The sequence below is a fragment of the Pedobacter humicola genome, from assembly GCF_056490705.1.
This window is the reverse complement of the sequence record NZ_JBWJIG010000012.1, coordinates 173,015-220,874: the sequence shown is the minus strand read 5'-3', so window position 1 is coordinate 220,874 and position 47,860 is coordinate 173,015. Positions and strand designations below refer to the sequence as shown.

At 39.1% G+C, this 47,860-nt stretch carries 41 protein-coding genes and 4 tRNA genes (1 of these 45 only partly in view); 26 read left to right on the top strand and 19 right to left on the bottom strand.

Going from position 1 to position 47,860, the window contains the following annotated elements:
• Positions 1–172: 172 nt before the first annotated feature.
• The 3 genes from AC04Q1_RS18925 to AC04Q1_RS18915 are packed head-to-tail and all read right to left on the bottom strand — an operon-like array spanning position 173 to position 1,726.
• Complete coding sequence (locus tag AC04Q1_RS18925) at positions 173–340, bottom strand: type II toxin-antitoxin system antitoxin (RefSeq protein ID WP_478366127.1); 168 nt, start codon at positions 338–340, stop codon at positions 173–175.
• Between the two features lie 2 nt (positions 341–342).
• Positions 343–864 (bottom strand): hypothetical protein, encoded by a 522-nt coding sequence (locus AC04Q1_RS18920; RefSeq protein WP_478366126.1) that lies wholly within the window; start codon positions 862–864, stop codon positions 343–345.
• A gap of 4 nt (positions 865–868) precedes the next feature.
• On the bottom strand, positions 869–1,726 hold the full coding sequence (locus AC04Q1_RS18915; protein WP_478366125.1) for an SPFH domain-containing protein: 858 nt from the start codon (positions 1,724–1,726) through the stop codon (positions 869–871).
• Positions 1,727–1,916: 190 nt separating this feature from the next.
• Here AC04Q1_RS18915 and AC04Q1_RS18910 point away from each other — a divergent pair, with 190 nt between their 5' ends.
• The 5 genes from AC04Q1_RS18910 (at position 1,917) to AC04Q1_RS18890 (ending at position 4,509) form a co-directional block, all read left to right on the top strand.
• Positions 1,917–3,923, top strand: coding sequence for an HD family phosphohydrolase (locus AC04Q1_RS18910; RefSeq protein WP_478366131.1), 2,007 nt, complete (start codon positions 1,917–1,919; stop codon positions 3,921–3,923).
• 80 nt (positions 3,924–4,003) lie between these two features.
• Positions 4,004–4,090, top strand: a tRNA-Ser gene (locus tag AC04Q1_RS18905).
• 96 nt (positions 4,091–4,186) lie between these two features.
• Positions 4,187–4,260, top strand: a tRNA-Pro gene (locus AC04Q1_RS18900).
• Between the two features lie 50 nt (positions 4,261–4,310).
• A tRNA-Pro gene (locus AC04Q1_RS18895) sits at positions 4,311–4,384 on the top strand.
• A gap of 51 nt (positions 4,385–4,435) precedes the next feature.
• Positions 4,436–4,509, top strand: a tRNA-Pro gene (locus AC04Q1_RS18890).
• A gap of 198 nt (positions 4,510–4,707) precedes the next feature.
• On the opposite strand, the gene AC04Q1_RS18885 is transcribed toward AC04Q1_RS18890, so the two are convergent.
• The 5 genes from AC04Q1_RS18885 to AC04Q1_RS18865 all read right to left on the bottom strand — a co-directional run bounded on the left by AC04Q1_RS18885 (position 4,708) and on the right by AC04Q1_RS18865 (position 8,923).
• Complete coding sequence (locus AC04Q1_RS18885; protein ID WP_478366124.1) at positions 4,708–4,857, bottom strand: hypothetical protein; 150 nt, start codon at positions 4,855–4,857, stop codon at positions 4,708–4,710.
• A 634-nt stretch (positions 4,858–5,491) separates the two neighbouring features.
• Positions 5,492–6,244: a sensor histidine kinase gene (locus AC04Q1_RS18880; RefSeq protein ID WP_478366123.1), complete on the bottom strand. Its 753-nt coding sequence runs from the start codon at positions 6,242–6,244 to the stop codon at positions 5,492–5,494.
• A gap of 10 nt (positions 6,245–6,254) precedes the next feature.
• Positions 6,255–6,581 carry a hypothetical protein gene (locus AC04Q1_RS18875; RefSeq protein WP_478366122.1) on the bottom strand — a complete coding sequence of 109 codons (327 nt, stop codon included), beginning with the start codon at positions 6,579–6,581 and terminating at the stop codon, positions 6,255–6,257.
• A gap of 423 nt (positions 6,582–7,004) precedes the next feature.
• Positions 7,005–7,934 (bottom strand): hypothetical protein, encoded by a 930-nt coding sequence (locus tag AC04Q1_RS18870; protein WP_478366121.1) that lies wholly within the window; start codon positions 7,932–7,934, stop codon positions 7,005–7,007.
• A complete protein-coding gene (locus AC04Q1_RS18865; RefSeq protein WP_478366120.1) occupies positions 7,931–8,923 on the bottom strand; it encodes a hypothetical protein in 993 nt (330 codons plus the stop codon). The genes AC04Q1_RS18870 and AC04Q1_RS18865 overlap by 4 nt, the downstream gene beginning before the upstream one ends.
• A 620-nt stretch (positions 8,924–9,543) precedes the next feature.
• Between AC04Q1_RS18865 and AC04Q1_RS18860 the strand changes: the two genes are divergently transcribed.
• The 6 genes from AC04Q1_RS18860 to AC04Q1_RS18835 all read left to right on the top strand — a co-directional run bounded on the left by AC04Q1_RS18860 (position 9,544) and on the right by AC04Q1_RS18835 (position 18,294).
• Positions 9,544–10,626, top strand: a complete 1,083-nt coding sequence (locus AC04Q1_RS18860) for an efflux RND transporter periplasmic adaptor subunit (protein ID WP_478366119.1) — start codon at positions 9,544–9,546, stop codon at positions 10,624–10,626.
• Positions 10,627–10,649: 23 nt separating this feature from the next.
• Positions 10,650–13,820: an efflux RND transporter permease subunit gene (locus AC04Q1_RS18855; protein WP_478366118.1), complete on the top strand. Its 3,171-nt coding sequence runs from the start codon at positions 10,650–10,652 to the stop codon at positions 13,818–13,820.
• Positions 13,813–15,246, top strand: coding sequence for a TolC family protein (locus AC04Q1_RS18850; protein ID WP_478366117.1), 1,434 nt, complete (start codon positions 13,813–13,815; stop codon positions 15,244–15,246). The genes AC04Q1_RS18855 and AC04Q1_RS18850 overlap by 8 nt, the downstream gene beginning before the upstream one ends.
• A gap of 293 nt (positions 15,247–15,539) precedes the next feature.
• Entirely contained in the window at positions 15,540–16,370 is an 831-nt protein-coding gene (locus AC04Q1_RS18845) for an aldo/keto reductase (RefSeq protein ID WP_478366116.1), read from the top strand.
• A 250-nt stretch (positions 16,371–16,620) separates the two neighbouring features.
• On the top strand, positions 16,621–17,082 hold the full coding sequence (locus tag AC04Q1_RS18840; protein WP_478366115.1) for a VOC family protein: 462 nt from the start codon (positions 16,621–16,623) through the stop codon (positions 17,080–17,082).
• A 66-nt stretch (positions 17,083–17,148) separates the two neighbouring features.
• Complete coding sequence (locus tag AC04Q1_RS18835) at positions 17,149–18,294, top strand: serine hydrolase domain-containing protein (RefSeq protein WP_478366114.1); 1,146 nt, start codon at positions 17,149–17,151, stop codon at positions 18,292–18,294.
• A 6-nt stretch (positions 18,295–18,300) separates the two neighbouring features.
• On the opposite strand, the gene AC04Q1_RS18830 is transcribed toward AC04Q1_RS18835, so the two are convergent.
• Positions 18,301–18,504, bottom strand: coding sequence for a hypothetical protein (locus AC04Q1_RS18830; protein WP_478366113.1), 204 nt, complete (start codon positions 18,502–18,504; stop codon positions 18,301–18,303).
• A gap of 7 nt (positions 18,505–18,511) precedes the next feature.
• Positions 18,512–18,733 (bottom strand): hypothetical protein, encoded by a 222-nt coding sequence (locus AC04Q1_RS18825; RefSeq protein ID WP_478366112.1) that lies wholly within the window; start codon positions 18,731–18,733, stop codon positions 18,512–18,514.
• A 641-nt stretch (positions 18,734–19,374) separates the two neighbouring features.
• Between AC04Q1_RS18825 and AC04Q1_RS18820 the strand changes: the two genes are divergently transcribed.
• From AC04Q1_RS18820 to AC04Q1_RS18785, 8 genes are all read left to right on the top strand, one after another.
• Complete coding sequence (locus AC04Q1_RS18820) at positions 19,375–19,548, top strand: DUF3606 domain-containing protein (RefSeq protein WP_478366111.1); 174 nt, start codon at positions 19,375–19,377, stop codon at positions 19,546–19,548.
• A 10-nt stretch (positions 19,549–19,558) separates the two neighbouring features.
• A complete protein-coding gene (gene ligD / locus AC04Q1_RS18815) occupies positions 19,559–22,255 on the top strand; it encodes a DNA ligase D (protein WP_478366110.1) in 2,697 nt (898 codons plus the stop codon).
• A 48-nt stretch (positions 22,256–22,303) separates the two neighbouring features.
• The gene (locus tag AC04Q1_RS18810) at positions 22,304–22,600 is read left to right on the top strand and encodes a Dabb family protein (RefSeq protein ID WP_478366109.1); all 297 of its coding nucleotides are present in this window, start codon (positions 22,304–22,306) and stop codon (positions 22,598–22,600) included.
• 93 nt (positions 22,601–22,693) lie between these two features.
• Complete coding sequence (locus tag AC04Q1_RS18805; RefSeq protein WP_478366108.1) at positions 22,694–23,056, top strand: hypothetical protein; 363 nt, start codon at positions 22,694–22,696, stop codon at positions 23,054–23,056.
• A 103-nt stretch (positions 23,057–23,159) separates the two neighbouring features.
• Entirely contained in the window at positions 23,160–23,357 is a 198-nt protein-coding gene (locus tag AC04Q1_RS18800) for a hypothetical protein (RefSeq protein WP_478366107.1), read from the top strand.
• Positions 23,358–23,394: 37 nt separating this feature from the next.
• A complete protein-coding gene (locus tag AC04Q1_RS18795; protein WP_478366106.1) occupies positions 23,395–23,889 on the top strand; it encodes an RICIN domain-containing protein in 495 nt (164 codons plus the stop codon).
• A gap of 148 nt (positions 23,890–24,037) precedes the next feature.
• A complete protein-coding gene (locus AC04Q1_RS18790; RefSeq protein WP_478366105.1) occupies positions 24,038–25,207 on the top strand; it encodes a DUF3095 domain-containing protein in 1,170 nt (389 codons plus the stop codon).
• A gap of 97 nt (positions 25,208–25,304) precedes the next feature.
• The gene (locus AC04Q1_RS18785) at positions 25,305–26,612 is read left to right on the top strand and encodes an NAD-dependent succinate-semialdehyde dehydrogenase (RefSeq protein ID WP_478366104.1); all 1,308 of its coding nucleotides are present in this window, start codon (positions 25,305–25,307) and stop codon (positions 26,610–26,612) included.
• A 133-nt stretch (positions 26,613–26,745) separates the two neighbouring features.
• On the opposite strand, the gene AC04Q1_RS18780 is transcribed toward AC04Q1_RS18785, so the two are convergent.
• From AC04Q1_RS18780 to AC04Q1_RS18770, 3 genes are all read right to left on the bottom strand, one after another.
• Positions 26,746–27,687: a cation diffusion facilitator family transporter gene (locus tag AC04Q1_RS18780; RefSeq protein WP_478366103.1), complete on the bottom strand. Its 942-nt coding sequence runs from the start codon at positions 27,685–27,687 to the stop codon at positions 26,746–26,748.
• Positions 27,688–27,859: 172 nt separating this feature from the next.
• A complete protein-coding gene (gene mgrA / locus AC04Q1_RS18775) occupies positions 27,860–28,849 on the bottom strand; it encodes an L-glyceraldehyde 3-phosphate reductase (RefSeq protein WP_478366102.1) in 990 nt (329 codons plus the stop codon).
• Positions 28,850–28,914: 65 nt separating this feature from the next.
• A complete protein-coding gene (locus AC04Q1_RS18770; protein WP_478366101.1) occupies positions 28,915–30,948 on the bottom strand; it encodes a beta-L-arabinofuranosidase domain-containing protein in 2,034 nt (677 codons plus the stop codon).
• Positions 30,949–31,242: 294 nt separating this feature from the next.
• Between AC04Q1_RS18770 and AC04Q1_RS18765 the strand changes: the two genes are divergently transcribed.
• Positions 31,243–32,415 (top strand): aldose epimerase family protein, encoded by a 1,173-nt coding sequence (locus tag AC04Q1_RS18765; protein WP_478366100.1) that lies wholly within the window; start codon positions 31,243–31,245, stop codon positions 32,413–32,415.
• Positions 32,416–32,491: 76 nt separating this feature from the next.
• Here the strand turns inward: AC04Q1_RS18765 and AC04Q1_RS18760 are convergent, their stop codons facing one another.
• Positions 32,492–33,157, bottom strand: a complete 666-nt coding sequence (locus tag AC04Q1_RS18760) for an HAD family hydrolase (RefSeq protein ID WP_478366099.1) — start codon at positions 33,155–33,157, stop codon at positions 32,492–32,494.
• A 222-nt stretch (positions 33,158–33,379) separates the two neighbouring features.
• Here AC04Q1_RS18760 and AC04Q1_RS18755 point away from each other — a divergent pair, with 222 nt between their 5' ends.
• Positions 33,380–33,988: a Crp/Fnr family transcriptional regulator gene (locus tag AC04Q1_RS18755; RefSeq protein WP_478366098.1), complete on the top strand. Its 609-nt coding sequence runs from the start codon at positions 33,380–33,382 to the stop codon at positions 33,986–33,988.
• A 3-nt stretch (positions 33,989–33,991) separates the two neighbouring features.
• Here the strand turns inward: AC04Q1_RS18755 and AC04Q1_RS18750 are convergent, their stop codons facing one another.
• Positions 33,992–34,630 (bottom strand): phosphatase PAP2 family protein, encoded by a 639-nt coding sequence (locus AC04Q1_RS18750; protein ID WP_478366097.1) that lies wholly within the window; start codon positions 34,628–34,630, stop codon positions 33,992–33,994.
• Positions 34,631–34,760: 130 nt separating this feature from the next.
• Between AC04Q1_RS18750 and AC04Q1_RS18745 the strand changes: the two genes are divergently transcribed.
• The 3 genes from AC04Q1_RS18745 to AC04Q1_RS18735 all read left to right on the top strand — a co-directional run bounded on the left by AC04Q1_RS18745 (position 34,761) and on the right by AC04Q1_RS18735 (position 37,187).
• Positions 34,761–35,804 carry a tetratricopeptide repeat protein gene (locus AC04Q1_RS18745; protein ID WP_478366096.1) on the top strand — a complete coding sequence of 348 codons (1,044 nt, stop codon included), beginning with the start codon at positions 34,761–34,763 and terminating at the stop codon, positions 35,802–35,804.
• Between the two features lie 15 nt (positions 35,805–35,819).
• Complete coding sequence (locus AC04Q1_RS18740) at positions 35,820–36,350, top strand: metalloprotease family protein (protein ID WP_478366095.1); 531 nt, start codon at positions 35,820–35,822, stop codon at positions 36,348–36,350.
• A 309-nt stretch (positions 36,351–36,659) separates the two neighbouring features.
• Positions 36,660–37,187 (top strand): very short patch repair endonuclease, encoded by a 528-nt coding sequence (locus tag AC04Q1_RS18735; protein WP_478366130.1) that lies wholly within the window; start codon positions 36,660–36,662, stop codon positions 37,185–37,187.
• A 5-nt stretch (positions 37,188–37,192) separates the two neighbouring features.
• Here the strand turns inward: AC04Q1_RS18735 and AC04Q1_RS18730 are convergent, their stop codons facing one another.
• Positions 37,193–37,543 (bottom strand): hypothetical protein, encoded by a 351-nt coding sequence (locus AC04Q1_RS18730; protein ID WP_478366094.1) that lies wholly within the window; start codon positions 37,541–37,543, stop codon positions 37,193–37,195.
• Between the two features lie 172 nt (positions 37,544–37,715).
• Between AC04Q1_RS18730 and AC04Q1_RS18725 the strand changes: the two genes are divergently transcribed.
• Together AC04Q1_RS18725 and AC04Q1_RS18720 are read left to right on the top strand one after the other, a co-directional pair.
• Positions 37,716–38,933 carry a sterol desaturase family protein gene (locus AC04Q1_RS18725; protein WP_478366093.1) on the top strand — a complete coding sequence of 406 codons (1,218 nt, stop codon included), beginning with the start codon at positions 37,716–37,718 and terminating at the stop codon, positions 38,931–38,933.
• Complete coding sequence (locus AC04Q1_RS18720; protein ID WP_478366092.1) at positions 38,923–39,615, top strand: lysoplasmalogenase; 693 nt, start codon at positions 38,923–38,925, stop codon at positions 39,613–39,615. Before AC04Q1_RS18725 ends, AC04Q1_RS18720 begins: the two co-directional genes overlap by 11 nt.
• A gap of 235 nt (positions 39,616–39,850) precedes the next feature.
• Here AC04Q1_RS18720 and pbpC read toward each other — a convergent pair whose 3' ends face one another.
• The 3 genes from pbpC to AC04Q1_RS18705 form a co-directional block, all read right to left on the bottom strand.
• Entirely contained in the window at positions 39,851–42,223 is a 2,373-nt protein-coding gene (gene pbpC, locus AC04Q1_RS18715; protein WP_478366091.1) for a penicillin-binding protein 1C, read from the bottom strand.
• A gap of 303 nt (positions 42,224–42,526) precedes the next feature.
• Positions 42,527–42,979 carry a transposase gene (locus AC04Q1_RS18710; protein ID WP_478366090.1) on the bottom strand — a complete coding sequence of 151 codons (453 nt, stop codon included), beginning with the start codon at positions 42,977–42,979 and terminating at the stop codon, positions 42,527–42,529.
• A 114-nt stretch (positions 42,980–43,093) separates the two neighbouring features.
• A protein-coding gene (locus AC04Q1_RS18705; RefSeq protein ID WP_478366089.1) for an alpha-2-macroglobulin family protein crosses the window boundary here: on the bottom strand, positions 43,094–47,860 show its 3' portion. The gene runs 825 nt beyond the window's last position; only the last 4,767 of its 5,592 coding nucleotides appear in the window; its start codon lies beyond the right edge, outside the window; the stop codon is at positions 43,094–43,096.

Sequence of the window (47,860 nt, the reverse complement as noted above, 5' to 3'; positions counted from 1 at the left end):
ATTAACAAAGTCATCGGTACCTGGGGTACAATTAGACCTCACAGGTTTAACTCGTTGTTTATCTGTTTTAAAGGTCTCGTTGAGGGCTAAAGCCATTTAAAAACCTGTGGGGTTTATTACAGACTTCCGAAGTTGGCTAGTGCTTTAGATATTTGAAACTTCGGAAATCTTGTTACTCTTCCTTTGCTTTACCCTTTTTTCTCGATTTTATCGCCTGGGTAAGTAGAAACTCGATCTGTCCGTTCGTGCTTCTAAACTCATCGGCAGCCCAGGTTTCTATTTCCTTTAATAAAGCAGGACTAATTCTTAATACAAAAGCTTTTTTATCTTTCTCCGCCATTCTTATTGTATTGCTTGTATATTATACCTTGTTTTTAAATTAATAAGGAACATTTCGAGGTCTTCTATTTTATTTGAAGTGAAGAGGAGTTTCTTGCCGTTTTTAAACTCCAGCTGCAAGCCTCTGTTTTTATCGTTTAAAATGTAAGCCTTATCTCTAAATTTAAACCACAACCGGGTTTTTACGCCATAGCCCCCATATTCGGAAAATGCATCGAATTTTCTGATGTAGGCTTTTTCAATACTTATCCAACGGAAACGGTTGAACTTAAAATGAAAAGGCAAATACCGGAAGGAAATACCTTCAGCGTTTATTTTTAAGGTGAGTTTGTTCTGCTGTACTAAAAAAATGATTAAAAACGGAGACAGGAGCGCTAAAACCGGAGCGAAGTATACCTTTTTAAGTTCAGTAAAACTTAAGCCGCCGTTCTGAAAAATGAGTATAGCTGCTGTTGGAAATATAGTAGCCGCTATAACCAGGTAGAGCCACCAGATCTTCAATCCGTGTTTTTCTTCAAATTCCATTTTATTAATTATATAAAGTGCCCGTATTTACTACCGGTTGTACATGGCGATCACCGCACAAAACCACCAATAAATTGCTTACCATAGCTGCCTTACGTTCTTCATCCAATTCAACAATTCCCTTTTGTGATAATTTTTCCAATGCCATTTCCACCATACCTACTGCACCTTCCACAATTAATTTACGGGCGGCAATAACTGCGGTGGCTTGCTGGCGCTGTAACATGGCACTGGCAATTTCAGGTGCATAGGCTAAGTGAGAAATCCTGGCCTCTAAAACTTCAATGCCTGCTCTCGATAAACGTTCATTCAGTTCGTTTTCTAACAGTTCGCTTACTTTGTCGGCGCCATCTTTTAAGGTAATGCTGGTTTCTTCGCCCTCGGCATGGTCGTAAGGAAAAATATTCGCCAGATGCCTAACAGCAGCTTCACTTTGGATATTTACATATTGCATGTAGTTTTCTACGGAGAAAACGGCTTTGGCGGTTTCGTTCACTTTCCATACCACTACGGCCGCAATCTCAATCGGATTCCCTAATTTATCATTCACTTTTAATTGTTGTCCGTTCAGGTTGTTTGCCTTTAGCGATAAACGCCTTTTGGCGGTTAAAGGATTTACCCAGAAAAAACCATCGGCTTTTACCGTGCCAATATATTTCCCGAAAAGGGTGAGTACCATTGATTGGTTGGGGTTGATAATCAGAAAACCCGGAAATATTAAAAATATATCCACGGCCAGTAAAATTCCTCCCCAGAGAAAAATTTCTGAAACAAAACAGAAAATCGCTGCACCTAACAGTGCTATTGATAATGCGAATGTTAAATACCCAGATGGTGGGCTGATGATTTTTTCTTGATACATAATTGATATTAATTTGATATCATAAAGTAAAATATAAAACCTGGTAATTGCAAACAAAATCTCTAAAATGTATATTAGATAAAAATGTTATTTTTGACAGTACAATAATTACATCGTTTTGGCCAAAATCAAGAGAAATTCACATAAAATCCTTTACCGGAAGTATTCATCAAACCTGAAATATGTAATGATGATATTTACCGTTTTCATCATCACCCTGTTCCTGCCCAAACAACCGAGATTTAGGTATGAGTTTGAAAAAAATGCGGTCTGGAAAAACAAGGATTTGATTTCGCCTTTTAGTTTCGCCATTTTGAAAACCAATCCTCAGGTGAGCGCCGATAAAAAGAATGCTTTAAAGGATATTTTACCCGTTTATCAGTTTGATCGCGCAATTACAGCAAACGCCTTGGATGAATTTTCAAATGAGTTTGATGTTAAATGGAAATCGAAGCAACTCGACGAAAAAGAAAAGGAAGTTTATAAAGCTGCTGCTTACCGCTTACTTCAGAATATTTATCAGAAAGGCATTATCGGGTTAAATGTAAAACATCAGGCAGGAGGGAAAAACTATGATTTCTCCCTGATGGAAAACAATATCGCACAAGAAAAGAATACACAGGATGTTTTTACCGCCGAAACAGCGCTTAATTTTTTTAAAGAGAACCTTAAGGCGCCAAACCAGGTAATGAGTGATCTGGTTGCCAACCTGGCCATTGACCACATTACCCCAAATATTGTTTTCGACGAACGACTCACCCAAACCATACAGGATAATACCATTAATAATATTTCTACCACCAAGGGAATGGTGCAAAAAGGAGAACTTATTGTAGCCAAAAATGATGTGATTGACGAAGAAATTTACCAAAAACTAGAATCTTATAAAGCTACTTACGATGCGCAGACCAAAACAATCGGTAGCAGGGCGCTGGTTTATTTAGGTCAGGTGATATTGGTTGGATTTATATTGACGATTTTAATGTCGTTCCTTTTTCTTTTCAGGAAGGATATTTTTGCTGATAACCGCCAGCTATCTTTAATCCTGATTGTAACCACAGGAATGTTGCTTGCGCTCACCTGGGCCATTAAAATGGAGATTCCCAGTTTATATTACATTCCGTTTTGCGTGGTGCCTATTATTATCAGAATTCTGTTTGATACACGTTTGGCACTTTACCTGCACATGCTGGTGATTTTAATTGCAGGTTTCTTTGTGGCCAATAGTTTCGAATTTGTGTTTTATCAGGTAACGGCGGGAATGGTTGCCATATTTAGCATCAAAAACTTTGTTAAACGCGAAAGATTTTTGGTTTCTGCATTGTTTATCCTCATGGCCTATTTTGTTTCGTTTGTGGGCATCGCCTTATTGCGTGAAGGATCTTTCAGGGAAATAGAGTGGATCAATTTTATTCCTTTTGTTTTTAGCGTACTGTTATCGCTGTTGGCTTATCCATTAATTTATCTTTTCGAGCGTATTTTCGGTATCACCTCAGATGTAGCGCTGATTGAATTAACCAATACCAATAATAAACTCTTAAGGGAGCTCGCCTTTAAAGCACCAGGAACGTTTCAGCATTCTTTACAGGTAGCAAACCTTGCAGAAGCGGCGATATTTAAAATAGGGGGAAACTCAGTATTGGTGAGGGCGGGTGCGCTGTACCATGATATTGGTAAGGTAGATAATCCGCAGTATTTTATCGAAAACCAAAATACCGCAGTGAGCCCGCATGATAAATTGCCATATGAGCAAAGTGCGCAGATAATTATTCAGCATGTACACAAAGGAATTGAGATTTTAAGAAAGAACCAGATTCCTGAGGCAATTATTGATTTTATCAGAACACACCATGGAAATACACGGGTCGATTATTTTTATCAGTCGTTTCTGAAAAATACACCGGAAAAATTTGTTGATGAAAACATTTTCCGCTACCCCGGACCGATACCTTTTAGCAAAGAAACTGGTGTGTTAATGCTCGCCGATTCGGTGGAAGCTGCCTCAAGAAGTCTGAAAAATCCCGACGCTCAGAACATAAATGACATCGTTGAACGGATAATTAACTATAAATTGGAGCAAAATCAGTTAGATGATTGCGATTTAACGTTAAAAGATATTGAGACTATTAAATTGATATTCAAGACAATGCTGATGAGCATCTATCATGTGCGAATAGATTATCAACAAATTTTGTAATTTTTTTTTGTTGGATAACTTGTTTTACTATATTTGCAGACCTCAAAACAAGGTCGGTAGGACAAAATTTTGAAGGAAAAGGAGAGGTGCCTGAGTGGCCGAAAGGAACAGTTTGCTAAACTGTCGTACTGGTAACGGTACCGCGGGTTCGAATCCCGCCCTCTCCGCAGAAATAAAAATAAATGCAAATAAAAGCGAAATTATCAATTTAAAACCGTCACTTTGCAGTCCCTTCGAAAGAGGGAAAAAGAAGATACCAAGTTCGGGATGTAGCGTAGCCCGGTATCGCGCCTGCTTTGGGAGCAGGAGGTCGTAGGTTCGAATCCTGCCATCCCGACAAAAAGTTTATCCACTTTTAAAACAGGATAAAAAAGAAGATACCAAGTTCGGGATGTAGCGTAGCCCGGTATCGCGCCTGCTTTGGGAGCAGGAGGTCGTAGGTTCGAATCCTGCCATCCCGACAAAAAGTTTATCTACTTTTAAAACAGGATAAAAAAAGAAGATACCAAGTTCGGGATGTAGCGTAGCCCGGTATCGCGCCTGCTTTGGGAGCAGGAGGTCGTAGGTTCGAATCCTGCCATCCCGACGAAACAAGGATTCAAAATCCGTCAAAAACCCTCTAAATCAATTGATTAGAGGGTTTTTTTATTGAATTCAGAATAATGATCATCAACCACTTTCAACCCAAATCTCTATCTAAATTTGGATTAAAGAAAGCAGCAGATTTTATAATGTAGTGGTCAAAATTTAATGACCTCAGCCTTTGAAAGTTTAAGCGTTCCGGTCAATAATTGATGTGCCTGGCTAAATTCTTTTGCTGAACCTGTTCGTAGACTTTCAATTTACCGGGATAATCCAGAAGTGGCAGGCCAATCAGTTTTCCTGGATTTAAGCTCCTGTCCCGGTATGCGATCACAGCGTTACAGGTTTCCATCCTAGTCTTTTTAAACACTTTGCTGAGTTGCTTTGCATCTATAAGAATATCTCTTGCAGCAATATCAATAAAAAGTAAGAACTCAAAATCCATTGTAAAGAGGCAGGATATTGCAAGGTGCATGAGATAAAGGCCAATAGTTTAAGCAGATAAAGATAGGGCATCTGAATGCATTTTTTTTTCTGATTACATCATTGCTCACCATCTCATTATACCGTTAATTTGTGCATAAATAAAATCTTTCTCGTTTCCAGTAAGTTACCCCAACAGCGTTTGTAAATGGTGTTTAATATGGTAATTTTGTGGAATGAAGGTTAGGGTAGTTGCTATTTTGGATACACAATTTAAACATGAGCCAGCGCTGGCCAAGATCATGAACAACAGGTTGCAGACGGCGGCGAAAGAACTACAGGAATTCCATTTTGCCAGTCTTCATGAAAGAAGATCTACAGCACACTGCCTGACAATCCACTTAAGTTACAGTCAGAAATATAAGATTCGGTACTCTTTCATTGGCGAGGTACCTGCAGATATTGAATATCTGGTGGCAGAAAGATGTGGTCGGCTTGGGTATATACTTTCCAGGAGTGTGCTAAGCGAGCAGGTTGGGAGGTCTTGGTAAGAAGCAACAGTATCATGGAATAGTGGGTGCTTTTTCATATCTATCTAGTATGATACGGATTGAAACTTCATAATATTTATCTCTGACTCCGCAGATAATCCCGGCATGCTTTCCATAGGTGTGCCTTAGCCGCTGCCGGATGTTCTCAAGGCCTGTGTGAAAACCTGTGTCGTTCAGGCCGGTGTTGATCAGGTTAGATGTTTCAATTGTGAAAACTCCTTGTTTTAATTTCAGGATGATTTTTCCAGGATCCTCAGGTTGACTAAGATTTCCGTGTTTGATCATGTTTTCGGTCAGACTAAGCAAAACAAGAGGGATGGTGCGGATTTGTTCTATTTCCCCGCTGTAGTTGAACTCGATAAAAAGATCGGGTTGCCTGATCCTGCTCAGCTGCAAAAGGTTCTCTACTTGTTGGATTTCTTCTTCCAATGGCATTAGTTCCGGGCCATGTTCGCATTCCAATGCATAACGCATCAGTTTCGAAAGGTGCCTTACCGCTTCTGCGGCCCTGGCTTCGGTTTTATGTGTACTGTTATAAATGTAGGTTAACGTATTGAATAAGAAATGCGGATTTATCTGTGCTTTGAGATAGGAGTTTTTGGCGTCAGCCAGCTCGATGGCGATCTCTTTTTGTTTTAACTGTTTTTTAATAGCATCTTTTTCCAGTGCGGCTGTTCGTTGCTTTTGTTGGATATAGCGCTCAATGAAATAGTAAGCTGTTGCAAAGAGTATAAAATATATTCCCCTCCATAATGTTGAGTACACAAATTTCAAATCAATAGCCTGAAGATCCGAAACGAAAGGCCATTTGGATCTGGAAAGAACTTGGTCTGCCAGATAGGCAACCCCCATGTACATGCATATTTCTATTGTGATCAACAGGGCCATTTTTAGGTACACTGTATGTAAGTGCCTTAACGATTTTTTTAAGCACCAGTTCGGCATGGATGTAAAAAAGACTGATATTGATCACATAGTGTACGAAATAGTTGAACATTGAACCCTTTATCCTGAGGATCAAGACAACAAAAAGGTATTCATAGAGGATGAAAATAAACCAGGCGAAGATGTGCCATCGGTAATTTTTTAGCCAGTTTTTCATTTTATTTTTTAAGTTAAAATTTTGTTTCACATCAGTTAATATTGGCCTTGCATAAGCAATAATTTTGGCGCAGCAGCAGCGGCTGCCAATCTGATCAATTGCCTTAAAACAAATGGCTTTAACAACATTAAACAAAATGATTACAGTAAGGATGAAATTTGGGATCCAAGAGATGGCATGCAGGCACCCAATGAACTAATCGTTAAAGATCTGGTTAACCATGGTAATCTAAATAAATATAAAACTGAAATAAAATCGCTCAAGCCGCTTTCATTGAATGAGTTGATAGCGGTAGCCCAAAAATTCCCTAAAATGACCATAGCTAAACTAAATTGATTTTATGAACCTAGTGCCTACAATAGCCATTTCAGCACCAAAGCATAAAGCCTTTAACTTGTTAAAGGCTTTGTGCTAAACTGTTGTTTATTCGGTTTTTTGTTGCATTATAGACAGGATGGGCGCAGACTTTAGCCGCAAATTCTGGAAATATATTTTTTTAACGGCCTGTTGTTTGGGTAAAAGAATACTCTCATTAAAAGTAAAGGCAATTTTACTGACTATTCTTCTTCCTTTTTCAAGGTCAGTAGTAAAAAATATAGTCTTATTTTCAAGGTAGTTGTTATTAGTCGAATCTAATTTGGTGGCCTTTTCATCGCTACACAGACCAATCCGGTAATTTTCCTTTTTATAAAAACGGATGGCAGGTTGGAGAATTTCATTAGGATTTAGATGCTTTTGCCAACCATTTTTCTGTTCAATGAGCCTGTCAATCTCCAGATATTTTCCTCCACTGGACAGATGGTATGCCCATTTGAAGTTAACGTTCTGATCGTTGCTTCGTACCTCCTTGCGTTTTAGGGTTTGGAAAAGGAGTTCTCCCTTACCCAGGCTGCCAAAGAAAAAAGTATTAAAGTAGTTGATGTTGACAAAATTCTTAATATCAAATAAGTTGTTCTGGTAGGTCAACATATCCCATTTTACCCTTGGCGGAATGGTTGTGATGTAAATTACCCTATTCTGCTTTTCAGAAATTAATAAGTATTGAATCTCTTGCCGCTCTTTTTTATAGGTAACAGATTGATCTTCACAGTCGCATTTAACCACACTGGCAGGGTTGTTTGGACTGTTTTTGTAGTAAAAGCCTTTCTCTGGCTTTTCTCTGCAGATTTCCCGCATGTATAGCGTATAGGTTTCGTCGACAACAATACTGTCGAGCTTATTGGCAGCTTTATCTGCTGCGAAATCTTTCTCCTTATAATATACAAGACTTTTATTTCTGATCTTAGTGCTCACTTCGTGAATGTTGCAGGCTGCTAAACTCAATGCAAGAATTGTGATGGCTAGTTTTTTCATTTGGTTCCGAATTTTGTTCTTGATTGAAAGTAAGATCCGCCTAAAGAATAGTGTCTGCTGTAAGGGACCTGGTGGTAAGCATCGTTTCCACTATAGTGGATCATATTCTGGAAATCCCATCTGTTATAAGGATTGTTGATTCTAAAAAAAGCCGAAACACCTCTTGAAACATCTCCTGCCGAAAAGCTCCAGAAACTCTTATTGTAATACCCTTCTTCTATGGGTTTATAGTTCACGAACATCAGATTCATATTGCCGGCCAGATCAAAAGCCTCTTCCTGAAATCCGGAAAATTTATGATAACTGATGGAGAATTGATTGAGATCGTTTTTGGCATTAAGATTAACTGCTGCAAATCCACCTCCGGTAAAGTACCGGTCCTCTCCATCTCCAATACCTATGTCTTGAAATCCACCACCGTCATTGTAATAGTTAAACTGAAATGCGCCTATATGCGCATTAATAAAACCTATACGTTGTGTCGTTTTCTTGCCAGGATCCAGGGCAAATATCACATTTGTACCAACCGACATCGAATAGCGATAGGGATTTTCAAGAGCCGGTTGAACAAATTCAGTAAAATAATAAAGTGGTTTATTTCTCCAGCTGAGTTCTTCATTTGTCATTTTTTGAATTACGTAATTGATCCCTGTGGTCGCTGTAGCTGCAATCATGATATCGGAAGTGAGATTTTTCTTTGCACCCGGAGATCCAGATCTTGTGCCCAATCCACGATAATAAATCTGCCACTCAATATTCACCGAAGGATAAAGTGCATTTTCAAAAAGCCCTTGGCCAACACCGGCATTAAGGCCAAGGCGTAACTGGGGTATGCCTTTTAAAAATTCGATGGAGGCCTTCGCCGAAATGCCCAACTGGGTGGAGGAAGCGGGATTTGGAGGGGCAAGGCTGCTCTGGGCAAGTGCAATGTTGCAACTAATGGTACAGCACACTGAAAACAAGAGCAATTGTTTTAGATGGATGTTCATGGTATTTGTCTGGTTTGATTTTGGTCAGCTTTTAGCTGCCTATGATGAAGTAAATTTATTACCTGCCGTCTGTTAAATCAATACCTAGTATCGGGTATATCGTAGAAGTATTCATGTTATGGCCCTTAATATACTGTCCATTTTAGCATTACAACTTTTACCCTGAGGGTTTCTTTTGGCAATAGCGCATTACAGTAAATCCAGTTAACCTTTTGTTAAATTATAGTCAACAAATGCGTTTAGTAAGGATCATGAAAATTTATTAATTGGTGTTAAAATGAAATTTTTAGGCTTAAACAAACTGTTTTCTGTCCCAAAACTTACTGATCATTCGGTATTTGGGTAAAAAGCAATCTCTAATAACCGATTTATGGGTGCAAATCATTAATTCTGGACGTAAAACACAATTTTCAGAATTCAAATCTGAAGATCAACTTCATTTAAACTTCATAAATATGCATTTATTTCGCTTTCGAATTAAATCATTGTGTAACCCTAATTTCTTGAGGTCAAAAGTAAGTTCCGCGCTGCGGTTACGTACTCTTTCATCATAAATCGGTTGCCCAACGGAAACTAATTAGCAAAAAAATAAATCAGATTAAACCATTCAACAAAAAAAGATGAAAAGAGTTGTCATATGCTTAGGCTTGTGTACTTTGCTTTACGTAACGGGTTGTACCTCGAAAAAAGAAGAAAAAGAAGAAGTAGCTACTTATGCGGTAACCACACCGCTAAGAATGGATACTTCATTTACCAAAGAATATGTTTCGCAGATTAAATCTGTCCGGAATATAGAAGTGAGGGCCATGGAAAAGGGTTACTTGCAAAATATTTATGTAGATGAAGGCCAGCATGTAAAAGCAGGTCAGATTTTATTTAAAATTATGCCTAAAGCGGCGCAATCAGAACTGTTAAAAGCGCAGGCAGAAACAAAATCGGCAGAAATTGAACTGGAAAACACCAGAATGTTGTCTGATAAAAATATTGTTTCCAAAAATGAACTGGCCATGGCCAAGGCCAAACTACAATCGGCAAATGCCGAAACCTCATTGGCAAAATTTCACTTATCCAATACCGAAATCAGGGCACCCTTTGATGGTACCATCGACCGTATTCCCTTAAAATTGGGAAGTTTGGTTGATGAGGGCGCTTTGTTAACCAGTCTATCCGATAACAGTCAGGTTTTCGCTTATTTCAACGTATCCGAGCCAGAATACTTAAACTATCAAAGTGCTGCAAAAGCTAAAGGTCAGCAGGAAGTGAGCCTGTTATTGGCCAATAACGAGTTGCTGAAATGGAAGGGTAAAGTCGAAGTGATCGAAAGTGAGTTTGATAACGAGACTGGAAATATCGCTTTCAGGGCCAGGTTTAACAATTCAGACAACCTGCTGAAAAACGGTGAAACCGGTAAAATCCAGATGGTTGTTCCTTTAAAAAATGCTTTGGTCATCCCGCAGAAAGCCACTTACGATATTCAGGATAAAACCTATGTTTTTGTGGTGGATAAAAATAACAAAGTACATTCGAGGGTGATCACGATTGCGGGTGAGGTGCCGGATTTGTATATCATTGGCGATGGCATCACTACAGGTGATAAAATATTGCTCGAAGGTGTACAGAAGGTGAAAGACGATGATAAAATTGCCTACAAATTCCAGCAGCCTCAGGACGTGATGAAACAATTGAGATTGAAAACAGAATAATCTAAACCCTCCATACTTATTTTATGTTTAGTAAATTCATACAAAGGCCCGTCCTTTCTATAGTAATATCGCTTATCATTGTGTTTCTTGGTGTGTTGGCCATCAGCTACCTGCCGGTTACACAATTCCCTTCTATATCTCCGCCTAAAGTAAATATTACGGCAGAGTACCCGGGGGCAAATAACGAGTTGTTGATTAAATCGGTGGTTATTCCGCTCGAGCGTGCACTTAATGGTGTACCGGGCATGAAATATATCGCTTCTGATGCAGGTAATGATGGTGAAGCTTCGATCCAGGTGGTATTTAACCTGGGTACCGATCCCAATCAGGCATCGCTTAACGTGCAAAACCGCGTTGCGGCGGTTACCAATAAACTTCCTCCTTTAGTGGTTCGTGAAGGGGTGAAAATTACCCGCGAGGAGTCGAACATGTTGATGTATATCAACCTGTATAGTAAAGACCCTAAAATGAACCAGAACTTCCTGTACAATTACGCGGATATCAACTTGCTTTCTGAGCTGAAAAGGGTTGATGGTGTAGGTTTTGCGGATATTCTGGGCGACAGGGATTATGCAATGCGGATCTGGCTAAAACCCGACCGTATGCAGGCCTATAAAATTTCAGTTGATGAGGTGATGAAGGCACTTGATGAGCAAAGTTTAGAAGCCTCACCAGGTAAAACAGGGGAGAGTTCTGGTAAACGTTCGCAGGCTTTCGAATATGTGTTAAAATATTCCGGTCGTTTTAGTACCAAAGAAGGATACGAAAATGTGGTATTGAGGGCAAGTGCCAACGGCGAATTGCTTCGTTTAAAAGATGTTGCGGATGTCGATTTTAGTGCTTCTGCCTATAATTTATATTCTACCTTAAACGGTAAGGCTTCTGCGGCAATTGTTTTAAAACAATCATATGGCAGTAACGCCAGTCAGGTAATTAAAGATGTGAAGGCTAAAATGGCCGAGATCAAAGATAGCTCTTTCCCTAAAGGCCTGGATTATGAAGTAAGTTACGACGTTTCTAAATTCCTGGATGCCTCAATTGAGAAAGTAATCCATACCCTGGTAGAAGCCTTTATTTTAGTAGGTTTAGTGGTATTCCTGTTCCTTGGCGACTGGCGTTCTACGCTTATTCCGGCCATTGCCGTTCCTGTATCTTTAATCGGAACTTTTGTGTTTATGCAGTTCTTTGGCATCACGCTTAACTTAATTACCCTGTTTGCATTGGTGCTGGCTATTGGTGTGGTGGTAGATGATGCGATTGTAGTAATTGAAGCAGTGCACGCCAAGATGGAGCATAACCGGAAACTCTCGGTATTAAGAGCTACGCAAGAGGCCATGAAAGAAATTGGCGGGGCCATTATCGCCATTACCTTTTTAATGGCATCGGTGTTTATCCCGGTGGCTTTTATGTCGGGGCCAGTAGGTATTTTCTATCGCCAGTTCTCCATTACCATGGCTACGGCAATTATCCTTTCGGGTATTGTGGCTTTAACACTTACGCCAGCCTTATGTGCCATCATGTTGAAAAACAATCATGGATCGAAGAAAAAGAAAACGATCATTGATAAGCTGTTAGATGGTTTTAACAATGGTTTTGCAAAACTTTCCGGCAAGTATGAGTTTGTATTAACCAAAATGGTGAGCCGTAAGATCTTAACCTTTGGTATACTGATTGCATTTTGTTTGGGTGTTTGGGCTTTGAGTGGAAGTGTTCCATCCGGGTTTATCCCGAACGAAGATCAGGGGATGGTATATGCCATTATCCAAACGCCTCCGGGATCTACTTTAGAGCGTACCGATCAGATTGCAGAGAAACTGCAAAAGATGTGTGAAGATATTGATGGTGTAAAATCGGTTTCATCTTTGGCCGGATATGAGATTCTTACCGAAGGAACAGGATCGAACTCAGGTACCTGCTTAATCAACCTGAAAGACTGGAGCGACCGTAAACATTCGGCAGTGGAGATTATTGAAGAATTGGAGGAGAAATCGAAATCGATCCCTGGTGCAACCATCGAATTTTTCCAGCCGCCAGCAGTTCCGGGTTATGGTGCGGCGGGAGGTTTCGAACTACGTTTACTGGATAAGGCAGGTAGCGGCGATTACAAAAAGATGGAAACCGTAGCCAACGATTTTGTAAAAGAACTGAACAAGCGCAAAGAGCTATCTTCTGTGTTTACTTTTTACAGTGCGAGTTTCCCGCAGTACATGTTAGATGTCGACAATGATATTGCGCAACAAAAAGGCGTAAGTATCGATAATGCGATGAACACCCTGTCTACTTTTGTGGGTAGTAACTACGAAACCAGCTTTATTAAATACGATCACCAGTATAAAGTAATTGTTCAGGCATTGCCACAATACCGGGCTTTGCCAGAAGATATTTTAAAGCTGTCGGTTAAAAATGACCGCGATGAAATGGTGCCATTCTCTGCGTTTATTAAAATGCGGAAGGTGTATGGTTTATCGGAGATTACCAGACATAATATGTACAACGCGTCTGAAATCAGCGGACAGAGTGCTCCGGGTTACAGTTCGGGTGAGGCCATTAATGCCATTACCGAAGTGGCCAAGAAAACGCTTCCAAGGGGATTCGGTATCGATTGGGCAGGTATTTCGAAGGATGAGGTATCGAGAGGAAACGAAGCGATTTATATCTTCCTGATATGTTTAGGATTCGTATATCTGGTATTGGCAGCGCAATATGAAAGTTTCATTTTGCCACTTTCGGTAATCCTTTCCTTACCTGCGGGTATTTTTGGTGCCTTCCTGTTCCTGAAATTATTAGGGCTGGAAAACAACATTTATGCACAGGTAGCGATGGTAATGCTGATCGGTTTACTTGGGAAGAACGCCGTGTTGATTGTGGAGTTTGCCGCACAAAGGCATGCTCAGGGTGCCACGGTATTAAAAGCGGCGATGGAAGGTGCAAGTGTGCGTTTCCGTCCGATTTTAATGACCTCTTTTGCCTTTATTGCAGGTTTGATTCCTTTGATGATCGCTTCGGGGCCTGGAAAAATTGGTAACCGTACCATCGGATCTGCAGCTGCAGGCGGTATGCTTTTCGGTACTATTTTCGGGGTAGTGGTTATTCCCGGGCTGTATTACATCTTCGGATCGATAGCTGCAAAACATAAGCTGATCAAAATTGAAGAAGAACATCCATTAACTGAAGAAATTGAAGATAATGTTTAAGAAAAATATTTATAAAGGCCTTGGTTTAGTGCTGATATGTGCCGCATATACCGCATGTAAATTACCAGAAGTGGCCCAACGCACCGAAAATAAAGCGGTACCTGTTACCTTTAACGGTTCGCAGGATACTGTAAGCACAGCGCGTATACAATGGCGTCAGTTTTTTACCGATCCAAATCTGGTAAACCTGATTGATACCGCCTTGAAAAATAACCAGGAGCTGAATATTACGCTTCAGGATATCGAGATTGCGAAAAACGAGATCAAAGCAAGAAAAGGAGAACTTTTACCAAGTGTAACTTATGGCGTGGGTGCCGGATTGGATAAGGTTGGGCGTTATACCAGTTCGGGTGCCGGCGATGCTTCTACTGAAATTACCCCTGGCAAAGAAGTGCCTGAAATATTGCCCGATTACAGGTTTGGTTTACAGGCCAATTGGGAAGCCGATATCTGGCACAAATTGCGTAACGCGAAGAAAGGCGCCATTAGTCATTATTTAGCAACCGTTGAAGGCAAAAATTTCGTGGTAACTAATTTAATTGCTGAAGTAGCCAATTCATATTACGAATTGTTAGCTGCCGATAATCAATTGGAGACCGTTAAAAAGAATATTGAGCTGCAGAAAAATGCCTTGGAACTGATGAAAATCCAAAAACAAGCGAGTAGGGTTAATGAACTAGCTGTGCGTAAATTTGAGGCTGAAGTATTAAGTTCAAAAAGTTTGGAGTTCGATATTCAACAGAATATTACCGAAACGGAGAACAAAATTAATTTCCTTTTGGGCCGTTTTCCGCAACCGGTTATCAGGGATAAATCTAGCTTTACCGATTTGGTACCGCCTACAGTACAAACTGGCTTACCCGCTCAGTTATTGGCCAACCGTCCGGATATTAAGCAGGCAGAGCTCGAATTGGCCGCTGCTAAGCTGGATGTAAAAGTAGCTAAAGCGCAGTTTTATCCTTCATTGGGTATTTCAGCAGCAATTGGTTATCAGGCTTTTAATCCTTCATATTTGTTGAGAACACCTGAATCGTTGATCTACTCGTTGGCAGGAGATTTGGCCGGACCGCTCATTAACAGAAATGCCATCAAAGCCGAGTATTCAACCGCAAATGCAAAACAGTTACAGGCAGTATACGATTACGAAAAGACCATTCTGAATGGGTATATCGAGGTAGCGAACCAAATGTCGAAAATTGGTAACCTGCAAAAAAGTTACGACCTGAAATCGAAGCAGGTAGTAGCGCTTACCCAATCGATCGATATTTCGAACGATTTATTTAAATCGGCAAGGGCAGATTATTTTGAGGTATTGATGACCCAACGCGATGCCCTGCAATCTAAGTTGGAGCTTATCGAAACCAAAAAACAACAGTTAAATGCTGTAGTTGATATTTATCACGCGCTTGGTGGTGGATGGAACTAGATAAATCATAACCATGCAAGTCATTTTATCCTTATAATTCTAAGGCTGTTCCAATTGGGGCAGCCTTTTTCTTTTTTCATTCCGGGCGTTGCGAAAAATCTTTTTTGCAGCTAAAGCGCGTTGAATAATCAATCGTTTACAATGATAAAATTGCTTAGCTAATTATACACAAGTGCAAACCAGAGCAACTTTTTGTATTATTCATTTTTTTATCATAAAATTTATTTCGCAAACAATGGCATTCGCTTAGGGTTAATTTAGTGTACAGATTGATCATTATATCTAGAATAAAAATGGGAAACAAAACTTTTAAATTTGGCAACCTGGAAATTAACCGTTTAGGTTATGGCGCCATGCAATTAACAGGTAATGGTGTTTTTGGCGAAGTGGAAAACCGCGAAAACGCAATAACCGTTTTGAGGGAAGCCGTTGCAAATGGCGTTAATTTTATTGATACAGCCGAAGCTTATGGACCAAAATTTAATGAATCGCTTATTGCCGATGCATTATCACCTTTTCAAAAAGATCTTTTTATCGCCACTAAAGGTGGTTTTGACCGGCCAGGTCCGAACAACTGGGTGCCTAATGGTAATCCTGAGAAAATCAGGAAGGATATTGAAGGAAGCTTACAGCGTTTAAAAGTAGACTCGATTGATTTATGGCAATTGCACCGTATCGATCCTAAAGTGAATGTATCCGAAACCCTTGCTCCGGTTATTGAAGCGGTGAAAGAAGGAAAAATAAAACATGTTGGCCTATCCGAAGTAAGCATCGAGCAGATTAAACAGGTTCAGGATATTCTGCCGATTGTTTCCGTTCAAAATTTATATAACCTGGCCAACAGGCAGTGGGAGAGTGTACTGGATTTTACCGCCGAACAAGGATTGGCTTTTATTCCCTGGTTTCCTCTGGCTTCAGGTCCTGATAAACTGGAAGATAAGATTAAAGCAATTGCACAAAAACATCAGGCCACAACAGCACAGATTGCATTGGCCTGGTTGTTAAAAAGATCATCAAACATTCTTTTAATTCCCGGTACAAAATCAGTGGATCATTTAAAGGAGAATTTAAAAGCGAGTGAGATCGAATTAACTGATGCAGAATTTGAAAGTTTAGCACAGTAGTTTGTTCTTAAGTTACACTTCCCGTCAGGATGCCCACAGATATGACACAAATGTTTTATTCGTGGGCATTTTCCTTTTATGCTGACGCCCGTTTGTAACAATAAAATCGTTAGGCTATGGATACACTCGTTTGGAAACCGGCCCAAGCCGGTTATTTTTTATCTCTTTTATCCCGCCATAAACCGATAAATTTTGTGTTTAAAACCATTCATTTTTGTCATTTATTGAAAATATTGTCTGATATTTAAACATGAAAAAAGTCTTCCTATTCACCGCTATTTTATTTTCTATCATTTTTCAAAAAGCCATGGCGCAAAGTAAAACCGAAAATGTACCTGCTGTTTTAAACCATATTGCCGTTTATGTGGCTGATCTAAAGACCGCAACAGCTTTTTATGAAAGTGTTTTTAACCTTAAAATCATTCCAGAGCCTTTTAAGGACAACCGCCATACCTGGTTTACTTTAGGCCCGGCCGGACAGTTACATTTAATCCAGGGCGCTAAGGGCAATGAAGTTTTCGATAAAAACGGACATTTATGTTTTAGTGTTCCTTCAGTTGATGAATTCGTGAAGAAACTAAATGAAAAGAACATCAGTTTTGAAGATTGGGCTGGAAAAGAAAAAGGAATTACCCTAAGGGTTGATGGTGTAAAACAGATTTATTTCAAAGATCCTGACGGACATTGGCTGGAGGTAAACGACGCCAGGTAAATTTTTTACTACGTCCGAATATTGCTTTACATCATACCTTATATTTAGGTCTTATTTACTCAACCTATGAAACTTAAATCCCTGAAGTATTTTCTTACCGTCTCTTTAATTATTGGTTCTATTGCACTATCAAAAGCCCAGAACGAAAAAGCTGAAGCAGATTTTAAAACCGTAATGGAGAAGTACAATGCTGTAGGTGCTTCGGTTGCTGTGGTTAAAGAGGGTAAGGTCATTTATACCCATTCTTTCGGTCTCAAGGATTTGGAAAGTAAAAAGCCCTTAAGTGACCAGGATATTTTCAGGATTGCATCAATCTCCAAATCCTTTTCGGCAACATCCATTATGCAGCTTGTAGAAGCCGGTAAAATAAGCTTAGATGATGATTTTGGGGATCTTGTTGGTTTTAAGATCAGAAACCCTAAATTTCCTGAGCAGAAGATCACCTTAAAAATGGCATTATCGCACACTTCCAGTTTAAACGATTCGCAGGGATACTTAAATCTGGATGTAATTAATCCTGATAAGAACCCCGAATGGGCAAAGTGTTATAACGATTATGCCCCAGGTACTAAATTCGATTATTGTAACCTTAATTTTAATCTGATTGGAACCATTATCGAAAAGAAATCGGGCGAACGCTTCGATAATTATGTAAAAAACCATGTGTTAAAGCCTTTAGGACTTTACGCTGGCTATTGTGTGGATTCGTTAGATAGTACACGTTTTGTTCAGCTGTACGAATACCATGCAGATACTAAAACCTATACTCCATCGCCAACAGCATATGCGCCGAGAAGAACAGAAATCGCCAATTATATCATGGGGTACAGCACGCCTATCTTCTCACCAACAGGAGGCATGAAGATTTCTGCGATCGACCTCGCTAAATACATGATCATGCATATGAACTATGGCAGTGCTAATGGTGTTAAAATTATCAGTAAAAAGAGTGCTAAAAAGATGCAGACCTCACTGAGCGATGATGAAGGTTATGGTTTTGCCATCAGAACCGCTGATACGTTAATCCCCGGCGTTAAACTAAAGGGACATACAGGTTCTGCTTATGGCTTGTATAGTACGATGTTTTTCAATCCGAAAGAGAAATTCGGCTTTGTCATCATTACCAATGGTATCAATGCAACTTATACCGATGGCTTTCCCGATTTTAGCCGAGCAGCCATCAATAGTTTATATCAGAACTTTGTTAAATAAATACTGTTAAAGCAAATTGGATAAACCATTCTTATGGTAAAAAACACTTAAGATTTTGATTCCTGCTTTCGGGCGACTTACATCGTTGCCTTTTTGCTTTTGGTCAAAAATATTTTTAACGGCAGGCTGGTCAATCAAATGCGAACTATCTGTGATTGGTTTGCTATCAAAGCTCACCTGGTTTCGGTTTTCATTTATTTTAAAACTCATCTTAATCTTATTGGTTGGCGAATCGTTGATAAGTACTTCCGGATTTAATTTTTTCCATCATTAAATATTCCTTTAATACGGAAAATTCCATACTCTGTATCGCTTTAACAACTGACTTTAGTTTATCACCAGTTATACCCAGGCGTGTAGCCCAGTAATCGCGGTCTTTTTCATCCGCAATTTCAATAAACTCTTTTCTGGCATTCATCGAACTAATTTGGTATTCCATCTTTTACAAATTTTTGGTTAGTAATATTCAAGAAACAACGTCAGTTCTAATTTGGTTTTGGGGTTTTGTCAGGGAATTCTAAAATAATTTGGGTTTTGAAATCCTGGTTTTCGGTTTTTTTTGAATTATTCTGAAATAGTCGACAAGAGAGGATATAATGCAAATCTAAAAAAATCGATTTAGGACCGTCCTTTTAAATGTATATTCTTGTTTTTATAAAGAGTCCTTACAAAACATTAGATTATCGGATAGCCTTCTTGTAATTGAGATGTAATATGATTTTTACAAATGCTAGATCATTTTGTATCCCTGCCTTTGGTTGCCCCCAAAGGAAATTTTATCTTGACAATCTTTTAGTGTTATTCATTTCGATATTAATTCCGATCAATTTTGTAAGTGATTCGAGGGCAACGCATGGATTTGCTTTTCGCAACCCATAACATTGCATTATTGCATTTTCCAATTTTTGCGAAGGCCCATCGCAAAAAATTGCTTGGCTATGCAGAAGAAACAGAAACAGTATCTACAATATAGCTTAAACTAAAATTTGTTTTTTAAGGTTTTAATATCCGTTTCAACAGCGGTTACTAAAACCTTTTTTGTTATATGGCTGTTTTATAGCTGTCTAATCAAATATTATTATGGATAATAAACAAAAAACCGGAAGTGCTGATCGTAATAGGATCAACATTAACGAAGGTTATGAGCTAGATTATTGGTCGAACAAATTTGGCGTAAGCAAGGATAAACTGAAAGCAGTTGTACAAACAGTAGGTACATCGGCAAACGCTGTAGCGGATTTTTTAAAAAAATAAAGTATTGATTATGAGTCTGGAAAAGTATGTTGCCAAACGCGATTTCTCAAAAACTGCAGAACCTAAATCGGGTAAAAGCAGCGATCGGAACAAATTACATTTTGTGATCCAAAAGCACGACGCATCGCGTTTACACTATGATTTCAGACTCGAAATGGAAGGTGTTTTAAAAAGCTGGGCAGTACCCAAGGGTCCGTCAACTGATCCGAAAATGAAACGTTTGGCCATGATGGTAGAGGACCATCCATACGATTACAAAGATTTTGAAGGCATCATCCCGCAAGGTGAATATGGAGGAGGAACCGTGATTGTTTGGGACGAGGGTACCTACGAACCGATTGAAAACATCAAAGGCAAAAAAGCGCAGGAAAAACATCTTTTGGGCCAGTTAAAAGACGGGTCTTTAAAAATCAAACTTTATGGAGAGAAACTGCACGGTGAATTTGCCTTAGTTAAAACCCATGGCATGGGCGAAAATGGCTGGTTGCTGATCAAACATAAAGACGATTATGCCTCAACCAAGGATATCACCAAAGAAGATAAATCTGTGCTTTCGGGAAAAACAATTGAAAAGATGGAGAAAACATCCGATAAAGTTTGGAAAGAAGGAAAGGAGCAGAAATTAAAACCTGAAAAAAAAAGCCCTGAGCAAAAAGCCAGCAAAGCAACAGCTTCAGTAGGCGATGATGTTCAGGTGGATATTAAAGCCATCTTAAAGAAAGCACCAAAAAGCACCATTCCAAAAGGCATAAAACCGATGCTGGCCACATTGGTAGATGAACCTTTTGATGATCCCAACTGGCAGTACGAGGTGAAATGGGATGGATACCGTGCCCTGGCATTTGTCAATAAAGGAAAAGTTGAACTTTTCTCCAGAAACAATAAATCCTTTAACGAAAAATTTTATCCCATTTACGACTTGCTTGGTGAGTGGAAAATCAATGCTGTATTGGACGGTGAGATTCTGGTATTAAACAATAAAGGTGTATCTAATTTCGGTTCGCTGCAGAACTGGCGGAGTGAAGCTGATGGCGAACTCGTGTTTTATGTATTCGATATCCTGTGGTATGAAGGTAAAAACCTGATGGAACTGCCGCTTTATCAACGACAAGCTATTTTGAACGATGTGTTGCCAACAGACGATGATCGCGTGCGCTTAGGGAAAGTGTTTAAAGCCAGCGGTGTAGATTTTTTCAATGCAGCCGAAAGAATGGGACTGGAAGGAATCATTGCTAAAAAAACAGATAGCACATATGCCTCAGAACGTAGATCGAAGGAGTGGCTAAAAATAAAGGTGCATAAACGACAGGAAGTAGTGATCGCGGGCTTTACCAAAAATGAGGATACTTCGAAATCTTTCAGTTCTTTGTTATTGGGTGTTTATGAAAAAGGCAAGTTGCAATATGTAGGCAAGGTTGGCACAGGATTTTCAGATAAATTGCAAAAAACAATGATGGAACAGTTTAAAACCCTGATCATCGACAAAAGCCCCTTCGAAAGTATTCCTGATGTAAATAAGCCTTCACGATTTAGGCCAAATCCACCCAAGGCCAAAGCGACATGGCTAAAACCCGAACTGGTTTGCGAAGTTGCTTTTGCCGAGGTAACCGAAGATGGTGTCTTTCGGCATCCATCTTTTCAGGGGATGCGCGAAGATAAAAAAGCAAAAGAAGTTGTTCTCGAGGAAGAAGCGCCAACCGCTGAAATCGTGGTCGAAACTAAAGAGGAAGATCAACATGCAAAGGCCATAAAACCGCCGAAAGGCAAGGAACCTAAAACACTCTTAAATCCTAAAGACGAAACCCAGGTCAGGAAAGTTAAGGGGCATGAGCTTAAGTTTACCAACCTCAGTAAAATATATTGGCCGGAAGATAAGGTAAGTAAAAGGGATATGTTTAACTATTATTACCAGGTTGCCGAATACATTTTGCCATATCTAAAAGATCGCCCCCAATCACTTAACCGCTTTCCAGGTGGAATCCATGGTCCGAGTTTTTACCAGAAAGATGTAAAAGGAAAAGCACCCGATTGGGCAAAAACCTTTCCATATGAAAACGGGGAAGGAGAAAAAAAGGAATATCTGGTGGGTACGGATGAAGCTTCATTACTGTGGATGGCCAGTTTAGGCTGCATTGAAATGAACCCCTGGTTTAGCCGGGTACAAAATCCGGATAATCCGGATTATTGCGTCATAGATCTTGATCCCGATAAACATACTTTTGATCAGGTGGTAGAAGCGGCATTAGAAACCAAAAAGGTTTTGGATGCCATAGATGTGCCGAGTTATTGTAAAACATCGGGCTCAACGGGTATACATATTTATATCCCTTTAAATGCGAAATACAGTTATGATCAGAGCCAGATGTTTGCCAAGATTGTGGTTACCCTCGTTAATAAGCAGATACCTAACTATACCTCACTAGAGCGAATGGTGGCTGCCAGAAAAGGCAAAATGTATTTAGACTTTTTGCAGAATAGGCCAGGGGCAACCATTGCAGGACCTTATTCATTACGTCCGAAAATTGGTGCAACGGTATCCATGCCTTTGCATTGGGACGAAATTAAGCCAGGCTTAAAGATGAAGGATTTTAATATTTTCAATGCTATTGACCGCTTAAGGAAAGAAGGCGATCTGTTTAAAGGCATACTGGGTAAAGGAATCGATTTGAAAAAAGCAATTGATAAAGCGAAAAGTGTTTTCGGATAAAAATGATGATCTTTTGTGGCTTTCCTTATATTTGGAAAAAATTAAAAAATGATCGCACACCACGTTTTATTCTGGCTTAAAGCCGATACCACCGATGAGCAAAAAGTTGCTTTCCGCAATAGCTTACAAACATTAGAAAATATTGAAGTTGTTAAAACTTTCCATGTTGGCGTACCCGCACCGATTGAGCGTGCTGTAGTAGACACCACATACACATTCAGTTTACTTTTATTATTTGAAGATTTGGCAGCACATGATGTATACCAGGTACATCCATTACACAAAGCCTTTTTGGATGAATTTAAGGTGTACTTCGATAAAGTAGTTATTTACGACGCTGAATAATAATTAGCCCTTCAATAAAATTGGAGGGTTTTTTTTTGCTTTGATTTTTTTGAAAATAAATTGATTATATTATTTGGAATTATTCTAAATAGTATGATATTTGCTAAATCTACAGGTTCAATAAAAGTAAAGCCCATGTGTAAAACGACTGTTCTTGCTCAAAATCAAAACATCACCATCGCCCAATGCAACAATTGCAAAGTTTTAAATATATGGCGCTCTGGTGTTTTGATGAATTTTTCTTTTGATCAGTTTGATGCCTTTTATGTGGCCACCAAAAAACTCGATTTCGATGATTATGTGGAGAACAGGCCAGATGGTCGACAGGTTGTTATTTTATCCACACCTTTTCCAGATATCAGCTTGGTTTTTACCAGAGAAGAATGGTGCGAATTTTTTACCAAGATAGACGAAGCTTTGTATATGAAGCGGGTTTATGAGCTTGTGTATTGCTAATTAAAGCTACAATTAAGTATCTTCGCTACTTAGCTTTAAGTAATTTATGATACTACAAATCCAGAATGATTTAGATTCCGTTTATACCCAAAACGGGAATCTCATGGAAAAAAATGCTACACTCATTAAAAGAGCGTCTATTAATGTAAATCTTTTGGACAACATCAAGGTAGGCGATTTATTATCTGATGAATACGGTAAATCGGGTAAAGTTTGTGAAATCGAAAAAGTGTACCGTCATGGCGAATTTCATTATTATTTCAAATTATTCAAATCAGGTACCATTCTGATTATTCTTTAATTCTTTTCTTAGCTTAACAATTGGTTATATTAGTGTGATGAGAAAATACCTTATAGCAATAGGCCTCGCCTTGCTCATTTGTCAAGCTATTTCAGCACAAACCATTAAAGGGAATTACGCCATAAAAAATGTATCAACAGGTATGCTTTTGCGAGTTAAAGATGCCAGTAATAAAAATGGAACGCCGTTAGTGGCTTACGATCCACAGAACTGGAAGTGTATGACCTGGAATTTTATTGCTGTTGCAGGAAGTACTTATCAGCTTAAGAATCTCTTTACGGGTAAAACCTTTCAACCGAAGCAGTCTGATGTGGTTTTGGAAGAACAGCCACTAACTTTAGGCAGTAATAACCAGCAATACGAATTTGAGCCTGCCGGAAAAGATATTTATTTTATCAAACTTAAAGGAACTGATTTATACATCACGCCGGAAGATAAAAAGGGGACAAGCAATTCCCCAATCATTTTGGCCAAGAAAACAAAAAGTAAGGAGCAGCAATGGACCATTTATGAACAGGCGCCAACGATGTAAATACAAAAGGCTTCAAATCAATGGATTTGGAGCCTTTTGTATGCCTGAATTAGAATTAAAAAATTTTATTCGATTAAAGTGTTTTTGTGGTATTTTTAATATAGACATGCTTTCCAATTGCCTATATTAGGCTGTTTCATTTGATTTTATGTCCGATAGTCAAGATCATTTCTATTCCAACCTGCCAATAAATAAAATTCCATTAGCTCAGTTATTGGTAGAAAATCAATTGTTTAAAGAGGTACCTGCAGACTGGCATGTGATTATCACTGATATCAAGAGTTCAACAGCGGCCGTAAATGCGGGATTGCATGAAAATGTGAACCTGATTGCCACCGGTAGTATTGTTACGGTACTCAATATTGCGTTTAAAGCCAATATTTCAGTTCCTTTTTTCTTTGGCGGAGATGGGGCGACCTTTATCGTTCCTCTTGGTATCGTAGATAATGTAATGAAGTCGTTATTAAAATACCGGGACAATACCTTGCAGAATTTCAACCTCGATTTAAGGACTGGAATTGTTGCGGTTGAGGAAATTTATAAAAAAGGCCACGCACTTAAAATCAGTAGGTTTAGCAGTTCAGGAACATTTTCGATTCCTATTGTTTTAGGCGATGGACTGGCCTATGCAGAACAGATCATTAAGGGTGATGATTATCTGTTGTCTGGTCATGATACGGCAAGTGATGAAATTGATTTAAGTGGGATGCAATGCCGTTGGGATAAAATCGAACCGCCCGAAAATAGTGAAGAGGTAGTCACGCTGATTGTAATTGCCCAGAATTGTACACAGCAAGCTGAGGTATTTAGTCAGGTTATTCATCAACTTGATCAGATTTATGGTAGTGCTGAAAAACGGCAACCGATTTCTGTTTCAAAACTAATTTTCAGGACCAGCTTTAACAGTCTTGGGCAGGAGATGCGTCACCGTCTAGGGAAGATTAAAATTTTCGAACTCATCAAATCGTGGTTTATTAATATCTATGGATACATCTATTTTAGAACAGAAAGTGGTAAAAATTACCTCAGGCAACTGGTAGAAATGTCGGATACATTGGTCATAGACGGGCGGATCAATACGGTAATTACAGGTACCGAAAAACAACGGGTCGCTTTGCAGAAGGAATTGGATAAAATTGAAAAAGAGGGTAAAATTTTATATGCACTTTATGTGAGTGGCGAATCGGTCATGTCTTGTTATGTGAGGGATCTGGAAGATGACCATATCCATTTTGTGGATGGTGCTGAAGGCGGCTACACCCAGGCTGCAGGTATTCTGAAACAAAAAATACGTGATAAATTGGTTGAGTCGAAATAAATTTCGGGTTGCTAACGTGTTTTTTCTCCAATTCTTTTACCCAAATGTAATATTCAAATAAAAAACACAATCTTAAATACTCGTTTGTTAATATCAAATGAGCATTTTATCTGTAAACCCGGTTAACGGGGCAATCATCGAAACTTACCAGGAAGATTCTGAAACATTAATTCATCAGAAAATAGAAGAGGTAAACCAATCCTGGTTAAGCTATAAAGAAACTGATTTTAAAAGCCGTGCAAAATTGTTATTGCAGGTTTCAAAACTGCTGATCGAACGTAAAGATCAGCTGGCCAACCTCATGGCTTTAGAAATGGGGAAACCCTTAAAAGATGGTGTAGCTGAGGTACTTAAATGCGCATCAGTTTGCGAATATTATGCTAAAAATGGCGCTGATTTTCTGTCCGATCAGGTGGTGAAAACCAGTGCGACTAAGAGTTACGTGAGTTTTCAGCCTATAGGTGTAGTGCTGGCCATTATGCCGTGGAATTTTCCCTTTTGGCAGGTCTTCCGTTTTTTAGCGCCGGCATTAATGGCTGGAAATTGTGGCCTTTTAAAACACGCTTCAAGCGTTACAGGTTGTGCGATAGAGATTGAGAAAGTTATTGAAGATGCAGGCTTTCCATCAAATGTTTTTAAAACCTTAATCTGTAGCAGTAAAGCAATTCCAAAGGTAATTGAAAATCCATATATTAAAGCTGTTACCCTAACAGGAAGTACCGAAGCTGGCCAAAAAGTAGCCGGGCAGGCCGGCAAACTGATCAAGAAAACAGTATTGGAGCTTGGTGGAAGTGATCCATACCTCATTTTGGAAGATGCGGATTTGGAAAAGGCTGCGAAAATTTGTGCAAATGCCAGATTAATCAATAACGGACAGAGCTGTATTGCCGCCAAAAGGTTTATCGTGGTTGAAGCAGTAGCTGAAAAATTTACCAAATTATTTAAGACTGAAATGGAAAGCAAACAAACAGGAGATCCGTTTCAGGAGCGTACCGATTTAGGGCCAATGGCAAGAGCCGAACTTCGTGATGAGCTGCATCAGCAGGTTTTGAAAAGTATTGCACAAGGCGCTGTGTGTATTTTAGGCGGAGAGATTCCAGAAATGGGCGGTAAACATGCCTATTATCAACCCACCATATTGATTAACGTGAAAAAAGGGGTATTGGCTTATGATGAAGAGATATTTGGTCCTGTAGCTGCTATTATTACAGCTGAAGATACAGATGATGCCATCAGGATTGCCAACGACACCAATTTTGGCCTGGGTGCTGCTGTTTTTACTGAAAATCCTGAATTGGCAGAAGACATTGCCCGGAATAAACTGGTCGCTGGTTCTTGCTTCGTAAATGAAGGTGTTAAATCAGACCCAGCCCTGCCTTTTGGCGGCGTTAACCAATCGGGTTAGGGAAGAGAACTGGGGATGTTCGGTATCCATGAGTTTGTGAATATCAAAACAGTTTATATTAAATAATTACTAATTAATTCATTTTCTTGCGTCCTCCTGAACTTGTTTCAGGATCTATTGGCAGAAATTTCTTTTACTCCAAATGAATATCCCTGCTAAAATCACTTTCTTTTACATCAGCCGATTGTGGTTGTATAATCACAAACTTAATTACACTGTATTCTGATTTTATTTTGTCTCTTAACCGATCGATTGCATTGGTTAAATCTGTGGTATTCAGCTCCGTTTTAAAGGTGAGAATGAGCACCAGTAACACCTCTTTTGGCGATTGGTATTGCGACAGAATGCTGGTTACCGCAATCACATCTCTATCATTTTCTAGTATATCTTTAATCTTTTGTTGTGTTTCTGAAGTTAAACCTTCGCCCATCAATAAACTCCTGCTTTCCCTGGCCAGTATAAAAGAAACAAAAATCAATAAGGTACCGACCAGAACGGAAGCCAATCCATCTAAAAAAGGCATATTTAAGTTATGGCTCAGCACCATAAAAATAAACACGATCAATAGGCCTAAAACGGCTGCACCATCTTCAAACAGCACCAAAAAACCTGATGGATCTTTACTTTTGATAATCGCCTTCCACCAAGGCAGCCCTTTTCTCGTTTTGTTAAACTCTTTCATGGCAATGATGAGTGAAGCGCCTTCAAATATAAAGGAGAGACCCAGTACTACGTAATTCCATGTAGGATTGCCCAAAATCTCCGGATGGCGGATGTGGGCAACACCCTGGGAGATCGAAACTACACCGCCTAATCCAAAAATCATGATGGATACAATAAACGACCAGAAATACAATTCTTTGCCGTAACCAAATGGACGGGATTTATCAGGTGGTTTAACACTTCTTTTTAAGCCGTAAAGCAATAACAATTGATTACTGGTATCAACGGTGGAGTGGATGCCTTCGGCAATCATCGAAGAGCTATTGGTAAACGCTCCGGCAATGAATTTAGTTACTGCAATTAATAAGTTGGCTGCTAAAGCGCTATAAATGGAATTGTTGGCTCTTGCCATAAATTAAGAAATGTAAAGGATTCATTTCTTAAACGGTTTTTATGGGATTTGGTTTTAAAAGGATGGGGTTTAAAGCGAATCGTCATTCTCAATCGGCTAGCTATCGGGTCGATTGGGAATCTTAAAGCTTATCGCATTATGATTCACGCCTGCGCGAGAATGACGATCATTTTTAACTTAATATTTCGTCAATCAATTTTACTTCAGCTTCGCTAAACTCGATATTATCTAAAGCTTTGATTGAATCTGTAATTTGTTCTGGTTTACTGGCGCCTATCAATACGGTGGTAATTCTTTTATCTTTTAAAATCCATGATAAAGCCATATGTGCCAGTTTTTGTCCACGCGATTTTGCCACATCATTTAATTTACTGATCACTTCCAGTTTTTCAGGGGTGATGTTGCTTTCTTTCAGGAATATGCCACTTGTAGCCACCCTCGAATCGGCAGGGATACCATGCAAATATTTATCGGTAAGCAGGCCTTGTGCCAGCGGCGAAAAGGGGATACAGCCCACGCCACTATTTTCTAAAACATCGAGCAAGCCATCTTCTACCCATCGCTCAAACATTGAATATTTAGGCTGGTGGATTAAACAAGGTGTTCCATTATCTTTTAAAATTTTGATGGCTTTTGCAGCTTCTTCGGCTCCGTAATTTGAAATCCCAACATATAAAGCTTTTCCCTGCTGAACCATTAAACTTAAAGCGCCCATGGTTTCTTCAAGTGGCGTCTCCGGATCCGGACGGTGGTGATAAAAAATATCAACATAATCCAGTTTCATTCGTTTTAAGCTTTGATCTAAACTGGAAACGAGATACTTTTTTGATCCCCAATCCCCATAAGGACCGTCCCACATGGTATATCCGGCTTTGCTTGAAATGATCATTTCATCGCGATAACCTTTAAAATTTTCATGAAGGATTTTTCCGAAAACCTCTTCTGCCGAACCCGGAGGCGGGCCATAGTTGTTGGCTAAATCGAAGTGGGTAATTCCATTGTTAAAAGCGGTATAGATTAAGTTTTTGCTGTTTTCAAAAACGTTAACATGTCCGAAATTGTGCCATAAACCCAACGATATAGCAGGTAATTTTATGCCACTGTTTCCACAACGGCGATATAGCATTTTTTCGTAACGGTCTGTTGAAATGTTTTGATTCATATTTGGGTTTTGATTGTTGCAATAATAATCAGTTTTAACGGATTTTAGTAAATACAATCATAATATTATCTTCCAACTAATGGGAATTGTGAAATCCGCAATCTTGTGGCTCCATATGGAACAAGAGTGATTTCCTCAATCTCTGGAGCGGTTTCCAGCTGATAAGTCATACTATAGGGAACTGGACCGGCCATTTCATTATATAATTTCCAGGAAGGAATACGTTTAGCCTTGGTTTTAATTTGGATAGGCGCATTTTCCAGGTTCCATGGATAATTACCTGTTTTGCCCAATTGCTCAACGGTAAATTTTTCGTCCATTTTGTTGGTCGGTACATCAAATATTCCATAATTCCATGGCGTGGTAGGGTGTATTTCATCAAAGTTATCACCGTAATCAATCGGATCTTTTGTGTTATTTACCGGTTTTACTTCCTCTCCAATTTTTAAAGCATAAGTAATAGGGCCACGCTCAATCGAAACTGAATTTTCGAACCAGTTGTTTTTGGAAATGTGCATGGGTAACAAGAGCTCAACTATGTCACCCGATTTCCAATCACGACTGATCTTCACCACCTGATTACCTTTTGATGTTTGAAAAAGAGTGCCATTTATTTTTACAGTAGCTTCATTACACCAGGCAGGAATTCTTAAATGAAAAGGAAAATTTACCGATTTCGTTTTTTTATTCAATTTTAGCGAGAATTTGATCGTTTCTTGGAAAGGATAATTGGTTTCCTCTTTAAATGTGACTTCTTTTCCGTCGGCTACCTGAAGTTTTACTTCGCTCGGCGAATATACCAAGGCGGCCACACCCTTATCAGCAGTGGCGTACCAAAGATTTTGAGCAAATTTCGGCCATCCCTGATGCATATTAGAGGTGCAACATGGATAACCCGACAGCAAACCGTAGCATAGATCGGTACCGTGGTGATTCACATCGAAATTATGCATTTGCCTACTGATCATGACCTGGTTCGCCTGCTGAAAATATTGGCGTTTGAGGTAATCATCAGATGCTTGCGCAGGTAAGGCATTAAAAGCAATTTTTTCTAGTCTGTCGGCATAATCCAGGTCTCCGGTGATTTCTAAGGCTGTTTCTAACGTAAACATCATTTCTACAGCAGTACATAATTCGGAGCCTTGTGTTGGGTTATTGCCATGTAACGACTCATCACCGCCAAACATACCATTGGCAAAACCATTGTATTTGTCCAGATCTTTAAAACCTTTTTTCATGGCATCGAGATACTTCTGTTCAGGATGCTGCTGGTAGTAAACCAAAGGCTCTTTCATACCCTGTGCCAGATTTACAGCATGGATACTTCCAAATTTGGTAAGCATTTCGCCACTGATAAAAGCATCTGTAAAATCGAAAGTCTGTTTATGGATCAGATCTGCAAGCTCCAGTAAAAAAGCATCTCCGGTTTTGTTGTACAGCCAATATACAACGGCCAAATTATCTCCCGCACGGTATCTTGCCCAAAACGACCAATGGTCTAAAGGTTTGGCTGGAAGTTCTTTGAGCTGATATTTAAAATAATTGGTCATTAAACTAATGATTCTTTTATCATTAGTTGCCGAATAATATTGCTTTAATATTTTTAACATCACCATTTTAGGCCACCAATCGCGGCTATTATCGCGTTGTAAACCAGCTTCATAGCTGTAGTCTTTAATTGGGCCAAAATATCCGTCTGCCTGTTGACTTTTTATTGCCCATTCTACCCATGGTTTGGTTTTGGCAATCAGTTCTTTATCGTTTAGAATATAAGCAAGGGGCAACAATCCATCCACCCAATATGGCCCACGTTCCCATTGGTCGCCATCGCCGCCAAGCCAGCCATTGCGCTGTCCCATTACGGATGGATAAAGTTTATCAAGATTTCCTGTGGCGCCGGTTTTTTGCCTCAGCAGCATTTCCTTTAACCAACCATCGGCTTTAATCGCACCAAGCGGTAATTCGATATAAGGATTTTGACGCAATACTTGTTTTGTAGTAGCAGCATCCGAAGTTGGGGCCTGCTTGAGTTTTTCTTGTGCAGCACTTGATAAAGCCAGGCAGATTAAAAGTGTTTTTAACAGGTTTTTCAGCATCATTAGTGGTATTGGTTAGATGATATAAAATGAATAAAAATCTTCTTTCAGTATTTTTGATTTAGTAGAATTTAAAAACATAGATAACCAGAGACACGATTAACAACAAATGCTTATTTTTTTTATAATTCTACATTTTGTTATCGCCGTTTCTACAAATTGTATCATTGATCTTTCTCCAGGTAATTTATTCTTTACTATCTGCATTCACAATCTTCTAAATCGTTTTATTTGTAAAGTTAAGTGATATACTTATATTTAAAAACTTAAATAATCTAAACCAAGTATTCCATTCTTATGAAATTAAAATCATTAGCGGGCCTGGGCGTTCTGGCTGCAATCGGATTTGCCTCTTGTCAATCTGAAACCAAGAAATCTTCAGCAACAGACAGTTTAAAAAGCGACTCTGCAGGAGTTGTAAAACTTGTTGCCGATTCCTTTAAAAAGGAAATCGATGGTAAACAAACTGCACTTTACACTTTAAAAAACAAGAACAATGCTGAAGCCATTTTTACCAATTACGGCGGACGTTTGGTTAGCTTATTGGTACCAAACAAAGATGGTAAGTTAGTAGATGTAGTGGTGGGTTTTAAAAGTGTAAACGATTACGAAAAATCGACAGAGCCATATTTTGGCGCAACTATCGGCAGGTATGGTAACCGTATAGCAAAAGGTAAATTTACTTTAGAGGGGAAAACCTATTCATTGTTTACCAATAATGGCCAGAATACACTTCACGGAGGTAAAAAAGGGTATCAATATGTGGTTTGGGATGCTACCCAGCCGGACGAGCATACATTGGTACTACATTATTTATCGAAAGATGGTGATGAAAATTTTCCGGGTAATTTAGATGTTAAGGTTACCTATACGGTAACTGATGATAATGAGTTAAAAATGGATTACGAGGCTAAAACAGATAAGACCACTGTGGTGAACTTAACCAACCATGCCTTTTTTAATTTAAATGGTGATGGAAGTGGCGAGATTTTAAACCATGAGGTGCAAATTTTTGCTAATGAATATACCCCTGTAGATTCAACACTGATTCCAACCGGGAAAATTGAAAAAGTAGCTGGGACACCTTTCGATTTTACCAAAGCAACCACCATTGGTGCACGCATAAACGATAAAAATGAGCAATTAACTTTCGGAAAAGGTTATGATCATAACTATGTGTTAAACAAAACAAAAGCTATGGGTATGTTCCATGCCGCTACGGTTAAGGGAGACAAATCGGGCATTGTGATGGATATATACACGCAAGAGCCGGGTTTACAGTTCTACAGCGGAAACTTTATGCAGAGCAAAAATACCTTTAAAACAGGTGCGAAAGATGATTTTAGAACTGCCATTGCCATGGAAACGCAACATTTTCCCGATTCACCCAATCAGCCTGCTTTCCCGTCGACGGTTTTGAAGCCAGGCCAGTTATATAAAACGAGTTCGATTTACAAATTTACCAAATAATCGTTTTGGTGATCCCTACATCTCCAATGATGATCACATGAGTATATGGCCCGTAGTAATACGGGCCGTATCTATTTTAGAAAAGATCCTGCAAAACAGGATCAGTATAATCATCTATAAAGGCGATAATATTATTGTAAGCACCAAATTCTTCTTTGGTGTGCATTGTCGTCAGCGCCACACATTTCATTCCAGCATGTTGTGCCGCTTCAACACCCTTTGGAGCATCTTCAAAAACGATACATTGATCTGCTGCAACACCTAAAATTTCGGCTCCTTTAGTAAAAGTTTCGGGATCAGGTTTACTGTTTACCACATCCTCCGCACTTACTATCGCTTTAAAATAGGAGCGGATATTTAAATTATCGAGTACAAAATTAATATTAAAAGGAATTGCCGCGGAGCCAATGGCCATTTGGATGCCTGATTGTTTTGCCCTTTCCAAAAAATCGCCCAAACCAGCTATCAGCGTTAAATGTTTTTTGTATGCAGCCTGGTACCTGTGTTCTTTTTCGATAGAGATTTGATCAATCTGCTCCTGTGAAAAATGACCAACGCCAAAAACGCGTTCTAACAGATCCTGATTTTTGCCATACATCTGCTTTTTAACCGCGTCAAAACTAATGCTGGCGCCTAAATCCTGAGTAAGTATATTATGCCATGCATGGTTGTGAAAAGCCATGTCGTTAATCATGGTACCATTAAGATCGAAAAGAAAAGCTTTCGGTTTATTGTTCGTCATGGCGGCAAAATTATCAGATTTTTCTTATGATTTGGTTAAAATTTGCTCGTCCTGCTGAAATTTAACAATTAATTTATTTTTCCAAGTGATAAGGGTGTACTTTAGGACTGAAATAAATTCTCCATAACTGCAATTTTTTAGTTATTGTAATCGTTTTGATATTTGGAAATCCCACATACAAGCAATAGCTTGCATTGTTATTAAAAAATAAGATAGAATGTTATGACTGCTGCCGATCATGAAAGCGATCCTCTCCTCAAATATTTGAATGGGCTGCAGCCACTCAGAAAAGAAATAATTGACAGGGCTAAAATCGAGATATTCAAGATTTCTGTTCGCAAGAATGATCTTTTACCCTGTGTTAATGATATCGATGGCGATTGTCTTTTCTTCATTGTTAAAGGTTTGGTTCGCGGTTTTATTGTAGATGAGGGTAAAGACATTACTGCCTGGTTAACAGACGAAAATCATTTGATTGGAAGCATTAGAAACCCTGGTATGCTTAAAGCAACTTACGAAGAACAGTATCAGGCACTGGAAGATTCGGAACTACTGATACTTCCATATCGTTTTATTGATGAGATGTATGCGCAATTTCCTGAAACGAATATTTTGGCCAGAAAATTATTAGCCATATATTACCACCTGTCGCAGGAGCGCGCTATCTTATCGCGTATCCCATCAGCAGAAGCAAGATATAGGCAGTTTAAAATCGGCCATCCAACAATGAAATTCAGGGTTCCATTAAAGTTTTTGGCCAGCTACCTTGGTATGCGGATCGAAACCTTAAGCAGGATCAGGAAAAAAGCAAAGCTGGAAGAGAAGAATTAAGTACTAATCTGTTTTCTTTTTGAAATAAAAATAACAAAGAGGGAAAAGGCAGATTAATCCCAATAGAAAACCACCTACAGTATCCGTAAACCAGTGTGCACCAAGATAAATCCGGGATGGTGCAATGGTGACAACCAAAAAAGCAGATAAATAAGTAACTACATTTCTGGTTAGTTTAGGGATGCTTTTGACTGTATTCATGATGATGATCAGAAATCCAAAAAAAAGTGTATAAGAAAGCACATGACCGCTTGGATAGCTCTGGAAACGGTTTACTTCTACTAAGCGGACATAAAATGCGGTAGGGCGTGGACGGTTGATTATATTTTTTATCCCTAGAATAATCAGTCCTGAAAGTAAAACGGTAGAAATAAATAAGCCCTCATGTTTATATTTCTGCCAATAAAAAATAGCTGCAACTATAGCTACCGAAAGTAAGGAATAAGGAAGCTCGCCGAAAAAGCTGATGGCCAACATCACTTTATCTAACCAATCTGCATGATATTGCTGAATAAATAAGGATGTTTTAATGTCGAAATCGAATATCGGATGCTGCGCGATAAAGAAACTTAAGAAAGTAAATGCGGCGATCAGAATAAAAAGGATGATAATTAGCGAATTTCGTTTTAAAAGAGTAGACATAAGCAGATAAAAAACCAAAACTATGTATTTTATACCGATAGATGCAAAATTTTCGAACTTTTAACAGTAAATAACTTGAATATCTAAATTGATTAAAAATATTATCTTTATGGTTTAACGTAATCTCAAAATGCAAGAAAACCAATCTACAGGGGCTTCGCCTGAAAACCACTTTAATGAGAGTCTGTGTGCAAACTGCCAATTAAATGTGTATGAAGCAGGCCATGCTATTAATTTATGTTCTGATTGCAGACAAAGCTTGATTAAATATCCTGTTCCCAAATGGATTAAATTTTTTGCCTTTGGTATTCTAGCTGTAATGGTTGTCAGTTTGGTGCGGACGCAGCTGTATATTTCAGCGGCTGTCCATTTGGGTAAAGCCGAAAATGCAATTGATCAAAAACATTTTGTTACCGCTCAGCAAGAGCTGGCACTTGTGATCAATAAATTTCCTGATGATCTGACGGCAAATGGTTACATGATGATTGCAAGTGCTTATAATCTCGATTTTGCGTCGTATGCTACGGCTTATGGACGTATTGCAAACAAGAAAACAGAGGATGAATCTTTTTTGAATAGGGTAGATGCAGCTTCCGCATACATTGACCAGAATTTCCCTAAAGACACTTTGATGTATAAAAGGATTGTTGCTGCTGCCAATAATAAAGAAAGATTATTGGCTTTAACAGATAGTACCAAAGAAATTGCATTGAAAACGCATATCGCAAATTATTTATACGAGATGAAGGATTATGAGCGGGTAGAAAGTATTATTAATAACGTTTTGGCTGTAGATTCGGGTTTTTATCAGGCCTTGAGCTTGATGTCTGCCGTAAAAAGGAACACAGGGAAATATGATGAAGCCATTGCCTTTTGCGATCGCTTATTAAATATAAATGCACAGGATGTGTATGCTTTTTCGCAGAAAGCAAGGATAGAACTGAAGCGTAAGCATGATAAAGAAGCAGCTGTTTTTGCGGCTAAGGCAATTGAGTTGGATCCTGATAACGATAGTGCAATTGAAGCAAAAGCAATGGTCGATTATTTTGCCGGCAAAAAAAAGGAGAGTTTTGCAAGTTTAGCCAAAATTAGATCGCATGAAATCAGCAAAGGTGACAGTACGATCTCAAAAAGGTTAATTCCGATTATTAACGGTTCAGAAATTTACAGGTAATTAGAAAATAAGATTATGTTTATTCCAGGTATTCTTATCAGTATCGCTACATTTCCAGGTGTAATTGTTCACGAACTTGCCCACCAGTTATTTTGCAGGTTATTTAGAGTTCCCGTTTTTGAAGTGTGTTACTTCAGGGTTGAAAACCCGGTTGGTTATGTATTGCATGAACCTGCTCCAAAGGTATATCAAACGGTATTTATTTCAGTAGGACCATTTATTGTCAATACGTTATTGTGCTTTATCATCGGCTTTTCCGCTTCGTTGCAATTTAAATTCGAATCGGCCAATATTCTAGATTATGTATTGATGTATCTGGCCATTTCAATAGGAGCCCATGCTTTTCCAAGTACAGGCGATGCAAATACCTTATGGAATGCAGTTGTAAAATCTAAAACCAGCTCCTGGTTATCAAAAGCAGTTGTAACCCCAATTGTTGGGTTTATTTATATGGGTGCCTTGGGATCCTTTTTTTGGCTCGATATTATTTACGGCGGAGCAGTGGCGTTAGGTCTGCCTTACCTAATCATTAAGTTTTTGGTATAAATAAAACTACAAAGCTCAAAAATATTCATCAAGGAAATAAAACGATTCATCAAGGAAATAAGCCTATATGTATAACACGTTATGAAATGTTGAAATGATTTCTAATCTTCGGATCAGATAATAAGGATATCTATGCTTATGAGGTTGGCAGGATGAATTTCCTGCCGACTGAAGAGGCAATAAACTCAACATTTCATTTCCAAAATAAAAGCTTTGTATTAACGCTCCAGCCAAGCCCACCTCCTTTAAAAAGGAGGTGCCTAGGTTGATTTTAAATGCTCTTTTTTCTAACCTTTACTTTTCTAAACAATTTTCGTTTTTTACGGTTTTCAAACTTATGATCCGAAACCATATCCGGAAGAAACCATTAAGGTTCCACGCTTTGAAGAAAGTGCTGGTTTTTACACTACTGCAAAACGTAGTAGCAATATGTCCAAAATCAGGGCAAAAAATAGCTTGCCCGAATTAAAACTAAGGAAAGCACTTTGGGCAAAATGCATCCGTTTCAGAATCCATCCTAAAAATTTTCCCGGGAAACCCGATCTGATTATTAATAAATACCGGCTGGCCGTATTTGTAGATGGCGATTTTTGGCACGGCTACAACTGGGAGGAAAAGAAAACTACATTAAAAACAAATTCAAAATTCTGGATCCCAAAAATTGAGCGGAATATGCAAAGGGATAGGCAAATCAACGAACAATTAAAAATCAAAGGTTATACTGTAATGCGTTTTTGGGAACACGAAATAGAAAAAAACCTGGCAAGCTGTGTCAATCAGGTATTACTCTACATAGAGGCCGCTAAAACAGCTATAATACCCCGTTTTGATGGTTAAGCTATTTATTTTACTACTATCTGCTTTGGATCAGTCACTACAATTTGTTTTTTGCCTTTAAATTCGGTTACAATACCGGTAACACAGATTTTATTGCCCATAAACATTGTAGAAGGTTCAGAGGGAAATTTACTTATATCTTCCTTGGTAACAACTACGGTGATCAGTTCCTTGGGGAATGCGCCACCTAAATTAATCAGGGTTAATTTATCTAAAGCTTTTGTGCTATAAACCGAATCACATATGGTTACATTTTTACCAACATAATCGCCTGCGTCTTTGGCTAACACTAAGGTTTGACTCTTTGCAAAAAATGCCGTAGCCATTAGCAAGAGAACAAGAGATAATTTTTTCATAGATGGGATGAATTAAAGAAAAATGGTGTCGCAAAGTTAATGTGAATTTGATGTAAATCAATAGCTAAAATTAAACAAGTATAAATATTACATGAACTGGATTTTATCTTCCCCTTAAAATTCTTTAAATTGGAAGATAAATATTGCTAGCCAAATACTTTTCCTGCCTGTTATGAAAGTAGATTACATTGCGTTATCTGTACCGGTCTTCTTTATCCTGATTGGAATAGAACTGGCCTATAATTTCTATAAAAAATTAAATTATTACCGACTTAACGACAGTATCGCAAACTTAAGTCAGGGTATAGGTCAACAGCTTACCGGTATTTTTATGAAAACTGCACTGTTTTTTGGCTATAAATATATTTTTGAACATTGGCGCTTATTCGAACTACCAAAAACAATATGGGTTTGGATCCTTTTATTTATCGGTGTTGATTTCTTTTATTATTGGTTCCACCGGATGAGCCATCAGGTAAATGCATTATGGGCGGCACACATTGTACATCATCAGTCTGAGGAATATAACTTAACGGTAGCCCTGCGACAGAGCTGGTTTCAGGGTTGGTTTAGCTGGGTATTTTACCTGCCATTGGCCTTTGTCGGCTTTGATCCGGTGATGTTTTTAACGTTGAGTTCTTTCAATACCTTATATCAGTTTTGGATCCATACCAGGGCAATTAAAAATATGGGTTTTCTGGAATATATATTGAACACGCCCTCACATCACAGGATACATCACGGCTCAAATCCTAAATATATTGATAAAAACCATGCCGGTACATTGATTATCTGGGACCGTTTTTTTGGCACTTTTCAAAAAGAAGAGGATGAGGTTTATTATGGCATTACGAAACCTTTGGCCAGCTGGAATCCCGTTTGGGCAAATTTGCATTATTGGGATGATCTGGTTAAAACCGCCAGACAGACGCCTAAATTGAGCGATAAAATTAAGGTCTTTCTTAAACCTCCGGGCTGGTTTCCTTTACATTTAGGCGGTTTTCAGCATGCACCCGAAATAGACGAATCCACTTACAAAAAATATAATCCGGCATATCAATCTAAATTAACAGCTTATGTTTTGGCTCAGTTTTTAGTTGCCTTGGCAGCAGGATCGGCTATATTGTTTTCCTACACCAAAATGGAGACTATTTCTTTGATTTCGGGATCTGTTTTCACCATTCTGACATTAATCACCTGTGGTGCGTTGCTGGAACAAAAAACCTGGCAAGTCAGGTTCGAATATTTCAGGTTGTTATTGGGCACATTATTGGTTTTATTTTTGAAATTCCCAGTCGGATATCAAGTAATTTTTGTGGCTATCCAGTTAATATCCGTAATTTGGTTCTTTAATTTGCAAAAGGCAAATCCTAATCCTGATGAAAACTAAGCTATTTTCTTTTATATTTTTCTTAGTGTTTGTAATTCAGTTATATGCAGAATATGCCAATAATGCGGAGTTACGTAACTTTTCCAAACCGCTAATTGTAGTGGTGCTTTTGGCCTGGCTTTGCATCAGTACCAATTTGAAAGGCCGTTTTCATAAAAGGATTTTTACTGGGTTAATCTTTGCATTGGCTGGCGATATTTTACTCATGCTGCAAAGCAGTAGATCAAATTTTTTCATCTATGGTTTAGTTGCCTTTTTACTTTGCCATATCTTTTACATCAGGGCATTTACCCTCGACCATAAATCCAATCCAAATCATAAAACGCCCTATTTTTTATGGGCGGTAGGGGCATTCGCTATTTTTTGCTCAGGTTTGTTTTTTTACCTCCAGCCAAATTTGGGCGCACTTCAGTTTCCGGTGCTGATGTACGCAATCATCATTTGTGTAATGGCACTGATGGCCGTCAACCGTTACGGAAAAGTGAATATTTTTAGCTTTAAGCTGATCTTGTATGGGGCACTGTTTTTCCTGCTGTCTGATAGTGCATTGGCCGTGAATAAATTTGCTCAACCCATTCCACAGAGTGGAGCTTTAATCATGGCTACCTATATGATTGCGCAATATTTAATTGTTTACGGAACAATTTCCAGGAAGTTAGTGGTAACACGAACAGAAGTGTAGCAGGGGATTCTCGATTTTTATTTTCCTGGAAAGCAGGTTCAGTGATAATCGGCTAGGGCAGTCCTGCTATCGTTCCAATCTTTTTAATGGGTATGGTAGTAGTGAGGTGTGGGTTACTGCAAATTAAAAAGGATTTCCACTATATCAGGTTTATTGTTGCTGGGTAACTGCAATTACCTCAGTGCTATTAACCAAAGCGTATTCCGTGCCTTCTGTGTTTCCGTGGCCAGATAACCTATTTTTTCTCCTTATCTAAAACCGTAAATACCTGCACCAGTCTTTCCCCATTTTCATCAACCAGGGTTAAGGTATGCTTTCCCGGAAGCGGGCTAATGGCCAATTGATGAAAATTGCTTGTAGTGGCTACATATTCATTATCGATATGCCAATATATTTTTGAACTGGAATTTCTGTGCGCCGCATTCACTACAATTTTGCCTCTTGTTCCGTCAAGTTCCAGAGGAATGTAAACAATTGCGTTGTTTTTAGGATAAATTACTTCCATCACGCTATTCCCGCCAGAAAGATCACAGCCATCTTTAAAAGGGGGAAGGGTTTTATAATCACTGTTTTTTATTTTGTAGTAATATTCCATTGCCGGGGGCAAAATAAACCAGCTTTTGTGTAGCATATTGGTGATGCTCTCGCATTGATCGGTGACCCTGTAGGTGCCTGTTTGATCTAAATGGACCAGTTTATGAAACGGGCAAACAGCAGTTTTTTCACCTGAAGCAGGCACTAATTCTTCTGTTACACTTGTACAGTATTCCCCAGCTTTATAACCACTTTGTTTACAAATCCTGGTCTTTTTTAACTTGGTTACAGGCGTTTCGAACCATTTTCCATTGGGTAATAGCCTGAAAATATCAAACAAAACGGGGGCTGCTGCTTCAATACCAACCAAACCCGGTCTTCCTTCGCCATCGGCATTGCCCACCCATACACACACCACATAATTTGGCGTTAGGCCAACCGCCCAGGCATCGCGGAAACCGAAACTGGTACCTGTTTTCCAGGCAACTCTTTGTGAGGAAGAAAACTGTTCCCATAAACCCTCGTCGCCAGGACGCATAACTTCTTCCATGGCATTAAAAGTTGCCCAAATCGAGCCGTGATCCAAAAAAGAATTGCGCTGGTAATCCTTTTCTTCTTTCCGGTCGGTAGCGAAATAGCTTGCAGGTTTATAATCTGCCGGATTGTACAATCCTTTATAGGTATTAAAATGGTTTAAAGTGCGTACCATACCCATATAGGTGTTGGCCAAATCCCACATGGTTACCTCGCTACCCCCTAAAATCAATGATAGTCCATAATGATCTGCCGGCTGATTCAGTGTACCTATTCCAAGTTTTTTAAGTTTATCATAAAAGCGTTCATACTTGTATTGTTGCAGCATTTTAACCGCAGGTATGTTTAACGAACGGCTCAAGGCTTTATCTGCTGCGATGGCACCATCATAACCCAAATCATAATTTTGGGGGGAGTAGCCCGCAATTTGGGTGGGAATATCTGGAATTAAAGTGTGTGGCAATATAAAACCATCATTCATCATACTGGCATAAAGCAATGGTTTTAAGGTGCTGCCGGGGCTGCGTGGGGCTTTGATCATATCCACATGACTTTGGAGGTCAGCATTTTCAGGTTGATAAATATTGCCCACATAACTGACCACCTGACCAGTCCTGGCATCGAGTACCAAAGCTGAAATATTGTTAATGTCGTTAGCTCTATACCGGTTGTTGTAGCGTTTTAGTATGGCATTTACCTTTAGTTGGATGTTTTCATCCAGGGTAGAGGTAATTCGGGTAGAGTTGATTTCAAGACTAGCTCTTTCTGCTTTAAAACGGTTTAATAAGTGTGGCGCATTTTGCGGCAAAGGCATAGGCTTGCCCGGAACTGGCTCGAGCTTGGATAAATTGGCAGTTGCCTGATCAATGTACCTGAGTTGGGCAAGTTTATCTAATAAATCGTTTCTTTTTTTGATCAGTCGGCTAGAGTTTTTACCCGGATGCACCAAAGACGGACTATTGGGAAGCACAGCTAATGTAGCCATTTCACCCCATGAAAGCGTTTTGGCATTGCGGCCGTAATAACGCCAGCTGGCCGCCTCTAAACCCACAACATTACTCCCAAATGGAGCATTTGCAGCATACAAACCTATAATTTCTTCTTTGGAATACTTTGTTTCTAAACGGATAGCTAAAATAACTTCCAATAACTTTTGCCAAACGTTACGGTCTTGTTTTCGTGATAAACGGATCACCTGCATGCTTAATGTACTGCCGCCACTGACCACACTTTTCGCTTTCAGGTTTTGACGCATAGCCCTGCTCATGGCCAAAAGGTCAATACCGAAATGTTTATAAAAGCGCTTATCTTCAAAAGCAATGATACAATCCTTAAATTTTACGGGTACACTATCAGCAACCGGAAATCGCCATTGCCCATCGCTTGCAATTGCTGCACTCAATAAATTACCATTACTGGCTTCAATTACAAAGGAAGTAGGGGTTTTGAATAGTTTTGTAGGTAACGAAAATAGAAATGCCAAAAGCAAGGCAAAACAAATTAGATCGGAAATTAGGAATGCTTTCGGGCTTTTGATCATTTAATTTTTTGTGATAGACATCTTAACTCCAGTCTTAGCGACTCGCTATGACATAAAATATTTTCAAATGTTAATAAAGTTATTCAATAATAGTGACATCACTTGTTCTTTTTGATCGCCTTGGTTCGTGTCACCACGAACCAATAATTATTTTTTATATCCCTGCTTGATATCTCTATGACTAATTCACTGCAAGTTATGTTTTTCAAAATTCTAATCTTAAATCCTTTAAAAACGAATAATTGGTTTCGTGCTTTTCATGAAAGGAGGCTGATGAATATATATAATCTTCAGGTTCTTTTACTAATTGCCAATGTTCTGTACATGGGTTGTTGTGTAAATAATCCAGTTTTTTTGATACGCAACTTCCGGGGAAAATAAGTGTATCGCTAGAGGATCTCTCTGCCAAAATTCATAATTTTTATTAATCGAACCAGAAAAAAAGTTTTTTAGTTCATTTTGATTTAAAAGCTTTTTAAATTCATGGGCCGTATATTTTAAAAATGAGCCTTGGACAGTTTCTTTTCCATTTAATTCGTTAGTCCGCAGAATGATATGTATGTGATTTGGCATAATAACGAAAGCGAAGACATCAAGTTTATTCAATTTGCTCAGATACTCAAATGAACTTAAAATGATATGCTTAAATTTATCTTTTTCCAATAATCTTTGCCACTTGTTTATGGTAGCTGTCCAAAAGTAAATTTGACCAATTTCAATATAGTTTTTTCTCTTTTGTTTGAATAAATTATCCATTCCAATTTAGATTTCGGTCCGTGGAGACACGGACCGAGGCTTGCGTTTTTGTCTTTTATTTAAGAGGTTTCTTCTATGTCGTTATTCATATCTCCATAAACCACTAGCCATTTTCTATTTCACCACCTGCACCCATTTACCGGCTTCAGTTGCCGAAATATCATTATTGTACATCGCTTCGCATTGAACGGCCGACAGATAATATTTACCGAGATAAGATGCATTTAACAACACTTTATAAACCAGACTTTCGCCTTCTCTTACATTAAAATAAGTGAAAACACGGTCATCCCTGATATCCTGATAGGTAAAAGGAGATGATGCCAGGATACTTTGGTTATCGTTAACCCGGGTATTGATAATCTCCCATCCTGAAGGGAAAATCTGGGTTAATGCCATTTGTTCGTAATACCCCATTCTGCCTGGATTTTTTACGGTTACTTCAGCATAAAAATCAGTTCCCTGCTTTAAAGTTGTCGGATCTAACATTTTGCCATTTAGGCGTTTGTAGGTTACACTCATGTCCAAAACCTCAGGCCGGTTAGGTAAAAAATTATTCTGACCTGCAACAGGCTGCCCTTCTAAAACCAAACGCACAAACAATACATTATTTCCATTATTGCTAACTGAAGCAGTGTTGCCCTTAAAGGTAACCGGTGTACTGTTGATATATTGATTAGAACTTACAGGAGCAGATTTTCCATCCAATACATATTGATATTGCAATTTATTTGCCGACTGATTTGAACCACAAAACTTAGCAATGGCCAGCAAACTGTAAGCAGTTGTTTGTGTGCTGTACCAGGTGTTTTCGCCAAGTTTGGCTGCTAAAGGCTGTAATAAACTCGCTGCCTTTGCTTTCTGACCAAGTAGGGTTAGTGTTTCTAAAATCATAGCTTCATCACGAACATCAGAGCCATAAGTACCACCGAGTTGTTTGTAAGCCTGAATGGAAGTGTCTAAACCCCTGATCATATTTTGAGCCACATCATTCTGTCCGGCTAATTTATAAGCCGCTGCCAAACGCCATTTTGCGGCTACAGATAAGTATTCGAAAGCTTTCAAACGGTTCATCGCGGCCATTTCTGGCTTTTTAGCCAGCGCAAGCATATACAAACGATAAGCTTGCGATAAATCTCCACCATAAAAATTATTGCTATTTGGAGCCCAGTTTGCCGCTTTTGACTTTTGAAAACGCAATAATTCATCCAGCAAGCCAACCGGTAGGGTATAACCTGCGTTTTGCGCTTCAATCAGGAAGTGACCTGCATAATTACTTCCCCACTCGTCTGAAGTACCTTCTCCAGGCCAGTAAGATAAACCACCATCAGTAGTTTGGAAGCCTTTTAGCCTGTTAATTCCCGCTTTAATGTTTTTCTCTGTTGTGGCTTTCTGCTGCGCGTTTAACGGACTCAAACGGTCTAAAAAGAGTTGAGGGAAAATCCCTGAAGTTGTCTGCTCGATACAACCATGCGGATATTGAATTAAATAAGCCAGTCTTTTGCCTAAATTAATTGCCGGGATAGATGAAACCTCTAAAGAGCCTGAATTGGTACCGGTCATTCCGATTGGTAAATAGTTTACCGCCCATTTGGTATGTGGCTGAACAGTTGCCGAAACCACATTGGTAACATAAGGATTTGGATTTCTAATATCCATTTCTACATCGTAGACCGTTTTTTCGGCGCCACTTTGTGCAATCACTTTTACTTTGGCAATACCAACGGTATTTGGCGCTTTAACTTCAAAATAGGTCATTTGTTCACCTGTTTGCTTGTAATAAAGCTGCTGCTTGTTAGTACCCTGAACAATTAAATTGCTTGCCTGCAGTTGTACGGATACATTTTTCAGATTGTTTTCTGTCGCGAACACAGTTACCGGTAAAGTGAAACTTTCCCCTGGTCCAATTACCCTTGGCAGGGTAGCCAAAACCATCAATGGTTTTTTTACCTGGACAGATTTTTCTGCAAAACCATAGGCTGCATCCTGTCCGGCAATAACCATCGCCCTAACTGCACCGATGTACTGAGGCAATTTAAATTTGTGTGTTTTACTTTCGCCTTTGCCAATGGTAAAGGGCCCCATAAATTTAACCACAGCCTTAAAACGGTTGGCTTTGGCAGGGTTAAGGTTTTTGTTGATGCTTCCATCACCACCTATACTTAAAATACGTTCCAGGTTTCCACCCCAGGCGCCTAAAACATAGTCGAATAAATCCCACGTTTTAACACCCAAACCTTCTCGTGCATAAAATGCCCCATGGGGATCTGGTGTTTTAAACCGGGTTAAATCTAGTAAACCTTCATCAACCAATGCAATCGTATAGGTCATTGCTTTGCCGTTTTGCTCGCCAACAGTGATGGTATTTTCGGTTTCAGGTTTAATTTTATCGGCCATTTTAATTATTGGTTTCAAAATGGTCTGGGGATCTTCAACGGAAAGTGGAATAGCACCATACATCCTGATCGGTAAATCGTTCACCGTTTGAGCATGCGGTTGTAGTAAGGTGATATTGGCAAAAACATTTGGGGCCATTTCCTTTTCCGCCTTAAACTTAAATTGTGTTTGCCCGGCTTTGGTATCTACCCAATACGTTTTTAATACACGGCTTCCATTTTCGATCGAAATTAATGCCCGTCCGTTTTTACCTGTTGGGATAGTTAAGGTAATGTCTTCTCCAACGGTGAATTTCTCTTTATTCGCCGTAAAAGAAAGCATTGAGGCCTCTGTAGGGTTACTGCCTTGTTCGCGTTGCGCCCAGCCTGGCCAATCTACATAAACTGATTTTCCGGTAACATGCCCACCGTTTACATCACGGACTAAAATTAAATAACGGCCCCATTCTGGTTCATCAACACGTAAATTCCAGCTTCCTTTTCCGTTAAATAAGTTTACCTGATGTGTCTCCACCAATTTGTTGTATTGGTTTTGCGTAAAATTGGCATAGGTGTTTTGGTCATCCTGTTCCCACCACCAGCGCCATTGCGTTTTATATAGTTCTACCTGAACGGTTTTGGTACCACTCAACAGTTTGCCATCAGTATTTACATTCACGATTTCAATCTTATGTTCCTTTCCGGTAACCAACATACCACTTAAACGGTCACCTTTTTCCGGGCGGATACCTAAATAACTTTTGTATACATGATATGGAATACTGAAATTATCAATGCTGAAATTCCCTCCCGGTTCGAAAACCTTTGTTGTGAAATTTGCCCTTAACACGCCCGGCGCAGTATTGTTTTCGTTTAAGTTCGTGTTGATCTGAGCCGAGCCACTCTGGTTTAGGGTGCCTTCAAAAATGGTTTTAACCTGTGATTCGAAATTTACCGTTGGGTTATCGAAACTAAAACCTTCAAAGCCCTTAAACCTGGTTTCGGTAGTATTCAGGTTTACATCAACCTTTGCCTTTAAGTTTTGAGCAACGGCACCAAACAGCCATTTGGCCGATAGGGTAGCGGCTGATGTACCTGCACTCAAGTAAGGCCTGTTGCCAACGTTGAAATCAATTTTCAAGCGGTTTGGCATTACGGTCTCAATTTTTAGCGTTTTGGTAAAGGTAGCGCCACCTGCTTTAACCTTCGCCATCCAGTTGCCGGTTGGTGCAGTACTTTCTGTAGCCGTTTTGAAGGCGTAGAAACCATTTAAAGGCTTGCTGTTAATCAATCTTTTATACAATTGTCCCTTTGGATTGTAAAACTCCATGGTTACCGGGTAGTTGGCAGGGAGTTTTTTGAGTTTATCTTCCAGAACAAAAGACACAAATAAACTATCACCTGGTCGCCAAACCCCACGCTCGCCATAAATAAAGCCTTTTAGGCCACTTTGCACTACATCGCCACCTACATCGAAGCGACTTAACGGAAGTGAGCTTCCGTCATCTAATTTGAGGTAACCACGTTCTGAGCCGTTTTTGGCAATCAATAAAAACGGTTGACGTTTTAAGTCAAAACTGGCAAAACCATCACCATCGGTTTTAGTGGTGAAAATAATCTGTTTTTGATAGTCCATCAACTCCAGATTGACACCGCTTAATGGTTTTGCGGTCAATAAATCTGTAGCTACAATGAGCATACTGTTGTCGTTGCCGCGTTTGGCTACCAGGCCAATGTTCGAAGCAATTAAGTTTCTGCTTGCCCAGCGCTGGTTGGTGTAAAATGAAGGGGTACATGGATTGTCTTTATCATTCCATCTGTAATTGGCAGGGTAATAATTGTTGTAACGTTGCCAGAAATCATCGTCTTCATCAATTTTTTCGCCATAACCTTCGTCATCTCCATATTCGCTTTCTTCTTCACCGTCGCCCACTTTTTCTGTTCCTGCTTTACAATTATAGGCATTGTATTCCTGTCTGAAAGCAATGGTAACGCGGTACATTGCACCTGGCTCGGTACGGATCATTTTATCCAGATCGAGCGTAAAACGGTTTTTCTTATGGAGATTAAGTGCCTTATCTTCGTCTAAACGTACCGTTTTCTGCAAAATTGGTTTTGCCACTCTACGCAGTTCATTTCCATCTTTATAACTATTCGTTTGGAAAAACTGTGGGATATTATTCTCGTAAATTTTGATTACGGTTACATCAACAGCTTTTAAATTAATGGCTTCGAAAGGTAAAACCAGTTTGCCCGAATTTGGTAAAATAGTTCCATTACCTGCAATGGTAACTGCTGGCAATTTATCTTCAAAAACGAGATTGGCTACTTTTCCATTGGTAAGTGTTTTCGCATTGATGTTTTCGACGCCTGCGTTTACGCTTAAATTATAATTGCCTTTAAGTTCTTCAGCGGCATAAACTTTAACCTGACTGGCATCAATGGTATACCTTAAGTCGCTAAGGTTACCCAGGGTAATCATGCCCGTCAAATCCTGTCCTACACC

Excerpts from the sequence above, each read along its gene's own strand:
- AC04Q1_RS18925 (WP_478366127.1), bottom strand. The coding sequence starts at position 340 with ATGGCGGAGAAAGATAAAAAAGCTTTTGTATTAAGAATTAGTCCTGCT.
- AC04Q1_RS18920 (WP_478366126.1), bottom strand. The coding sequence starts at position 864 with ATGGAATTTGAAGAAAAACACGGATTGAAGATCTGGTGGCTCTACCTG.
- AC04Q1_RS18915 (WP_478366125.1), bottom strand. The coding sequence starts at position 1,726 with ATGTATCAAGAAAAAATCATCAGCCCACCATCTGGGTATTTAACATTC.
- AC04Q1_RS18910 (WP_478366131.1), top strand. The coding sequence starts at position 1,917 with ATGATATTTACCGTTTTCATCATCACCCTGTTCCTGCCCAAACAACCG.
- AC04Q1_RS18885 (WP_478366124.1), bottom strand. The coding sequence starts at position 4,857 with ATGGAAACCTGTAACGCTGTGATCGCATACCGGGACAGGAGCTTAAAT.
- AC04Q1_RS18875 (WP_478366122.1), bottom strand. The coding sequence starts at position 6,581 with ATGAAAAACTGGCTAAAAAATTACCGATGGCACATCTTCGCCTGGTTT.
- AC04Q1_RS18870 (WP_478366121.1), bottom strand. The coding sequence starts at position 7,934 with ATGAAAAAACTAGCCATCACAATTCTTGCATTGAGTTTAGCAGCCTGC.
- AC04Q1_RS18865 (WP_478366120.1), bottom strand. The coding sequence starts at position 8,923 with ATGAACATCCATCTAAAACAATTGCTCTTGTTTTCAGTGTGCTGTACC.
- AC04Q1_RS18860 (WP_478366119.1), top strand. The coding sequence starts at position 9,544 with ATGAAAAGAGTTGTCATATGCTTAGGCTTGTGTACTTTGCTTTACGTA.
- AC04Q1_RS18855 (WP_478366118.1), top strand. The coding sequence starts at position 10,650 with ATGTTTAGTAAATTCATACAAAGGCCCGTCCTTTCTATAGTAATATCG.
- AC04Q1_RS18850 (WP_478366117.1), top strand. The coding sequence starts at position 13,813 with ATGTTTAAGAAAAATATTTATAAAGGCCTTGGTTTAGTGCTGATATGT.
- AC04Q1_RS18845 (WP_478366116.1), top strand. The coding sequence starts at position 15,540 with ATGGGAAACAAAACTTTTAAATTTGGCAACCTGGAAATTAACCGTTTA.
- AC04Q1_RS18840 (WP_478366115.1), top strand. The coding sequence starts at position 16,621 with ATGAAAAAAGTCTTCCTATTCACCGCTATTTTATTTTCTATCATTTTT.
- AC04Q1_RS18835 (WP_478366114.1), top strand. The coding sequence starts at position 17,149 with ATGAAACTTAAATCCCTGAAGTATTTTCTTACCGTCTCTTTAATTATT.
- AC04Q1_RS18830 (WP_478366113.1), bottom strand. The coding sequence starts at position 18,504 with ATGAGTTTTAAAATAAATGAAAACCGAAACCAGGTGAGCTTTGATAGC.
- AC04Q1_RS18825 (WP_478366112.1), bottom strand. The coding sequence starts at position 18,733 with ATGGAATACCAAATTAGTTCGATGAATGCCAGAAAAGAGTTTATTGAA.
- AC04Q1_RS18820 (WP_478366111.1), top strand. The coding sequence starts at position 19,375 with ATGGATAATAAACAAAAAACCGGAAGTGCTGATCGTAATAGGATCAAC.
- ligD (WP_478366110.1), top strand. The coding sequence starts at position 19,559 with ATGAGTCTGGAAAAGTATGTTGCCAAACGCGATTTCTCAAAAACTGCA.
- AC04Q1_RS18810 (WP_478366109.1), top strand. The coding sequence starts at position 22,304 with ATGATCGCACACCACGTTTTATTCTGGCTTAAAGCCGATACCACCGAT.
- AC04Q1_RS18805 (WP_478366108.1), top strand. The coding sequence starts at position 22,694 with ATGATATTTGCTAAATCTACAGGTTCAATAAAAGTAAAGCCCATGTGT.
- AC04Q1_RS18800 (WP_478366107.1), top strand. The coding sequence starts at position 23,160 with ATGGAAAAAAATGCTACACTCATTAAAAGAGCGTCTATTAATGTAAAT.
- AC04Q1_RS18795 (WP_478366106.1), top strand. The coding sequence starts at position 23,395 with ATGAGAAAATACCTTATAGCAATAGGCCTCGCCTTGCTCATTTGTCAA.
- AC04Q1_RS18790 (WP_478366105.1), top strand. The coding sequence starts at position 24,038 with ATGTCCGATAGTCAAGATCATTTCTATTCCAACCTGCCAATAAATAAA.
- AC04Q1_RS18785 (WP_478366104.1), top strand. The coding sequence starts at position 25,305 with ATGAGCATTTTATCTGTAAACCCGGTTAACGGGGCAATCATCGAAACT.
- AC04Q1_RS18780 (WP_478366103.1), bottom strand. The coding sequence starts at position 27,687 with ATGGCAAGAGCCAACAATTCCATTTATAGCGCTTTAGCAGCCAACTTA.
- mgrA (WP_478366102.1), bottom strand. The coding sequence starts at position 28,849 with ATGAATCAAAACATTTCAACAGACCGTTACGAAAAAATGCTATATCGC.
- AC04Q1_RS18770 (WP_478366101.1), bottom strand. The coding sequence starts at position 30,948 with ATGATGCTGAAAAACCTGTTAAAAACACTTTTAATCTGCCTGGCTTTA.
- AC04Q1_RS18765 (WP_478366100.1), top strand. The coding sequence starts at position 31,243 with ATGAAATTAAAATCATTAGCGGGCCTGGGCGTTCTGGCTGCAATCGGA.
- AC04Q1_RS18760 (WP_478366099.1), bottom strand. The coding sequence starts at position 33,157 with ATGACGAACAATAAACCGAAAGCTTTTCTTTTCGATCTTAATGGTACC.
- AC04Q1_RS18755 (WP_478366098.1), top strand. The coding sequence starts at position 33,380 with ATGACTGCTGCCGATCATGAAAGCGATCCTCTCCTCAAATATTTGAAT.
- AC04Q1_RS18750 (WP_478366097.1), bottom strand. The coding sequence starts at position 34,630 with ATGTCTACTCTTTTAAAACGAAATTCGCTAATTATCATCCTTTTTATT.
- AC04Q1_RS18745 (WP_478366096.1), top strand. The coding sequence starts at position 34,761 with ATGCAAGAAAACCAATCTACAGGGGCTTCGCCTGAAAACCACTTTAAT.
- AC04Q1_RS18740 (WP_478366095.1), top strand. The coding sequence starts at position 35,820 with ATGTTTATTCCAGGTATTCTTATCAGTATCGCTACATTTCCAGGTGTA.
- AC04Q1_RS18730 (WP_478366094.1), bottom strand. The coding sequence starts at position 37,543 with ATGAAAAAATTATCTCTTGTTCTCTTGCTAATGGCTACGGCATTTTTT.
- AC04Q1_RS18725 (WP_478366093.1), top strand. The coding sequence starts at position 37,716 with ATGAAAGTAGATTACATTGCGTTATCTGTACCGGTCTTCTTTATCCTG.
- AC04Q1_RS18720 (WP_478366092.1), top strand. The coding sequence starts at position 38,923 with ATGAAAACTAAGCTATTTTCTTTTATATTTTTCTTAGTGTTTGTAATT.
- pbpC (WP_478366091.1), bottom strand. The coding sequence starts at position 42,223 with ATGATCAAAAGCCCGAAAGCATTCCTAATTTCCGATCTAATTTGTTTT.
- AC04Q1_RS18710 (WP_478366090.1), bottom strand. The coding sequence starts at position 42,979 with ATGGATAATTTATTCAAACAAAAGAGAAAAAACTATATTGAAATTGGT.